This is a genomic window from Prescottella sp. GW823-FHT02E09 (genome assembly GCF_058797375.1).
The window spans coordinates 1-57671 of record NZ_JBXAJP010000002.1 but is presented as its reverse complement, the minus strand read 5'-3'; the positions used below and the strand labels follow the sequence as shown (position 1 = coordinate 57671).

At 69.1% G+C, this 57671-nt stretch carries 52 protein-coding genes and 1 pseudogene (1 of these 53 running past the window's edge); 33 read left to right on the top strand and 20 right to left on the bottom strand.

The features are described 5' to 3' along the window. Nucleotides 1-630, bottom strand: partial view of a universal stress protein gene (locus AC1RIF_RS04500; protein WP_492600190.1) — the start only. It extends 2850 nt beyond the left edge of the window; only the first 630 of its 3480 coding nucleotides appear in the window; the start codon lies at nt 628-630; the stop codon falls past the left edge of the window. 208 nt (nt 631-838) lie between these two features. On the opposite strand from AC1RIF_RS04500, the gene AC1RIF_RS04495 reads away from it, so the two are divergent. Both AC1RIF_RS04495 and AC1RIF_RS04490 read left to right on the top strand, forming a co-directional pair. Next, nucleotides 839-1216, top strand: a complete 378-nt coding sequence (locus AC1RIF_RS04495; protein WP_492600189.1) for a TA system antitoxin ParD family protein — start codon at nt 839-841, stop codon at nt 1214-1216. Then, nucleotides 1213-1791: an ATPase gene (locus AC1RIF_RS04490; RefSeq protein ID WP_492600188.1), complete on the top strand. Its 579-nt coding sequence runs from the start codon at nt 1213-1215 to the stop codon at nt 1789-1791. The genes AC1RIF_RS04495 and AC1RIF_RS04490 overlap by 4 nt, the downstream gene beginning before the upstream one ends. 1442 nt (nt 1792-3233) lie before the next feature. On the opposite strand, the gene AC1RIF_RS04485 is transcribed toward AC1RIF_RS04490, so the two are convergent. The 3 genes from AC1RIF_RS04485 to AC1RIF_RS04475 all read right to left on the bottom strand — a co-directional run bounded on the left by AC1RIF_RS04485 (nt 3234) and on the right by AC1RIF_RS04475 (nt 5303). After that, a complete protein-coding gene (locus tag AC1RIF_RS04485; protein WP_492600187.1) occupies nt 3234-3611 on the bottom strand; it encodes a hypothetical protein in 378 nt (125 codons plus the stop codon). Nucleotides 3612-3861: 250 nt separating this feature from the next. Further along, nucleotides 3862-4662 (bottom strand): alpha/beta fold hydrolase, encoded by an 801-nt coding sequence (locus tag AC1RIF_RS04480; protein WP_492600186.1) that lies wholly within the window; start codon nt 4660-4662, stop codon nt 3862-3864. A gap of 230 nt (nt 4663-4892) precedes the next feature. Further along, the gene (locus tag AC1RIF_RS04475; protein ID WP_492600185.1) at nt 4893-5303 is read right to left on the bottom strand and encodes a VOC family protein; all 411 of its coding nucleotides are present in this window, start codon (nt 5301-5303) and stop codon (nt 4893-4895) included. 266 nt (nt 5304-5569) lie between these two features. Between AC1RIF_RS04475 and AC1RIF_RS04470 the strand changes: the two genes are divergently transcribed. Then, a complete protein-coding gene (locus AC1RIF_RS04470) occupies nt 5570-6352 on the top strand; it encodes a SigB/SigF/SigG family RNA polymerase sigma factor (protein ID WP_492600184.1) in 783 nt (260 codons plus the stop codon). Between the two features lie 10 nt (nt 6353-6362). Here the strand turns inward: AC1RIF_RS04470 and AC1RIF_RS04465 are convergent, their stop codons facing one another. Beyond that, nucleotides 6363-6596, bottom strand: coding sequence for a metallothionein (locus AC1RIF_RS04465; protein ID WP_492600183.1), 234 nt, complete (start codon nt 6594-6596; stop codon nt 6363-6365). Between the two features lie 329 nt (nt 6597-6925). After that, nucleotides 6926-7525 carry a TetR family transcriptional regulator gene (locus tag AC1RIF_RS04460; RefSeq protein WP_492600182.1) on the bottom strand — a complete coding sequence of 200 codons (600 nt, stop codon included), beginning with the start codon at nt 7523-7525 and terminating at the stop codon, nt 6926-6928. Nucleotides 7526-7601: 76 nt separating this feature from the next. Between AC1RIF_RS04460 and AC1RIF_RS04455 the strand changes: the two genes are divergently transcribed. Continuing rightward, the gene (locus AC1RIF_RS04455) at nt 7602-8537 is read left to right on the top strand and encodes an aldo/keto reductase (protein ID WP_492600181.1); all 936 of its coding nucleotides are present in this window, start codon (nt 7602-7604) and stop codon (nt 8535-8537) included. Nucleotides 8538-8595: 58 nt separating this feature from the next. Here the strand turns inward: AC1RIF_RS04455 and AC1RIF_RS04450 are convergent, their stop codons facing one another. After that, nucleotides 8596-9213 carry a DUF1109 domain-containing protein gene (locus AC1RIF_RS04450; RefSeq protein WP_492600180.1) on the bottom strand — a complete coding sequence of 206 codons (618 nt, stop codon included), beginning with the start codon at nt 9211-9213 and terminating at the stop codon, nt 8596-8598. A gap of 183 nt (nt 9214-9396) precedes the next feature. Here AC1RIF_RS04450 and AC1RIF_RS04445 point away from each other — a divergent pair, with 183 nt between their 5' ends. From AC1RIF_RS04445 to AC1RIF_RS04425, 5 genes are all read left to right on the top strand, one after another. After that, a complete protein-coding gene (locus AC1RIF_RS04445; RefSeq protein ID WP_492600179.1) occupies nt 9397-9819 on the top strand; it encodes a hypothetical protein in 423 nt (140 codons plus the stop codon). Nucleotides 9820-9941: 122 nt separating this feature from the next. Further along, nucleotides 9942-10967, top strand: a complete 1026-nt coding sequence (locus tag AC1RIF_RS04440) for a tyrosine-type recombinase/integrase (RefSeq protein ID WP_492600178.1) — start codon at nt 9942-9944, stop codon at nt 10965-10967. A gap of 153 nt (nt 10968-11120) precedes the next feature. Continuing rightward, nucleotides 11121-11471 (top strand): hypothetical protein, encoded by a 351-nt coding sequence (locus AC1RIF_RS04435; protein WP_492600177.1) that lies wholly within the window; start codon nt 11121-11123, stop codon nt 11469-11471. A 513-nt stretch (nt 11472-11984) separates the two neighbouring features. Then, nucleotides 11985-13358 (top strand): MFS transporter, encoded by a 1374-nt coding sequence (locus tag AC1RIF_RS04430; protein WP_492600764.1) that lies wholly within the window; start codon nt 11985-11987, stop codon nt 13356-13358. Between the two features lie 160 nt (nt 13359-13518). Next, entirely contained in the window at nt 13519-14892 is a 1374-nt protein-coding gene (locus tag AC1RIF_RS04425; protein WP_492600176.1) for an NAD(P)/FAD-dependent oxidoreductase, read from the top strand. Between the two features lie 11 nt (nt 14893-14903). Here AC1RIF_RS04425 and AC1RIF_RS04420 read toward each other — a convergent pair whose 3' ends face one another. After that, nucleotides 14904-15365 (bottom strand): PaaI family thioesterase, encoded by a 462-nt coding sequence (locus AC1RIF_RS04420; RefSeq protein WP_492600175.1) that lies wholly within the window; start codon nt 15363-15365, stop codon nt 14904-14906. A 272-nt stretch (nt 15366-15637) separates the two neighbouring features. Next, entirely contained in the window at nt 15638-16378 is a 741-nt protein-coding gene (locus AC1RIF_RS04415) for a hypothetical protein (protein WP_492600174.1), read from the bottom strand. Nucleotides 16379-16563: 185 nt separating this feature from the next. On the opposite strand from AC1RIF_RS04415, the gene AC1RIF_RS04410 reads away from it, so the two are divergent. Genes AC1RIF_RS04410 through AC1RIF_RS04400 form a run of 3 tightly spaced genes read left to right on the top strand, consistent with a single transcriptional unit; the run spans nt 16564 to nt 20014 of the window. Continuing rightward, nucleotides 16564-18045 carry an iron chelate uptake ABC transporter family permease subunit gene (locus AC1RIF_RS04410; RefSeq protein WP_492600173.1) on the top strand — a complete coding sequence of 494 codons (1482 nt, stop codon included), beginning with the start codon at nt 16564-16566 and terminating at the stop codon, nt 18043-18045. Further along, on the top strand, nt 18042-19151 hold the full coding sequence (locus AC1RIF_RS04405) for a FecCD family ABC transporter permease (protein WP_492600172.1): 1110 nt from the start codon (nt 18042-18044) through the stop codon (nt 19149-19151). The genes AC1RIF_RS04410 and AC1RIF_RS04405 overlap by 4 nt, the downstream gene beginning before the upstream one ends. After that, on the top strand, nt 19148-20014 hold the full coding sequence (locus AC1RIF_RS04400; RefSeq protein WP_492600171.1) for an ABC transporter ATP-binding protein: 867 nt from the start codon (nt 19148-19150) through the stop codon (nt 20012-20014). Before AC1RIF_RS04405 ends, AC1RIF_RS04400 begins: the two co-directional genes overlap by 4 nt. A 33-nt stretch (nt 20015-20047) precedes the next feature. Here the strand turns inward: AC1RIF_RS04400 and AC1RIF_RS04395 are convergent, their stop codons facing one another. The 4 genes from AC1RIF_RS04395 to AC1RIF_RS04380 all read right to left on the bottom strand — a co-directional run bounded on the left by AC1RIF_RS04395 (nt 20048) and on the right by AC1RIF_RS04380 (nt 24141). After that, nucleotides 20048-21598, bottom strand: a complete 1551-nt coding sequence (locus tag AC1RIF_RS04395) for a TerD family protein (RefSeq protein WP_492600170.1) — start codon at nt 21596-21598, stop codon at nt 20048-20050. Nucleotides 21599-21637: 39 nt separating this feature from the next. Further along, nucleotides 21638-22864: a TerD family protein gene (locus AC1RIF_RS04390; protein WP_492600169.1), complete on the bottom strand. Its 1227-nt coding sequence runs from the start codon at nt 22862-22864 to the stop codon at nt 21638-21640. A gap of 132 nt (nt 22865-22996) precedes the next feature. Next, a complete protein-coding gene (locus AC1RIF_RS04385) occupies nt 22997-23620 on the bottom strand; it encodes an RES family NAD+ phosphorylase (RefSeq protein WP_492600168.1) in 624 nt (207 codons plus the stop codon). After that, the gene (locus tag AC1RIF_RS04380; protein ID WP_492600167.1) at nt 23617-24141 is read right to left on the bottom strand and encodes a hypothetical protein; all 525 of its coding nucleotides are present in this window, start codon (nt 24139-24141) and stop codon (nt 23617-23619) included. Before AC1RIF_RS04380 ends, AC1RIF_RS04385 begins: the two co-directional genes overlap by 4 nt. A gap of 136 nt (nt 24142-24277) precedes the next feature. On the opposite strand from AC1RIF_RS04380, the gene AC1RIF_RS04375 reads away from it, so the two are divergent. The 4 genes and pseudogenes from AC1RIF_RS04375 to yidC form a co-directional block, all read left to right on the top strand. Beyond that, nucleotides 24278-24580: a hypothetical protein gene (locus tag AC1RIF_RS04375; protein WP_492600166.1), complete on the top strand. Its 303-nt coding sequence runs from the start codon at nt 24278-24280 to the stop codon at nt 24578-24580. Continuing rightward, nucleotides 24552-24878: a hypothetical protein gene (locus tag AC1RIF_RS04370; RefSeq protein WP_492600165.1), complete on the top strand. Its 327-nt coding sequence runs from the start codon at nt 24552-24554 to the stop codon at nt 24876-24878. Before AC1RIF_RS04375 ends, AC1RIF_RS04370 begins: the two co-directional genes overlap by 29 nt. Nucleotides 24879-25024: 146 nt before the next feature. Beyond that, nucleotides 25025-25348, top strand: a complete 324-nt coding sequence (locus AC1RIF_RS04365; protein WP_492600164.1) for a DUF6412 domain-containing protein — start codon at nt 25025-25027, stop codon at nt 25346-25348. 138 nt (nt 25349-25486) lie between these two features. After that, nucleotides 25487-26528 (top strand): annotated as a pseudogene (gene yidC / locus AC1RIF_RS04360) (membrane protein insertase YidC); the annotation flags it as partial. Here yidC and AC1RIF_RS04355 read toward each other — a convergent pair. Both AC1RIF_RS04355 and AC1RIF_RS04350 read right to left on the bottom strand, forming a co-directional pair. Next, nucleotides 26452-29010, bottom strand: a complete 2559-nt coding sequence (locus tag AC1RIF_RS04355) for an MprF family protein (protein ID WP_492600163.1) — start codon at nt 29008-29010, stop codon at nt 26452-26454. The pseudogene yidC and the gene AC1RIF_RS04355 overlap by 77 nt on opposite strands. Then, a complete protein-coding gene (locus tag AC1RIF_RS04350) occupies nt 29007-30314 on the bottom strand; it encodes an alpha/beta hydrolase (protein ID WP_492600162.1) in 1308 nt (435 codons plus the stop codon). Before AC1RIF_RS04350 ends, AC1RIF_RS04355 begins: the two co-directional genes overlap by 4 nt. Nucleotides 30315-30448: 134 nt before the next feature. Here AC1RIF_RS04350 and AC1RIF_RS04345 point away from each other — a divergent pair, with 134 nt between their 5' ends. The 4 genes from AC1RIF_RS04345 to gnd all read left to right on the top strand — a co-directional run bounded on the left by AC1RIF_RS04345 (nt 30449) and on the right by gnd (nt 36096). Next, nucleotides 30449-30901, top strand: coding sequence for a BlaI/MecI/CopY family transcriptional regulator (locus AC1RIF_RS04345; RefSeq protein WP_492600161.1), 453 nt, complete (start codon nt 30449-30451; stop codon nt 30899-30901). Nucleotides 30902-30930: 29 nt separating this feature from the next. Next, nucleotides 30931-31896 carry a M56 family metallopeptidase gene (locus AC1RIF_RS04340; RefSeq protein WP_492600160.1) on the top strand — a complete coding sequence of 322 codons (966 nt, stop codon included), beginning with the start codon at nt 30931-30933 and terminating at the stop codon, nt 31894-31896. A gap of 372 nt (nt 31897-32268) precedes the next feature. Beyond that, a complete protein-coding gene (locus AC1RIF_RS04335) occupies nt 32269-34485 on the top strand; it encodes a DEAD/DEAH box helicase (RefSeq protein ID WP_492600763.1) in 2217 nt (738 codons plus the stop codon). Nucleotides 34486-34635: 150 nt separating this feature from the next. Next, nucleotides 34636-36096: an NADP-dependent phosphogluconate dehydrogenase gene (gene gnd / locus AC1RIF_RS04330; RefSeq protein WP_492600159.1), complete on the top strand. Its 1461-nt coding sequence runs from the start codon at nt 34636-34638 to the stop codon at nt 36094-36096. Between the two features lie 66 nt (nt 36097-36162). Here gnd and AC1RIF_RS04325 read toward each other — a convergent pair whose 3' ends face one another. Continuing rightward, nucleotides 36163-36666 (bottom strand): nucleoside deaminase, encoded by a 504-nt coding sequence (locus AC1RIF_RS04325; protein WP_492600158.1) that lies wholly within the window; start codon nt 36664-36666, stop codon nt 36163-36165. 155 nt (nt 36667-36821) lie between these two features. Between AC1RIF_RS04325 and AC1RIF_RS04320 the strand changes: the two genes are divergently transcribed. The 8 genes from AC1RIF_RS04320 to AC1RIF_RS04285 all read left to right on the top strand — a co-directional run bounded on the left by AC1RIF_RS04320 (nt 36822) and on the right by AC1RIF_RS04285 (nt 46056). Further along, entirely contained in the window at nt 36822-38204 is a 1383-nt protein-coding gene (locus tag AC1RIF_RS04320; RefSeq protein ID WP_492600157.1) for a DEAD/DEAH box helicase, read from the top strand. Between the two features lie 5 nt (nt 38205-38209). Continuing rightward, nucleotides 38210-39073 (top strand): DMT family transporter, encoded by an 864-nt coding sequence (locus AC1RIF_RS04315; protein WP_492600156.1) that lies wholly within the window; start codon nt 38210-38212, stop codon nt 39071-39073. A gap of 88 nt (nt 39074-39161) precedes the next feature. Continuing rightward, nucleotides 39162-40232 carry a pirin family protein gene (locus AC1RIF_RS04310; protein WP_492600155.1) on the top strand — a complete coding sequence of 357 codons (1071 nt, stop codon included), beginning with the start codon at nt 39162-39164 and terminating at the stop codon, nt 40230-40232. Nucleotides 40233-40273: 41 nt separating this feature from the next. Next, complete coding sequence (locus tag AC1RIF_RS04305) at nt 40274-41710, top strand: GuaB1 family IMP dehydrogenase-related protein (RefSeq protein ID WP_492600154.1); 1437 nt, start codon at nt 40274-40276, stop codon at nt 41708-41710. A 322-nt stretch (nt 41711-42032) separates the two neighbouring features. Continuing rightward, nucleotides 42033-43406: a hemolysin family protein gene (locus AC1RIF_RS04300; RefSeq protein WP_492600762.1), complete on the top strand. Its 1374-nt coding sequence runs from the start codon at nt 42033-42035 to the stop codon at nt 43404-43406. Then, on the top strand, nt 43399-44487 hold the full coding sequence (locus AC1RIF_RS04295; protein ID WP_492600153.1) for a hemolysin family protein: 1089 nt from the start codon (nt 43399-43401) through the stop codon (nt 44485-44487). The genes AC1RIF_RS04300 and AC1RIF_RS04295 overlap by 8 nt, the downstream gene beginning before the upstream one ends. A gap of 5 nt (nt 44488-44492) precedes the next feature. After that, complete coding sequence (locus AC1RIF_RS04290) at nt 44493-45371, top strand: 3-methyladenine DNA glycosylase (protein WP_492600152.1); 879 nt, start codon at nt 44493-44495, stop codon at nt 45369-45371. A gap of 154 nt (nt 45372-45525) precedes the next feature. Further along, nucleotides 45526-46056: a hypothetical protein gene (locus tag AC1RIF_RS04285; protein ID WP_492600151.1), complete on the top strand. Its 531-nt coding sequence runs from the start codon at nt 45526-45528 to the stop codon at nt 46054-46056. An 89-nt stretch (nt 46057-46145) separates the two neighbouring features. Here AC1RIF_RS04285 and lplAB read toward each other — a convergent pair whose 3' ends face one another. Continuing rightward, nucleotides 46146-47195 (bottom strand): lipoate-protein ligase LplAB, encoded by a 1050-nt coding sequence (gene lplAB, locus AC1RIF_RS04280; protein ID WP_492600150.1) that lies wholly within the window; start codon nt 47193-47195, stop codon nt 46146-46148. Nucleotides 47196-47304: 109 nt separating this feature from the next. Here lplAB and AC1RIF_RS04275 point away from each other — a divergent pair, with 109 nt between their 5' ends. After that, entirely contained in the window at nt 47305-47781 is a 477-nt protein-coding gene (locus AC1RIF_RS04275; protein ID WP_492600149.1) for a hypothetical protein, read from the top strand. A 51-nt stretch (nt 47782-47832) separates the two neighbouring features. Here AC1RIF_RS04275 and AC1RIF_RS04270 read toward each other — a convergent pair whose 3' ends face one another. Next, nucleotides 47833-48189 (bottom strand): VOC family protein, encoded by a 357-nt coding sequence (locus AC1RIF_RS04270; RefSeq protein WP_492600148.1) that lies wholly within the window; start codon nt 48187-48189, stop codon nt 47833-47835. Between the two features lie 282 nt (nt 48190-48471). Here AC1RIF_RS04270 and AC1RIF_RS04265 point away from each other — a divergent pair, with 282 nt between their 5' ends. From AC1RIF_RS04265 to AC1RIF_RS04250, 4 genes are all read left to right on the top strand, one after another. After that, nucleotides 48472-50289 (top strand): multicopper oxidase family protein, encoded by a 1818-nt coding sequence (locus AC1RIF_RS04265; protein WP_492600147.1) that lies wholly within the window; start codon nt 48472-48474, stop codon nt 50287-50289. A gap of 385 nt (nt 50290-50674) precedes the next feature. After that, nucleotides 50675-52858 (top strand): malate synthase G, encoded by a 2184-nt coding sequence (locus AC1RIF_RS04260; protein WP_492600146.1) that lies wholly within the window; start codon nt 50675-50677, stop codon nt 52856-52858. Between the two features lie 147 nt (nt 52859-53005). Continuing rightward, nucleotides 53006-54745, top strand: coding sequence for a VWA domain-containing protein (locus AC1RIF_RS04255; RefSeq protein WP_492600145.1), 1740 nt, complete (start codon nt 53006-53008; stop codon nt 54743-54745). Nucleotides 54746-54748: 3 nt separating this feature from the next. Next, the gene (locus AC1RIF_RS04250; protein WP_492600144.1) at nt 54749-55891 is read left to right on the top strand and encodes a metallophosphoesterase; all 1143 of its coding nucleotides are present in this window, start codon (nt 54749-54751) and stop codon (nt 55889-55891) included. Nucleotides 55892-56046: 155 nt separating this feature from the next. Here AC1RIF_RS04250 and AC1RIF_RS04245 read toward each other — a convergent pair whose 3' ends face one another. Together AC1RIF_RS04245 and AC1RIF_RS04240 are read right to left on the bottom strand one after the other, a co-directional pair. After that, nucleotides 56047-56472: a hypothetical protein gene (locus AC1RIF_RS04245; RefSeq protein ID WP_492600143.1), complete on the bottom strand. Its 426-nt coding sequence runs from the start codon at nt 56470-56472 to the stop codon at nt 56047-56049. A 50-nt stretch (nt 56473-56522) separates the two neighbouring features. Then, complete coding sequence (locus AC1RIF_RS04240; RefSeq protein ID WP_492600142.1) at nt 56523-57398, bottom strand: class I SAM-dependent methyltransferase; 876 nt, start codon at nt 57396-57398, stop codon at nt 56523-56525. Nucleotides 57399-57671 lie beyond the last annotated feature (273 nt).

Below are 57671 nucleotides of genomic sequence, written 5' to 3'. Positions count from 1 at the left end.
CACCTCTGCCAGGTGCCGGTCCGCGAACTGCGACAGGTCCGGCACGTTGGTGTTGCGCACCGTACCGTCGAGCGTCGAACGCACCGTCAGCCGACCGGACCAGTTCTCGGGTCGGAGCACCGTGTCGACGACCGCCAGGTGCGGGTCGGCCATCGACACGATGCGGCGCTGACGCAGCCACGTTCGGCGACCGTGCGGGTCCACCAGCAGCGACTCCCGCAGCAGCAGTCCACCGCGCGTGTCGAGTCCGACGTGGTGGTGCAGCGTCTCGAAATCGCCGCCGGGGGAGAGCCACTCGCCGTCCTCGATCCGAAACGTCAACGCCGTCCAGTTCGGCAGGTTCACCAGACTCTCGTCCTCGTGGCGCATCCCGTCGACCATCGAGTCCAGCCGGTTGTAGCAGCCGGCGACGTAGACCCCGGGATAGTGGATGCCGTCCGCGCGGCTCTCGGACAGCGCACCACGCGTGCCCAGATAGCCGTTGGCAAGGGTGAGGAGCGATTCCCGGAGGCCCTCGGTGGCAGGGTCGTACCCGCGATACGTCAGCAGCCAGGCCGCATCGCCGTCGCCCGATTCCGTGAGCGCGCACAGTGCGCACCCGGAATCGGGTGTCGCACCGACGGGAGGCACCGCGCCATTGTCCCACGCAGGACATTCGCGCACCCGGCGGTCGAGGTAGCGGCCCTCGTTCCGATCGGCAGCGCCTCATCGGGAGAACGGGGTACACCTGTCCGGCAGGTGCTCGTGGGGCTGTCACCTGCGACGAACTCCTGTAGCAGATTGCTACAATAGTCTCGGCGATGTCGCCCGAAGTGGACGTTGCCTCGAAGGAGGAGTCATGACGGAGGTCGTCGACAAGGTCACCAGGTTCTCGTCGGAGCTCTTCGACGCGGCCTCGATCGAGGGGGAGCGGGAGCACCGCTCGGCACGCCAGCAGCTCGAGCACTGGGCCCGCGTGGGACGCGAGGTGTCGAACCAGCGGCGGATCGCTCGCCGTCGCGTCGAGGCCGCTCTCGCCGGCCGGATGCCGCTGAACGCGCTCACCGACGAGGAAGGTGCGGTGTTCAACGCCGAGATCGCGGCCACACTCGAAGAGTCGCTCGCCACAGGCAATCACGTTGCCGACCGCGCTGCCCAGGGCCGCACATCGGTCGTGCTCGACGACCAGGGCCGCGTCGTCAAACACCTGCCTGACGGCACCCAGATCATTCTGTGAGACGTCTCGACCTGATCGTCGGGCCGAACGGCGCCGGCAAGTCGACATTCGTCGAGCAACGCCTCGCACCGCTGCTGCCGGGCAGCGTATTCGTCAACGCCGACGTCATCGCCAAAGACCGCTGGCCCGACACCGCCGAAAAGCGTTCCTACGAGGCCGCGCAGATCGCAGCGACCATCCGACTCGCCCTGATCGAGCAGGGCGAGTCGTTCATCGCCGAGACGGTGTTCTCGCACCCTTCGAAGCTCGAGCTGATCGACCGGGCCCGCGACGCCGGGTACATCGTCGTGCTCCACGTCGTCCTGGTGCCGGTCGAGCTGTCGGTCGCTCGTGTCGCCGAGCGTGTCGTCGAGGGCGGGCACTCGGTGCCCGAGGAGAAGATCCGCGAGCGATTCAAACGCCTGTGGTCACTGGTCGTGGACGCGATCGGCCGAGCCGACCACGCGACCGTGTACGACAACACCGCCGCGGACGTCACACGGATCGTCGCGCGGTTCGTCGACGGAGACCCGGTCGGCGAGATCGTCTGGCCCGTATGGACTCCGCCAGAGTTGACCGAAATGGCCCACGGCTGACTCGGAGGGAGCCGACCACATGCGCGGCCGCACACGTCGAGGCCGTCCAGCCACAGCAGGATCAGGCACCGACAAGGATCCACCCCACGAAGCCAGTCCGTTTCATCACTGTGACGAAACAACGTCAGGGGCACCTGGGGTGAGGGGACTTGCCGGCGAACGCACCGGATACCCGAACGCGCGCGAGGTCGTCGCGGAAGCCGAGATACGCCAACCACTCGGATACCGAATACGTGATACGTGACGGACGAAGAAGGCCGGGATCGGAACGCCAGTCTCCGCGGGCGCGCCTCGAGCCCAACGTGCGCCAACTCGAACAAAGGTCGGCGACCGCGGTTGCACCGACTACGCGGCGTTCGATCGTGGCCGGCATGACGGCACGGCATGCCGGTTCGGTTCGCAGGTCCCAGAACGTCCGACGGGCGGCGGCGTACTCGGCGGTGTTATCACAGGTCACCATTTCGCCGATAATCCACATTATGTCAAGTAATGGAGATCGGGCGGCTCCCCACGAGGGACGGGACGGCATGCGTCGCAGACCCCGCCGCGCATCCACCGTCCAGGCGCGTCCAACCGTGAGGCACCGACGCCAGTCCGAGACCCGTGCGATCGGCTTCGCGGGACGCCATCTCCGATGCGGCGGACCCTTCAGGCTGTCCAGTGGACCCTTCCGAGATGCCGGCCCGGCCGGCCACCCGGACAGGCTCGCGCCGCCGCGCGCATCCGACATCCACGGCGGCCGTCCATGCATCGAACACCCGACGGCGATGCATCCTGTATGCGTGCCGGACACGGCGATCGACGCCGTACGTGCAGCATCGATCTCCACGCGACGACGAGTTGCACCCGAAGGACCCCGAGCCGGATGTCGATCGGGCCCGCCCTCCCCGCCGGTCACCGACCCCGACGGCACCACTGTCATGGATAATGACGAATATCCATGTGCGCGTTAGGATTTCACCGCACTCCCCTCGGCTGTCCGTCCGTGTGAATCGCCACGCCAGTTGCCGGATGTGCACAGCGGTTGGCGCAACTGCGATCTCCGATCACTCACTCGACTGCGAGAGCCTCGGTGCCCTGCGGAGTTCTGATCTCGCCTCCCTTACGGTCTCGCTGACATTGCGGAGTCGGTTTCGGTGACGACCTCGCGCATTTTGGTGTCTGCGATGCTTCCAATGGCAAGTCCCCCACCCTGGAGTTCTGCAGCTTCATTCAGTCACTGTGGCGAAACTGTCGGACTTGGTGGGGCTGTGCCTGATTGGGCGAACCTCATTGCCCGCTCGTCCGGACCGTCCACGGAGATCGGGAATGCAGCAGCCTCCTGGGCGACCTCCCGGCCGGTCGCATCAGAACGATTCCGATCGACAGTCCCGCCCAAAGCGGGAGAAGCGCCGCGAGCTACGAGCCAAACGGATTCGCGGTCGCGTCTCTGACGCCTGCAATCAGCGATAGATCTCCACATGGGCGTTGGTGATGACCCCAGCGTTCAACGAAGGGGCGCCCCAGTTCGTGCCACATGCCCCCGTGGTCTGACCTGCCGGAGCGAAGGAGCGACTGGACTGGCTGTAAGGACCGATCGCATAGAGAGGAAAGGCATTGGGGATGCCGTGAAGGCCCCAACAGTCGACGATCAGCACGTACTCCCTATCCGGGGGCACATCGGCGTCATGGCATGTCGCCGTCGCATTGAACACATCCCACTGAACGACGCAGTCCGCGGGATCAGCCTGGGCAGAGCCAGAGCCGAGGACCGTCGCGAATGCCAACCCCGATACGGCCACGGCCGTGACGCGTGCAGCTGCGAGAGAAGTGATTCTCATTGAGATCCTTCCAGTAGCAAGTACCACCCTGTCGGCCGTGCGTGATGAAACGTTACTGCTGCATTGTTGAAAAATGTCGTCTTCCTTACGTTTTCACGCTGAAGAGCAGCGAACCGTCGGATGGATCGAGAGCATTGTCGGTGCTCTCTGGACAAGCGGCGCGCTGTGGGGTTCGAGACCCGGGCTGAGCATCGCGATCGTCGTTATCGTGCTCGTCGCAGTCAACGGGTCATTGCAGGACAGCCGATGTTCACGCTCCGTCGCAGGTCGGCGTGGAACTGCCGCCGAGCAGGAGCGCGCTGGTCAGATTCGGACCGTCGACCATCGGCACGTGCCCGACCCCAGGCAGCTCCAGCACCCGAGCCTGGGGGAAGACGGTGCGCACTCGCCTGGCCTCGTACACCGGGTGAATCATGTCCATCCGGCCCCACACCACGGTGATCGGGACCGCCGCATCAACGAGCGGCGGGAAGTCGAACGAGGCTGTCCGAGCTTTGTCGATCAGGGTGTTCGTTGCGAGTGAATGCGCACTGATCACGGCTTCGTCGTACGACACCCGGCTTGGGTGCCGGTAGAAGGCGGCGAGCGAGGGGTACCGAACGGCTCTGTACCGCATGACTTTCGGCATCCTCTGGCCCAGCGCCCTGGTCAGGGCGCGCGGGATTCGGAACAGCAGCGCGGCCCGGGCCCGATCGGCAGGACTGACGTAGAAACCCGCTGGGGAGAGCGCGGTCGCCGTCGCGACCTCGCCACGAGCAGCGAGAGCGAGAGCGAGCCAACCTCCGAGGGAGTTCCCGGCGACATGTGGGCGCTCACCCGGAGGTGTCACCGAACGGACGAACTCGCCCAACTCCGCGAGGAGCCGACCCAACACGTCCGGACCGTCGGCGAGTGGCGGCGATTCTCCGTGGCTGGGTAGGTCGGCGGTGACCACCCTGCGGTAGGGCGTCAACTGGTCCAGCAATGCGTTCCAGACCTGCCGACGATCGACGATCCCATGCACGAGCACCAGGGTCGGCCCAGAACCTGCGACGTCATGGCGCAGTTCCATGTGCAGATGCTACTGCCGACACCTTGCTCGACCGGGTCAGCTCGGTGCGTTGTCATGGTGTCGAAAGCCTACCGAGACCTTCAGGCCCCGCTCCTGACGAGAACTCTCGGCTCTCACAGCGGGCCTTCCACGTCGATGAACCTCGTCGGTCAGGTTGGTCGAACCCCGTTACCCGGCGTCGCCCGCGGCGAGGATCCGGACAGCGATCCCCGTCCGGTTCGGCATTCCGGTCAGGGTTCGACGCTGATCTGCCAGACGTGTCCGTCCGGGTCGGCACACAGCGCGGTGTACCCCCAGGGCTTGTACCCGGGTTCGGCTAGCACCTTTCCCCCGGCGCTGCGGATGCGATCGACCAGACCTGCGACCTCCTGCTCCGTGGCCATCCCCACGCCCACAAGGCACTCGCTGGTCCCGACGGGAGCAAGCACACGACTGTCTCCGAGGACCCAGCCGAGACCGTCCGCCGGAATGAGCGCCAACATGGTGCGCTGATCGATGCGGAACATCAACGGTTCGGGCACGCCGTCGTCCGCGAGATCGCCGACAAGCTCGAAACCGAAAGCGTCTCGATAGAACACCATCGATTTCACGCGATCTGCAATCGGCAGGCTGATGTGGAAACCACGGGCCGTCACGGACACGACCACTCCCTTCGGTTGACGACACGGTCATCGGTACTGACCACTGGCGACAGTGGAACTCATCGGCCGGAGTGTCCGGATCCGGGCCTTCACGATCTTTCCTCCGGACTCGAATACATGCCGAATCGGCATACGATGGACGCATCCGATGTCCGGCCGAACGGAGGACGGGTGAGGCACGACGACGCACCTCGACGTGATGCGCGGCGGCCCGACCGTGCAGCACCGCCGTTCCGCTCTCCCCGACCGTCGCGCGGGTCGATTGCGTGAACCGCCCGGTCGAGCACACCGACGAATACCGTGACGTGGGTCCGGTGTTCGAATCGATGGCGGCGCTCGACCGGCGGGATCCGCGCTACCGCGTGCTCCGCGACTCCGTGATCACGCGATGCCTCCCCCTCGCCGATCACATCGCTCGACGGTTCGACGGTCGCGGCGAGTTCCACGACGATCTGGTGCAAGTGGCGCGCGTGGGGCTCGTCAATGCGGTCAACCGTTACGACGCCCGCGTGGGATCCGATTTCGTCGCCTTCGCGGTCCCGACCATGATGGGCGAGGTTCGGCGCCATTTCCGGGACACCGGGTGGTCCGTGCGGGTACCCCGCCGTACGAAAGAACTGCATCTCGAGATCGGCCGCACGGTGGGAGTCCTGTCGCAGCGTCTGGGACGGCCGCCGACGCGTCGCGAACTCGCGGCCGAACTTCGGATCGGCGAGGACGCCGTCGCCGACGGGCTGCTGGCCGGCAACGCGTACCGGACCGTCTCGGTGGACGCCGGGACCGTGGTGCGCGGCCACACACATCCGCTGGCCGAGACCCTCGGCGTGGACGATCGGCGCCTCGAGGCGGTCGAGAATCACGAGACGCTCCGGCCGATGCTGGCAGCGCTCCCCGATCGCGAGCGCCGGATCGTGGTGCTGCGGTTCTTCGCGAACCTCACGCAGAGCCGGATCGCCGAAGAAGTCGGGGTGTCCCAGATGCACGTCTCGCGGCTGTTGGCGCGGTCCCTGGCGACGCTCCGTCATCAACTCGACGGACACGAGCGCTGACGCCGCGGCGTCAGACCCGGTCGACGAGCCGTTCGTGGCCGGCGAGCCGCGCACAGTTCGCGCAACAGAAGATTCGGCTCTCGTCCTCCACTCCGTGTCCGAGGATCCGACATCCGCAGTGACCGCACACCGGCGCCATCGCATGTGCGGCGCATTCGAAACTGTCGAACACCCCCCGCCGATCCCCCATGATCACGGTGAACGCCTTGTCGTAGTCGTTGCCGCACGTCTCGCACCTCGGCATCTCGCCCTCCTCCTGATGCGCCGGCCGCAGATGCCGGCCGACATGGATCGACTACCCCTCGGGAGATGGCGCTACACCTGATTCGGCGATCGGAATCGGCCGTGAAAGCACGATGTCCCGCTGCGTTCGCGTACGCAGCGGGACATCGGCAAGTTCGAGGCCAGGCACACGTCGGGGGGTGCGCCTGGCCACCAATAAGGTATCGAGACAGCTTCGTCAGGGAAAGCTGCACCGGGGTGAAATCGGGGGTGAAGCGGTCGAAACGCTCGTCTCACACGCGGGCGGCGTCGAGTTTCGAACGACGGGGGCGTAGAACGCTGCGGTCGGCTCTAGGCCGGATTCCCGGGCGCGAGCGTGTCGAAAGATCGACGGAGGAGTTCCACTGCGTCCGTGGTCTCGTCGGGCTCGGCCCAGGTGGTCAGCGCAACGTCGAAGCACGCCAGCGACGCCTGCACCAGGGTCTGTGCTCGCAGTACCGCGAGGTCACCGGCGAGTCGCTCCTGCACGAGCGGGGTGAGCAGACTTGACCACATCAGATGCTTCTCGAGGTTGCGAGCACGTAGGGACGGCGCGCTCGTCAGGACACGCATGGTCCTCTTGCTTCGTTGTTCGTCCCTGTTCGGTAGCGCCAGCAGGGCTTCGAAGGACGCCCTCAGAGAATCCCAGACCGGTTCGTCGGCCGGCCGCGCGGCGAAGGCGTCGCGGACGAACTCACCCCAGGGAACGAGGTCGCCGATGACGGCGTCCTCCTTGGCCGGGAAGTAGCGGTGGAAGCTGCGGGCCGAAAGGCCTACCTCGGCGGCGATCTGCTCGACGGTGACCGCATCGAAACCCTGCTGGGCGAACAGGTCGATCGCGACCTCGGCGATCCGTGTGCGGACGGCCTCGCGCGTGATGTCGCGCAGGCCCGGATTCGATGAACTTTCCACGATGCGAAGCGTACAGTGCCGAATGTGTCATAGTCTGACGCAATTGACTGAGACTGACATAACGAAGGGGTTCAACATGGACACGCGCATTCTCGGACGGCAGGGCCTGGCCACTGCCTCTCTCGGCTACGGGGCGATGGGCATCGCCACGGGTTATGGCCCCACCGACGACGCCGAGTCGATCACCGCAATCCGAAAGGCCCATGAGCTCGGCGTGACGCTGTTCGACACCGCCGAAATGTACGGCTGGGGCGAGGGCGAGAAACTGCTCGGGCAGGCGCTGGCGCCGATCCGCGACGACGTGGTCATCGCGACGAAATTCGGCCTCACCCGCTCCTTCGGATCCGACTCACGCCCCGAGCACATCCGCGAGGTGGTCGAGGCCAGCCTGCGCAACCTCAACGTCGACACGATCGACGTGCTCTACCAGCATCGCCCCGACCCGAACGTCCCGGTCGAAGACGTGATCGGGACGATGAAGGAGTTCGTCGAGGCAGGCAAGGTCAAGTACCTGGGGTTGTCCGAAGCGGACGAGACGACCATCCGCGCCGCGCAGGCGGTGCATCCGATTTCGGTGCTCCAGACCGAGTACTCGATCTTCGCGCGCGACGTCGAACCCCTGTTCCCCGTTCTCGAGGAACTCGGTATCGGATTCGTCGCCTACTCGCCGCTGGCTCGGGGCTTCCTCAGCGGCGCGGTGGCCTCCCGTGAGAGCTACGACGCCGGCGACTTCCGCCGGCACATCCCCTGGTGGGCGCCGGGGAACTTTCACGCCAACATCGCCGTCGTCGACGAATTGACCGCACTGGCCGCCGGCAAAGGCGCCACGCTCGCACAGCTGTCCCTGGCGTGGCTGCTGACCCGCAAGGACTACATCGTCCCCATCCCGGGATCCCGCAACGCCCAGCGCGTCGACCAGAACGTCACTGCGTCCGAGCTGGACCTGACTCCCGACGATCTCGCCACCATCGAGCGGATCGCCCCCACAGGTGGCGTCGGCGGCCGCATGTAAGCGGGCGCACGCCTCGACCGAGCGGCCCGACGGTCGGAGGGAACAGCAGCCCGCGAAGTCAGTCCCGCCAGACGGAGGTGTACCCGTACCAGGGCCCACCCAGGTGGTTGGACGAGAAGTCGTCGAACCCTGCGGGTGTTCCGTTCGGCGAATAGACCCATCCGGTGCTGGCGCCGAGGGAGAACCAGGACGCTTCACGGAAGTAGACCGCACCGTCGCGGCCCTCGAACACCTGGGAGATGTCGAACCGGCCGATCTCCAGGTTCTCTCTCGTACCTTCAGGGCTGGCGAGCAGTTCCCGAGCGGCCTGCTCGAACTCCGGTCGCATCTCGTCGAACGGCGTCGGCTGCAAGAAGGCGCCGAACGCGACAGCGCTCAGCACGATCACCGGGGCCTGGAGAATCCGCCACGACCACCGACGTTCTTCGACGACGTAGATCAGTGTGCGGATCGCCCAGACCATGCCCACCGCGGCGAGCGTCAGCAGGGCGCCGACGTAGAAGAGCAGAGGCTCCGCCCACTCGAGACTGCCGAAACGAGATGGCCACCGACCGTAGTGGAGACAGAGCAGCAGGCCGACCGCGAGAACCGTCACGATCGAGACGACCAGACCGGGAGGCGTGTATCGCTTGCGCGCACCGGCCCGCTTCGCATCGGTGGGCCTCGTCTCGCTCACCCGCACAATGTAACTGGATCCTCCGAGCGGCCGGCGCCGATTCGCGAGTGCCGAGAACGTTCCGACCGCGGCGTCGAAACGACGGGTCGGCGAGGAGGGAGCGGAGCTAGACTGGCCGCACCCTCGACCGGCGCTGATGTTCAGGTGGGGAGCGGTGCCGGTCGCAGACCTGGAGGTCCGCCGATGAGTCCACACCCCCGACCGCGTCGCGCATCGCTCGTCGGAGCTTCTCTCGGCGCCGCGGGCGTCATTCTGCTCGGAGCGCAATCGGTCGCCGCAGCGCCGACCGACACCGTCTTCCCCATTCCCGTCGCCGGGGTCGGTGTCACCGCGACCGGACTCCCGAACGCGGGCTACTTCTACCTGACCGCCACCACCGACCCCGACACTCCGGGAGTGACCCGACTGGGGCCGTACACCGATGTTCTCGTCCACTGGCGAAACATCTCCACCGGCGCGGCCGGTGTCGCATTTCTCGACAACCGCTACGGCACGCCGGTCGAGACCGGTTCCGGGACGGTCGTCGCCTCGGCGACGGTTCCCGACGGCCCCGGATACCGGATTCTCGCGATCACACCCGGCGCCGGCGTCTGGACGGTTCCCTGACCGCACCGCAGACCCCGACCGAGCCGGGACGGGCAGCCGATACACTTGTCGGGCGCGTTTCGAACACACATTCGCCGCGCATCCGACAGCGAAGTCCCGGAAGGACATTGGAGCAGGCCCAGGTGAGTGACGATCGACAGCATCTCGAGTCCTGGTTCGGCGAGTTCCTGTTGCATCGCAGCACCGCGAAGCCGTCGCCGCACACGCTCAAGGCGTACCGGCAGGACTTTGCGGCCATCGCCGGACACCTCGCCGAGCAGTGCGGGGCCGATGCTGCGGCGCTGCCGGTGGAGGTGATCACCAAGCAGTCGATGCAGCAGGCGTTCGCGGCGTTCGCGGCGTCGCACGAGGTGGCGTCGATCCGTCGGTGCTGGTCCACCTGGAACACCCTGTGCGACTTCCTGTTCTCGCTCGACGCGATCGTCGCGAACCCGATGTCGGCGGTGTTGCGTCCCAAGGCGCCGAAGCGGCTACCCAAGGCGCTGCCGGCCGACGCCGTCACTCGGCTGATCGCGACGTTGCAGGAGGACGACACCGACGGCGTCCGGCCGTGGGGCGAGCGCGATTTCGCGATCATTCTGATGGCGCTGCTGACCGGAATGCGGTCGTCGGAGCTGATCGCGGTCGACATCGGCGACGTGCGCGGCGCCGCCGATCCGGGAAACGGGGGTGCGCGGGTGATCCTCGTGCGGGGCAAGGGCAGCAAGGAGCGGGTGGCGACCGCGGAGCCGGCGCTGGTGGCAGCGTTGACGGGCTATCTGGCGTCGCGCGTCGAACGATTCCCGGGTACCGCGAAGCAGCGGGTTCCGGCCGACGCCAGCCCGTGGCAGCACTTCCGCAGCAGCGATCCGCTGTTCGTGGGAGCCGACGGCACACGGATCACCCGCGGCACGCTGCAGTACCGGGTGTTGCGGGCATACCGTCGAGCCGGGATCAACGGCGAGCGCGCCAAGGGAGCGCTCACCCACCAGTTCCGGCACACGTTCGCCACGAACATGGCCGACGAGAACGTCAGCATCTTCACGCTCATGCGCATGCTCGGCCACGAGTCCATGAACACCACACAGGTGTACACCGAGGGCGCCGGGACCGGTGTGCGTGAGGCGGCCGCCCGTAATCCGCTGTATCGGATGCTCGACGGCAGCTGACGAACCCGTCGACCGGTTCCGGACATTTCATCCGGAATTCGCACACCGGAATGTCGTGCGGGACGTACGGTGGTCGGCGGCGGTGGCGACGCGTACCGCTCTCCTGCTCGACTCTCTCCGGCGCGTCCCCCTGAGTAGAAGGTGAATTCGTCGATGTACGCCGACGTCGCCCCGGCCGCACCGCCCCGTCACCTGCGACTCGTCGCCCCACTGCCCGCGCCGGGTCCGGACTCCCCCGGCGCCGTGGCCGAGCGCGAACACGACCGGCACGCCTCGACGTGGCCCGACTTCGTCAACGTCCCGATCATCTCGCCGACAGAGCTCGGTGCGACGTGGAGCGTGGACGACGACACCTACGTGGAGGCGCACGGTCGTCGGGTACTGCTCCGCTGTGTGGACGTCGACGGCGTGGAAACCACTGTCCACCTGCACGACGACATGATCGACGAGTTGGTGGCGGCGATCGTGTCGGCGCAGAGGCACCGCTGCCCGGCGCACGACTGAGCGTGCCGGAGAAGGCCGGATTTCCGATTCCCCTGCCGATGCACTCGGGACCTGCGAGACTGGTCAACGGTTTGTTCGGCGAGATCGACGCCGCCGCCGTGTGTCGTGCAGCACACACCGTAGGAGGGGCCCGAGGCGGTCTCATCCAGCGGGATGCTCCGCGCGGCAGCGTGTTCTGCGGTCGACGCGCTGATCAGTGGTTTCACGCATATCCCCTGTTCGCCGATGTTACGGCGGTCACCACCCGGTCCCACTGAGTGCGCAGAATTTCTGTGCCGGGAAAGTGAGTTGGCACACTCTGTGACCAACGGAACAGAAGCGTCGCCCACCCATAGCGGCTCGCCCCGTGGACGCGACGACCTCGCAGTTCTTCGAATTCCCGCAGCACCGCCCGTCGTTTCGGGCCAGTCAAGAGTCTGGACATCAACTTCAGTGACAGCTACTGCAGACACTCGTGCCACGTCAGCGGCGCCCGCGCCGCGCGGACGGTATGCCCGACAGCGCCCCGCGTGGGTGATCATCGGCGTTCTCGTGCTGGTCGAGATCATCAGCGCATTCGAGACGTCGATGGTGTATGCCGCCATCCCCACGTTCATCCAGGAGTTCAACAGCGACGCCGCCACGGTCGGCTGGGCCGTCACGGCCTTCCTGCTGGTGGCCGCCGCATCGGCGGCGGTGTGCGGCCGCCTCGGCGACATGTACGGACGCGAGCGTGTGCTGGTCGTCCTGCTGGGCGCCGCCGCACTCGGTTCGTTCATCAGTGCGATCGGTGACAGCATCGGCAGCATCATCGTCGGCCGCGCCATCCAGGGTGTTGCGGGTGCGATCCTCCCGCTGTGCATCGGCCTGGCCCGCGAACACCTCCCGGCCGCGAAGGTCCCGGTTGCCATCGCCATCATCTCCGGCTCGGCCGTCGCGGCCGGATCGGCATCGCTGCTGGTCGCCGGCTTGATGCTCGACCACGCGAGCTGGCACATGATCTTCGTCGTCGCGGCCGTCTACGCGGTGTTGGCGCTGCTGCTGGTGCTGTTCGTGCTGCCGTGGCGTCCGCCCACCGGGACCACCCAGAAGGTCGACTACATCGGCACCCTCGCGTTCGCCCCCGCGATCGCGGCCGTCCTGCTCGGCATCAACAAGTCGGGAGCGTGGGGCTGGACCGACGTGAAGACCCTCGGTCTCGTCGTCGGCGGCCTTGCGGTGCTCGCCCTGTGGGTGCTGTGGGAACTGCGGGTCAAGGATCCGATCGTGAACGTCCGCCTGTTCACCGACCGCAAGGTGGCTCTGACGATGTTCGCGACCCTGGCGATCGCGGTCGGCCCGATGGGCATCAGCACCATGATCATCCCGATGATCCTGCAGTCCCCGACGACAGCGCCGTTCGGTCTCGGTATCTCCGCCACAAACGCCGGGTGGCTGTCGTTCATCGGCTCGATGTTCGGTTTCGTGTGCACGCCGCTCAGCGGCCGCATCACGCGGGCCGTCGGCTCTCGGGTGTCGATGCTGCTCGGGACGACGCTGTTCACGATCAGCAGCGCGATGCTCATCGTCTTCCACGATTCGGTCGCCGGCATGGTCGCGATGATCATCACCGTGTCGATCGGTACCGCGTTCGCGTACACGGCGCTGCCGAACCTGATCGTCGAGGCGGTCCCGGAGGGCAACACCAGCGAGGCCACCGGCACGAACTCGGTGCTGCGCACCGGCGGTCAGGGCATCGGCACCTCGATCGCGACGATGCTGCTCGCGTCGTCGGCAGCGGCTGCCGGTGGCGTCGCGCCGACGGTCACCGGCCTCAACACGGTCGCGACGATGATGGTTGTCCTCGGCCTCATCACGATCGGCTTCACACTGCTGATCCGCCGCGGAAGCGTGTACGGAGACAAGTGACTATCGCACTGTGACGTCCGACTGTGGGCGGTGGGGTTCATCCCCGCCGCCCACAGTCGTCTGCGCGGCCGCTCCGACCCCGAGTTGACGGGACGGGTGACCACCGGACGGTTACGGTGACTAGGTCAGCACGTTTCGACGAGCTCTCGAGGAGCGCGGAATGAGCACCCCCTCGGCACAACCCCGTCGCCATCGCATCGTGGTCATCGGATCAGGATTCGGCGGATTGTTCGGCACGCAGGCCCTCAAGCGCGCCGACGTGGACATCACCCTCATCGCGAGGACCACCCATCACCTGTTCCAGCCGCTGCTGTACCAGGTGGCGACCGGAATCCTCTCGGTCGGCGACATCGCACCGGCGACCCGGATGGTGCTACGCAAGCAGAAGAACGCCGAGGTTCTGCTCGGCGATGTCGAAACGATCGACCTGAAGGCCGGCACGGTCACCTCGCGACTGCTGGACCGGACCACGGTCACCGAGTTCGATTCCCTCATCGTGGCCGCCGGTGCCGGGCAGTCGTACTTCGGCAACGACCACTTCGCCGAGTTCGCACCCGGCATGAAGACGATCGACGACGCACTCGAACTGCGTGGCCGCATCCTGGGCGCGTTCGAGCAGGCCGAGCTGTCCGACGATCCCGAGGAGCGTGCCCGCCTGCTGACGTTCGTGGTGGTCGGCGCGGGCCCGACCGGCGTGGAACTGGCCGGGCAGATCGCCGAACTGGCCCACCGCACCCTCGCCGGCGCGTTCCGGCGGATCAACCCGAGGGATTCACGCGTCATCCTGCTCGACGGCGCGCCCGCCGTGCTGCCGGTGTACGGCGGGAAGTTGAGCCGCAAGGCCGCCGAACGGCTCGAGAAGCTGGGCGTCGAGATCCAGTTGAACGCGATGGTCACCGACGTCGACGTCGACGGTCTGGTGGTGCGGCACGAGGACGGCACCGAGACGCGGGTCGAGTCGCAGTGCAAGGTGTGGTCCGCGGGCGTGCAGGCGAGCCCGCTGGGCAGGCAGTTGGGTGAACAGTCGGGCGCGGAGGTCGACCGGGCGGGCCGCGTGCACGTGCTGCCGGATCTGACGTTGCCGGGCTATCCGAACGTGTTCGTCATCGGCGACATGATGGCCCTGGACAAGTTGCCGGGGCTGGCGCAGGTCGCGATGCAGGGCGGCAAGTACGCCGCCAAGGAGATCCGGGCGGGACTCGACGGGGCCCGGTCCGAGGATCGGGAGCCGTTCAAGTACTTCGACAAGGGCTCGATGGCGACGATTTCCCGGTTCAGCGCGGTCGCGAAGGTGGGCAAGCTCGAGATCAGCGGTTTCATCGGCTGGATCGCCTGGCTCGTGATCCACCTGATGTACCTGATCGGGTTCCGTAGTCGCCTGTCGACGGTGATCTCGTGGACGGTCTCGTTCCTCGGCCGTGGGCGTGCGCAGATGGCGTCGACCGAGCAGCAGGTGTTCGCGCGCAACGCGATCGACCTGCTCCAGGAGCAGAGCCGAGCGCGTCGCGCAGCCGAATCACGTGAGGCCGGCTGACGCCACCCCGGTCACTTGTTGCCGAGCGCAGACGTCTCGGTGATGTTCTGCAGCCGGACCTGACCGCGAGCGACGAGCCGCTCCTGCTCGTCGGTCACGGTCACCAGCCACAGCTGCTGGGTGCGGCCACGGTGCACGGGGGTGGCTTCGGCGAACAGCACTCCGTCGCGGGCGGCGCGCAGGAAGTCGGTGTTGTTGTTGACGCCGACGACGTGACCGCGGTCGCCTAGCCAGATGCTGGCCGCGATGCTCGCCACCGATTCGATCACGGCGCAGTGCACGCCGCCGTGCATGATCCCCCACGGCTGGTACAGCGCGGGCGTCACCTTCCACTGGGCGCGGACACGGTCCGCGGTCAGTTCGGTGAACTCGAGGCCGAGTGCCTCCCCGAAGCCCTTGTTGAGGAACGCGTTGACCTCGGCGGGATCCGCCCCGTCACCCAGTACGAATGCGCGCTCTGCCTCGCTCACCATGATTTGCTCCATCGATTCTGGCGAAGGCGGCCGGGCATCGAGGTGCCCGACCGGCCCGCCGGCCGAATATGTACCTCGTCATAGTGATCCACCGTTGCCACCCGCGCGCACCCGACCCGCCGGAAAGACGAACCGGCGGGTTCCGCGCCAGATGCGCGGAACCCGCCGTGGAAGGGACCGGGAGTCACTGCAGCCCTCAGGACTCCGGCACGGTCCAGCAGTATTGATGAAGCAAGTATAGGGAAGGCTGCCCTAATTCAGCAACCCCTTCGTCAGCAGGCGTGCGCCAGCGACGCCCGGACCCGCACCGGAACACCGGCGGCCTCGAACGCGTCCAGCAGTCCCTGGCCACGCCGCGCCGCGACCGATCGGGCCGTACCCGCCAGCATCGGCACGCGCGTTGCCGCGCCCAGGATCGCATCGGCGACCAGACCGCCGAATCGCACCGAGTCGACCGACGCGAACCCGTCGAGTGCACACCGGATCGCCGACAACGACGTGACGCAGCGGTGCGCGGTCCACACGAGCAGGGCCCGCTCGCAGGGCAGGGTGACGACGTCGCGCGAGCCGGCCAGTCCGTCGTCGGGCAGCACGCGGAGCGTCTCGTCCACGACACCCGCCCAGTCGACACCGCTGTCGCTGTCCATGTGGATCCAGAGGTTGTCCACCCCGGGGTCCCACGCGCGCCCCTCCAGCATCACGAGGGCTGCGACCCGGCCGACCACCGCATGTACGAGCGCCGCCGCCACCTGGATCGCGGCAGCGTCCGGGGAGCGCAGATCGTCGAGCATCCGCTCGTACATCTGCCCCACGCGATGTCCCGGCAGTTCGGTCGAGTCCGCGCCCTCGGCGCACGACGCGATCGGCCACCACCGCCGCTTGCCCTGATGCGCCATCGTCGCGACCGCGTAGACCCGCGGGTAGTCCGGTGAGATGTCGCGCAATCGCGAACACGACTCCGTCAGCGCCGTTCCCTCGGGCAGGGTGAACTGGAAATGCGCGGTCACGGACATCGAGCCTCCATCAAGCGTTCGGTAAGTTCCGTCGAGTACTGCTCCAGCAAGCGTAGGCTAGCCTAACCATTCTGGAAACCAGGGGGTCTACTCGGACCGCGGAGCGGATACCGCCCTCGCGCATTCGGTTAGGCTTCCGTAACCTCGACGCTCGACAGCGTTACCTCCCCAAGGAGCCCCCAGCCGTGACGACGACCCGCCTCCCGGACATGAACCCGGAATCGTCGAGGCACACCCCATCGCAATCGAACTACGGGAAAGAGGTCGTCCCCCAGGGCCCGGCACCGGCAGCCCTGCGCCTGCTGGCGAACCTCGTCGATCTCGGCGTCGTGGCGGCACCCCTCGTCCTGGGGTGGTATCTCGTCGATTCGCTGCGCGACGCCAACGGCGGCGGCGAGGCCGACCGCTTCGTGTTCGGCGGGGCCGCGGTGATGATCGCGATCGGACTGTTGGTCTGGAATCGCGGGTTCCGGGAAGGGAATACGGGCACCACCGTCGGCAAGGGCTGGTGCGGGCTGGTGACCCGGGACGCCGAGACCGGCGCCCCGCTCGGTGTCCGGCGGGCCCTGCGTCGGATCCCCGGAACCACACCCGGAGTCGAGGTGGTCCGGGAGGCCACCGCACGCGCCGACGGTTTCACCCCGATCACCCCCGACACATCCCTCGCGGCAGTGCGCCGACGCCGGCTCCTGGGTCTACTCGCCCTCGGTGTCCTGCTGGTGCTGGTGCTGTTCGCCAGCATCGCGGTCGGCGCCCGCCCCCTGTCGTTCGCCGAGATCTTCCACGCGTTGTTCTCCTCGACCGGCGGCGAGACCGACATCATCGTGCGCACCCTCCGGATCCCGCGCACCCTCCTCGGTCTGGTCGTGGGCATCGCGCTCGGTGTCGCCGGCGCACTGATCCAGGGGCACACCCGCAATCCGCTCGCCGACGCCGGCCTGCTCGGCCTCAACGCCGGCGCCGCGTTCTTCGTGGTGATCGCGATCTACGCCCTCGGGCTCACGTCACCGGGCCAGTACCTGTGGTTCGCGTTCGCGGGCTCGGCCGTCGCCAGCATCGTCGTCTTCGGTCTGTCCTCGATCGGCAACGGGAAAGCGAGTCCGTTGAGCCTGGCACTCGCGGGCGCGGCCGTCGCGTTCTTCCTTCAGGCCATGACGAACGCGGTGGTGATCCTCGACCAGACCAGCCTCGACGGCTACCGGTTCTGGGTGGTCGGCTCGGTCGCGGGCCGCGGTTACGACATCCTGTGGCAGGTGCTGCCGTTCCTGATCCTCGGTCTGCTCATCGCGATCGCGAGCACCCCGAGCCTCAACGTGATCAGCCTCGGCGAGGACGTCGCCCGCTCGCTCGGCACCAACATCGCGACCTCCCGCACGATCGGCATCGTCGCGATCACCCTGCTCACCGGCGCCGCGACCGCCGCGTGCGGACCGATCGCGTTCATCGGCCTGGTCGTACCGCACGTCGCTCGCGCGATCACCGGTCCCGACTACCGCTGGCTCGTCCCGTACGCCGGACTGCTCGGCGGCCTCATGCTCGTCATGTCGGACGTCATCGGCCGGGTCGTGGTCCGTCCCGGCGAACTGCAGGTCGGCATCGTGCTGGCCGTCGTCGGTGCCCCGTTCTTCATCGCGCTCGTTCGGCGCAGGAAGCTGGCCAGCCTGTGAGCGTCCTGAACTCCTCTGCCCCCGACTCCACCGAGGGCGCCGCCCCCGCGACGGTGCCGTCCCGGCCCGCGTTCCGCCTCGGCCCGGTCTCGCTGGTGCTGCGGCCGTACATGATCGTCGTCAACGTCGTGCTCGCGGTCGCCCTGTTCCTGCTGGTGTGCGTCGGCATCGGCCGCGGCGACTTCCCGCTGTCCATCCCGGAGGTCACCAACGTCCTGTTCGGCGGTGGCACCAAGGTGCAGCGGTTCATCGTCATGGATCTGCGACTGCCCCGCGCACTGACCGCGGTGCTCATCGGTATCGCGCTCGGCATCTCCGGTGCGATCACCCAGTCCATCGCCCGCAACTCACTGGCCAGCCCCGACATCCTCGGCATCACGTCCGGCGCGAGCGCGGCGGCCGTCGCGTTGATCGTGCTCGGCGGCGGCGGCTCCTTCGTCGGCCTGCTCGCCACCCTGGGCATCCCGCTGGCCGCCCTCGTCGGTGGCCTGCTGACCGCCACGGTCATCTACCTCCTCGCCTGGCGCAAGGGCGTCGAGGGGTACCGGCTGATCCTCATCGGCATCGGCATCAACGCGATGCTGATCGCGATCACCGGGTGGCTGTTGATCTCCGCCGACATCAACGACGTCTCCCGCGCCAAGGTGTGGCTCAACGGGTCACTGAACGGCGCCGGCTGGGGTCAGGTGTGGCCGGTGGCGATCGCGCTCGCGCTGATCGGCGGCTGGGCGATCATCGCGGCCTTCACTCTCGGAGCGCTGCGTCTCGGCGACGACAACGCCCGCTCGCTCGGTGTCCGGCAGCAGCCCGAACAGGCGAAGCTGCTGTTCGCGTCGGTGATCCTCGCCGCGATCGCGACCGCCGCGGCCGGCCCGGTCGGATTCGTCGCACTCGCCGCCCCGCAGGTCGCGATGCGCCTGGTCCGCTCCGCCGGCCCTCCGATCATCGCGTCCGCACTCACCGGCGCCGTGCTGGTCGTCGGCAGCGACATCATCGCCCGCACCATCCTGCCCGTGGAACTGCCCGTCGGCATCGTCACCTCGGCACTCGGCGGCCCGTTCCTCCTGTACCTCCTCGTCCGCAACAACCGGAAGGTCTCGGCATGACCCAGCACTCTCTCGTCACCGAGCCGGCACCGTCCTCCCCCGCACCGCGACTGGTCGCCGACAACCTCACCCTCGGCTACGGCGACCGCGTGATCGTCGAGGGCCTCGACGTGGAGATCCCCACCGGCGTGATCACCACGGTGATCGGCCCCAACGGGTGCGGCAAGTCGACGATGCTGCGGGCACTGGGCCGGCTGCTCAAGCCCCGCGCGGGCACCGTGCTGCTCGACGGCAAGGCCATCACGACGATGCGCACCAAGGACGTCGCGCGGACGCTCGGCATGCTGCCGCAGGCGCCCGTCGCACCCGAGGGGCTGACAGTGGCCGACCTCGTCGCACGCGGACGGCATCCGCACCAGTCGTGGATCCGCCAGTGGTCGTCCGACGACGAGACCGAGGTGGCGCACGCGCTCGCCCTCACCGGGGTCGGCGACCTCGCCGACCGCCCCGTCGACCAACTCTCGGGCGGGCAGCGTCAGCGGGCGTGGATCTCGATGGCGCTCGCGCAGGGCACCGACATCCTGCTGCTCGACGAGCCGACCACCTACCTGGACCTGTCGCATTCGGTGGAGGTCCTCGACCTGGTGGACCGCATGCACGAGGAGATGGGTCGCACCGTGATCATGGTGCTGCACGATCTCAACCTCGCGGTCCGCTACAGCGACCACCTGATCGTCATGTCGGAGGGTCGGATCGTCGCCTCCGGCGCACCGCAGGACGTCATCTCGGCGGAACTGCTCCTCGAGGTGTTCGGCCTCGAGGCGGCGGTCATCGACGATCCCGTCTCCGACCGCCCGCTGATCGTCCCCATCGGGACCCGGCACGTCTACGGCGCGGTGGGCGGGCCGGCGCCGGAGCGGTGACCCGCACCCCGGAATGCGCCCGATCGGGCCCCGTCACCGCCCCGCGAAGTGCGCGAGCACTCGGGCCAGACCGTCCGTGTCGGCCGGTACCCGGTCCGGGGTGAAGGTCCAGTCGTTGCCGGTCCACGGGTCGCACCACTCGGAGCTGTCCGCCGCGGGCAGGGCGTAGCTGCCGTGGACCAAGTGGTCGCCGGCCGTCCCGAACGAGGAGAAGTCCTCGCCCACGATCACCAGCGTCACCCCCATCGCGGCGCCGTACTCCGCCAGGAACGCGATCGCCGGCCAGTGCCGCTCCTCGTAGCCGAACGGGAAGTGGTTCAGAACGACGAGCCGCCGCGGCGGCTCGGCTTCCCGGACCCCGTCGGCCCGATCGAGGATCCCCAGTTCCACCGACGCGGCGAGCGCCTCGAGGAACGTGGACACGTCGTCGACCGTGCTGATCGTGGATCCGTGGGGGCGATGGGACAGCGCCGACGTCAGCGACCGCAGCCCACCGCTGAGATCGACGACATCGAGCTGGATGTCGGTGCCGGAGGCCAGCATCCGCAGCGCGACCGCGGACGTGACCGCGGACGTTCCGGGGGTGTCCGGGCCGATGATGCGCAGCGGCTGGCGCAGTGGTAACGGCAGAGCCACCGGGACGTGGAGCGGACCGCACTGCGGCGCCGACAACTCACCGATCCGGATTCCGTCCGCGGTGCCCCCGACCCCCCCGACCGCCCAGGCCGGGGAGGTCCAGTCCGCACACGATCGCGGTAGCAGCGGCGCGATCGCGTCGAGTTCCTTCGCCAGATGTGTGCTGTCCCGGCTGTACCGGGCGTAGGCCTCCTCCACCACGGTGTCGTGTCGCTGCTGTGCCAGGGAGCGCGCCTGCTCCCCCGCCGGGCCGTTGCGGGTGGCCGGATCGGAGACGGCCGCGGTCAGCTCGCTGTCGAGGCGCGACTCGGCGAACTGGCGGGCCGCGATGTAGGCGCCGGCAGAGCGGGCGGCGTCCTCCTGGATCATCCCGAACCGTTCGACGATCCGGTCCGGGTCGAGCGGCTCGATCGGCGCGTAACCGGTGGCGGCGTCCGCCTCCTGCGGGGCGGGCGGCTCCTGCGCCGCGACCGCAGGGGCGGCGGTGTCGGCAGCGTCGTCGACGGCGACACCGTGCCGGGTGATCAGGCCCGCGAGACCGTCGCTGTAGCCCTGCCCGACAGCCCGCACCTTCCACTGTCCGGCCCGCCGGTACAGCTCCCAGCAGATCACCGCCGATTCGGCGGAGCGGCAGCTGACCTCGACGGTGGCGACCGGAGCCCCGTCCCCGGCATGCAGCATCGCGGTGAGCTCGGCGAAGGCCGCGCCGGGCGCCGCGTTCGGGTCGATGCTCGCGATGCACAGCACGGCGTCGGCATCGGGGCGGACGGCGTCGAGGTCGATCTCGACGCCGTCCGCTCCCAGCCGGACTCCACGGGTCTGCGGCTGGTTGTAGAACACGAAGTCGTCGGACGACAGTGCCCGGTGCGAGGAGTCGGCGACCAGCGCCGACACGTCGAGCGCGGTCGCGCTGTCCGCGGTGAAGCGCACCGTAGTGGTCGACAACACGGAGTTCTGTCCAGGCATCATGTGCACTGCCGGCCCCCGCTACGCGCCGAGGAAGCGATGCAGCTGGGGCGCGGCCTCGCCGGGATGCTTGGCCTGGATGCCCTCACCGATCGCCTGGAGCTTCCAGCCGTCGGGTCCGCGGAACACCTTGGCCATGACCATGCCGGTGAACGGCATACCGCCCTGCAGGGTGAAGCGCGCGAGTTCGCTGCTCGTGGTGGCGTCGACGAGCCGGCAGAACGCGTTCTTGATCTGCTCGAAGGTGTGCCCCTTGTAGGACGTCACCAGGAACAGGACGGTGGTGACGTACGGCGGGACGCGGGTCAGATCGACGTGGATGACCTCGTCGTCGCCCTGCCCGACGCCGGTGAGGTTGTCGCCCTCGTGCAGCACCGACCCGTCCTTGGATCGCAGCTGCCCGTAGTAGGCGACGTCGACGATCTGGTTGTCGGCGATCAGCACCGCGGAGGCGTCGAGATCGACATCCACGGTGCGGCTGCCGAACATGCCTCGCTTCTCGATGGGATCCCAACCCAGACCCATGGTGACCATGGTGAGCGCCACCCCGCCGTCCTTGCGGAGGCTGACCCGCTGCCCCTTCGTGAGGCTGACCGGGCGGCCCTTGACCAGGCTGACCTCGGTGGTCGGGGCCGGTGCGGCCGGGCGAGCCGGCGGCGCGGCGGGGGCAGGAGCGGGCGGAGCCGCAGCCGGTGCGGGAGGTGCTGCGGGAGGTGCTGCGGGAGTTGCGGGAGCGGCAGGTTCGTCGTCGACGGAGACACCGTGGTCGGTGACCAGCGCGGCGAAACCACCGGCGTAACCCTGTCCGACCGCGCGGACCTTCCACGTGTCCTGCCGCCGATACAGTTCGAGGGCGATGACGATGGATTCGGTGTCGAGTCCGTCGATCCGGTACTCGTACAACGTGTTTCCGTTGACGTCGGCGAGGCGTGCAGTCGGCGCGCCCGAGCGACCGAACGTGGACGTGGCGTCGTCGAGGGTGATGACCGTGCGAACCTGATCGATGTCGGCGGGCACCGACGACAGCGAAACGTGCAGCGTCGCAGCCTGACTGCCCTGCCCCGCCCGTAGCTGCACGCCGGGTCCGGTCGGCTGGTTGAAGAAGACGAAGTCGGCGTCGGATCGGACGCGTCCGTTCGCGGTGACGAGGAGAGCCGACAGATCAGCGGCTGCGGTCAGCTCGAGCGAGACGATGACGTCGTTAGCGGCGATCGGGGCGTTCTGCCCCTTGGTGAGTGGTGCAGTCACGGCGTTACGGATCCTTCGATGTGTCGGTGGTCGATACGGGAGCGTACGCGACCGGCGGCACGTCACGGCCGAACCGGAGCGACACTCCGGTCCGACCGCGGAGACGAAATCGTTGTCCGAGCGCACCGCTCCTCAACTGCCGGGCGGCTCGACGATCCGCACGGTCCGGGGCAGCGATCCGACGGTGAACCCGCACCGGCGGGCCGCCGCCGCGAACGGTTCGGGGGTGTCGTCGGCGGGCCAGTCGGTGCGCACGCCCGCCGGTCCGAACAGCGCGGCCGCGTTCGCCGACGATCCGGTGGCGAATCGGCTCTGGTAGCGGATGCCGTCGGACTGCGCCGCGAGCGCGGCCGCCCACTGCCGGGGAATGTCGTAGGGCGTGACCGTGCACAACTCGCGGGTGAGACCGAAATCGGCGGCGGTCTCGGCGCAGGTGTCCGCCAGCTGCCGCCGGGTCGGTACCCGCAGCTCCGACAGCGAACGCTCGGTGGCGAAGTCGTGGGTGATCACGCCGATCGACGCGAGCACCTCCCCGACCGTCTCCCGGATCGCGGTGCGCTCGTCGAACGCGACGTAGCAGGTGCCGTCCGGGTCGTCGAGGTCGAACCGGCCCCGACCGGACGACGCGAACCACCACGCGCCGTTGGCGGTGCGATGCCCGCGCAGCAGCCGTCGGCGGGTGGTCAGCGACCACGTGGGAAAGCCCGCGAGGGAGCGGGATCCGGGGGCGCCGAGCGCAACGACCTCACGGGTCATGCAGCCCACCGCTGCGCGTCGGCGCGGGCCGCGGTGCGGACGGGTTCGGCCGGGCCGTCCGTGGTCAGCCACTCGGCGGCGGACCGCCCGTCCAGCGTGTCCTGCGACGTGCACAGCCACAGCGCGCAGGTCCACGGGTCGGCCGCCGCGCGCAGGATGCGCCACACCTCGACGAGCGCCGGATGCACGGCCCCGCTCGCGGTGAACTGCCACACCGGGTAGACCCACTGGCCGTCGTCGAGCCGACATGCGATCAGCGCGTTGGTGGCGACCTTCTTGCTGACGGCCTGGCGGCTGACCCGCCACCAGCGGGTGAGACCCGCGGTGTCGTAGAACGGTCCGACGATCTGGTCGTACACATGGCTGGTCGGCAACGCCGCCGACATCGCATCGGCGATCGCCTCGACGTCCGCGAACGTCTCGGCCGGGACACCGGCCTCTGCCGCGGCCGCGAAGGTGCTGTGCACCCGCCGTGTGAGCAACTCGATCAGTTCGCGCTCCTGCTCCACCAACGACGTCACGACTCAGTCCTCTCACTCGTCAACCTTGTCAACCACACCTTGCCACCGGTCGGTCAACCACGTCAACCACTCGGGGCGGCACCGACGGGCACGCCGCGCACATCGCATCCGGTTTCGTTGCCCCATACTCGGGGGTGTGAGCACGCTCTCCGACGGCGAGGCCCCCGGTTCACGCGCCGAGTACCGGCGGCGCTTCGCCGAGAAACTACTTCCCCGCATCGCCGAGGCCGCGGGCGCGGAAGGGTTCGCCCCCGACGATGCGCCCGGCCGAGGATGGAGCTGGGAGCGGGCGCAGGCGGGCGGCACGAAGGCCGCGATCCACCTCACCGAGATGACGGGGCGGCACACCCGCGGCGGTATCGACCTCACCGCGGTCGGGGAGATCCACATCGACGCTGTGGAAGGACGCTGTGGAAGAACGACTCAGGCTTTCGAGTGAGCGGCACCCGGACGCGGCAACGCTGCTGGCGCCCCTCCGATCCTGGGGCACGGAATTCACCCGTGACAACCGCTACACGCTGCGCTGGGGTCGCAACACCGAACCCCAGGTGACCGGGCTCCTCCGCGACCTCCGATCGTTCGCCCGGTTCGCGGCGACTGTCACCGGGCCCATGGACCTGAGCGCGGAGCGGCTCGCGCGGTCCCGGATCCGCAAGCAGGTCGTCGCGGGCCTCCCGCCCGACTACTGCACACCCGACACGGCGCGAGTCATCGAAGAACTGAACCGCGGGAGCTGACCGTTCGGAGACAAACCGCGCCGGCGCGTCACGTCGTCCGTCCATCCGGTCTTCCGCCACAAGATCCGCTCGGCGGGGAGGCACCATCCGGGTCGGTACGGATCGACGTTCTGTGCACGTGGGCATTCGCTCGGTACGCTTCTCGCATGGCACGGATCTGGTCCGAACTCACGCGGGAGCTGAACCTTGTTCGGCTCACGTGGGTGGCCGTGCTGGCGTTGGTGATTGCCACGACCACCACGATCGACGGGCCGGCTGCGGTAGTGGGTGCCACCGTTGCGATCGTGCTCGTGCTCGCGGTGGCCGGGCAGGGCTCACTGCCCCGGCTGCACTCACAGACCGAAGCTGCCACCGGCCCGCCACGGGACGAGCAGCGGCTGCGCGGTGCATTCCGCAGGCAGAGCGCCCCCGACACCCCCGGCCGCCCTCGTCGGCCCCGAGCACCCGGACAGGTCCCGGCCGCCGCGTAGCCCTCTCGGTGCTACACCGGCCGCTTCACCCGACCGTCCCTTTCCGCGCCGTCACGAGTCCGCAGAGGATTCCGGCGTGACCTTCCACTCGCACGACGGCCGCGTGCCCCTGCGTCGTGCAGCAAAGAGGTGCTCACCATGCTCGACTTCGTCTACTACCCCGTGTCCGCGATCCTGTGGTTCTGGCACAAGGTGTTCGGCTCGATCCTGGGTCCCGACAACGGCTTCGCCTGGGCGTTGGCGGTGATGTTCCTGGTCTTCACCCTGCGCCTTCTGCTGCTCAAACCCGCCGTCGACCAGATCCGCACGACCCGCCGGATGCAGGAACTGCAGCCGCAGATCAAAGCCCTGCAACGCAAGTACGCCGGCGACCGGCAACGCCAGGCCACCGAGATGCAGAAGCTGCAGAGGGAGCACGGGTTCAACCCACTGATGGGCTGCCTGCCGGTGTTGGTGCAGATCCCGGTGTTCCTCGGCCTGTACCACGTGCTGCGCTCGTTCAACCGCACCGGAACCGGGCTGGGTCAGCTCGGGATGACGCCCGAGGCCAACGCGAACACCGCGAACTACCTCTTCAGCGCCACCGATGTGCAGTCGTTCCTGAGTGCGCGCCTGTTCGGTGCACCGATCTCTGCGGCGATCACCAGCCCGCAGAGCACCCTGGCGTCGTTCGCCGAGCACGGCGGAATCCCGACCGTGGCCACCATCGCCGCCGTGGCCGTCCCGCTGATGGTGCTCGCGGGCCTGGCCACGCACCTCAACGCCCGGGCGTCGGTGGGAAGGCAGAGTCCGGAGGCGGCAGCCAATCCGCAGTCGGCGATCATGAACAAGCTGATGCTGTGGGTCTTTCCGCTCGGCGTCCTCGTCGGCGGTCCGTTCCTGATGATCGCGATCCTGCTGTACTGGGTGAGCAACAACGTCTGGACGTACGGCCAGCAGCATCTCGTGTTCGCCCGCATCGACCGAGAGGAAGCCGCGAGACAGTCTGAGATCTCCGAACGACGAGCGGCCTCCGCGCCCCGACCCGGTGCCCGACCGGCGACCCGGCCGACGCCGGACCGACAGAAGCGGGGCCGGCGAAAGTAGCAGCCGCGACGGCGGATTCACCGCCGGATCAACGTCCGGACCAGGCGCACCCCCTGCCCGAACGACACCTCGGGCAGGTAGGCGCGGCCGATGGCGTTGCCGATGCTCGGCAACGCGACGGGGTCCGGGAAACACATGTGCATCGGTTCGTACCGCGGCTGGAACTTCGACTTGAATGCGAGCAACGACCGGAACCCGTACACCGGCTCGAGGGTCTGGCCCAGCACCTCGAGCACCGAGTCCAGAGCCTCGGACAGCCCAGGCCGGACGTCGTCCGCAGGCGTGACCGCGGTGGTGTCGTCGCCCTGCTGCACGGTGGCGAGCGGGGCCCCGGACAGGCTGACGAACTCCGCGCCCTCCTGCTCGAGCGTGATCGCGGCCGAGGCGATGAGGAACTCCATCGCCGGCCGGAATCCCTGATGAGCGCCGTCGGCGCGCCGGCGCATGAAGTCCAGCGTCCAGCCCACCACCGCGCCGTCGCGGTACACCGGCAGCCACGATGTCACCCCGTGCACGGTGCGCTGCTCGTCGACCGCGATCAGGCAGCGCACCGCGGGGTCGTCCATCTCCTGCAGCCCGCCGAGCGTGAACCCCATCTCGGGCATCCCCTTGTCGGCCACCCACTCCTCGGAGATGGCCGTGATCTGGTCCGTGATCGACAGCGGCGCGCTGGGGAAGCTGATCCACTCGGCGGTGATCCCCGACTTCGCGGCGCGGTTGAGTGCCGTGCGCACATCCTGGAACTTCTTGCCGGTGAACGCGATCGAACCCAGGTCCAGCACAGTCTCCTCGGCCACCTGCACGCCGACCCAGCCCAGGTCCTCGGCCACGGCCCGGACATCCCCGGTCACCGAGTAGAAGCATGGGGCCCAGCCGTTGGAGGCGGCGAACTCGGCGAACCCGACCACGTCGTCGTGCACCCGGTCGGGCCGTCCGACCGGGCCGCCGGTGGTGAGCGCGACGCCGCCGATGACGCGGTACGCCACGTAGCTGTCTCCGGCGGTGCCGAACCAGTACGAGTTGCCACGCCAGGTCGTCATCCACGACAGCGCGCTGCCCGAACCGGACGTGAGGATCTCCCGGGCCCGCTCCGCCGCGCCGCTGTCGGCCCCGTACGCGGGCCGCAGGAACGTGCCCGCCACCAGCCCACACGCCACCACCCAGAACACGACGCCGGTCCACTCGTAGAGCAGCGTCGAGGCCCAGTCCACGGGCAGCAACCGCGGATCGAGCATCTGCAGGTACACCGGCGGGACCAGACGTTCGGGGAAGTCGGCGATCAGCGTCGCCAGCGTGGGTCGGCGGTCGAAGCCGCCGCGCGCCCACATCCCGCCCAGGACGTACAGGAGCCCGAGCCCGATCAGCAGTACCGCGAGCTTGACGGACAACCGGCGGTACGTCTTCGGGGGCGCCGAGACGTCGAACAGTTTCCGCGTCGCGAGCAAGAGGATCACCAGCGCCAGCGGGGTCAGGAACGGGATGAGGGTGCGATAGACATCGGGGGCGTCCAGCCCGTAGAAGAGCGTGTCCTCGTCGGCGACGTCGATGTACCGGACCACGAAGTTCAGCAACGACAGCGCCAGCAGCACCACCTGCGCGACGGTAGCCGCGATCCACGCGAATCGGCGGCCGCGGCGCAGCCCGTCGCACAGCACCAGCAGGAACACCGACGGCATCAGGCTGAGCAGCGTCGGGCCGACACCGGACAGCCGCAGGTCCAGTTCGCCGCGCCGGCAGTCCGGGTCGGTCTGCGACGCCTCGCAGATCTCGCGCACCTCGGCGGCCGTCCACGGCACGCCCCGGAACAGGTCGCGCAGCACCGCGAGCGGGCCGACGGCGTGCGGGGACAGTGCCGCGAGCATGGTGCCGACGGAGGTGGCTGCGACCACGATCGCGACCAGCACCCGCCCCTCGCGCCGGGTCCCGGAGATGCGGGGCCCGCGCGCGGAGCGGCCCACGATCCACGGCCCCAGACACAGTCCGACGACGACAGCGCCCAACCGGATCACGTCCTGCAACTGCCCGGCGAACAGCACCAGCGTGATCGTCAACGCCAGCAGTCCGACTCGGATCCGTCTGCGCCACAGTGTGTCCATCGACGCGCTGGCGGCCGCCACGACGCCGACGATCCAGGTGGTCGGGCCGACCGCGGTCCCGATGTGCAGGCGGAACCCCCAGTCGGCGTCGAGCAGCTTGACGGTGGTCGCCACCGCCAGACCGAGGACCGAACCCGCCACCTGCGTGACGACCGCCGCCACCGCGAACCGCCCCGACCCCATCCGTCGTTCGAGCGGGGCCGCGACGAGGAACACCAGCACGGTCGCACCGAGATAGCCGGCGAGGCCGGGCGCCCACAGGCCCGCGGTCAGCGGGGTCCACAGCCGCCAGTGCTCGATCGGACCGATGCCGACCGCCAGGTGCCGATCGACGAGCTGGGCGGGGCCGTGCACGAGCGAATCGGTCGCGAACCCGAGCACCCAGATCACCGCGAGAACCGTGATGCTGACCGGGGCGCCGGTGACACCGTGCCGGAGCAGGTCGACGACCCGCCGTCCGTACCGCCGCACCGTGTTCACGCGATCAGCCCCATCCTCTTCGCCAGCCAGTCGAGTTCCTCGCGCAGGCCCGCGGACCAGACCGAGAAGCTGTGGGCGCCCGGCACTTCCACGTACTGCACGTCCATGCCCGCGTTCTTCGCCGCCTCGAACACCTTCTTCGCACCGCCGCGGTACGCGTCATCGCGGTCACCCATGACGATGATCCCCGCCGTGTCCGGATAGCGGCGCGTCTTCATCAGATCCATCGGATTGACCGCCACGAACGCGGCCTCGTCGCCGCCGAACGCCTCCTCGACGGTGCGCTTCCGATCCCCGAGCGAGGGCTCCTCCTGCCCCGACAGGTCCAGGAATGTCGGGTACACCTGCGGATAGTTGGTGGCCAGTTGCAGCGCGCACGTCCCGCCGTACGACAGCCCGCCCACCGCCCAGGACCGGGGATCCGGGTCGACCTGCAGATGCGACTTCGTCCACGCTGGGACGTCGACCGCCAGATAGGTCGCGACGTTCCCGAGCTTCGAGTCCAGGCACAGCGGATTCGCGAGCTGCGATCCGGTGCCGTCCGGGACGACCACCACCGGCGCGAGCCCGTGATGGGCCCGCGCGAAGGCGTCCATCGTGGCGGCGAGCTTGCCGCCGTTGAGCCAGTCCTCGGGTGACCCCGGCTGCCCGGCGAGCAGGACCAGCACCGGCAGCAGCGGCCGGGGACTGACGAAGTACGACGGCGGCAGATAGACCACCGCGTCGCGCGCGGCGAAACCCGAGGTCTCCCCCGGGATCGACGCCGACGAGTACCGTCCGTTGTCGGGCAGGCCGCCGGGGACCTGAGACGCCCACGCCTCCTCGAGCGGGCGGCCGGTGACGACGGGGCCCGTCGGCGCGGGTACCTGCGCGAAGTCGATCCGGTCGGGATCGGGCAGGCCGAGGGCCGTCCCCACCGTCGGATAGGCGTAGAACACCTGGTTGATCTGCAACGCCGCGACGAGGACCACCGCGCCGGACGCGAGGACCGAGACGGGAATCATCCACCGGCGCCCGGAGACGATCCGCGGACCCAGCAGGAGCAACGCCCACAACCCGATCCCGATCCACACGTAGACCGGTTTCTCGACCGGATCGGGGAACGGCCGCCACACCCGCTCGACGATCACGTACAGCGCCGCGGTCACTGCGCCCGCCCCGACGATCGACAGCGGCAGCGCCCACCGCAGGAACCACCGGCGGCGACCCGCACAGAGCCAACCCGCGCCGAGGATGCCGAGCGCCACCACGATCACCGGCAGCGGCCCGGACACCAGGGACACACGATCGAGCCAGCCGAACATCGGACCTCCGCCCCGGACGCTTCCTCCACCGGTATACCGCGCCGAGGGGCGATGCGTCCCATACCACACCGACTCGCCGAATTTACTACCGGCAGTAGTAAGCATTCGGGGCGGGCGGTCCGTAGAATCGCAGCATGGCTGGACTCGGCGAGCTCGAACGTGCGGTGATGGACCACCTGTGGTCCATGTCGGAACCTCAGACGGTGCGGCAGGTGCACGAGGCACTCGCCGCACGGCGAGAGCTGGCGTACACCACGGTGATGACCGTGCTGCAGCGTCTGGCGAAGAAGCACCTGGTCATCCAGCAGCGCGACGACCGCGCGCACCGGTACCAGCCGGTGCACGGTCGCGACGAGCTGGTCGCCAGCCTCATGGTCGATGCCCTGCAGCAGGCCGACGCCTCGGGTGAGCGCGCCGCCGCGCTGGTGCATTTCGTGGGACAGGTGGGCGCAGACGAGGCCGCCGCACTGCGCGAGGCTCTTGCCGCACTCGAGACTGCGGAGGCCGCAAAGGCGTCCCAGCCCCCGCAGGCCGGCGATCCGGTCCATCCGCCCGGACTCCGGCCGGGTACCGGCCGGGCCAGTTGAGGCCACTCACCTGCCATGACATGTAAACGATGAACGCGCCCACGGCGCTGGCATTCGGCGTGCTCGCGCTCGCTCTCAGCGGTCCGGTGCCGGCCCTGCTCAGCCGCGCACGGTGGACGTTCCGCTCCCCGCGGGCCGCCCTGGTGTTGTGGCAGGCCATCGCGCTCGCCGCGGTGCTGTCGGCGTTCAGTTCGGGACTTGCCATCGCGAGCCGACTGCTCGTTCCGGGTCCGGACGGTCGACCCACCACGGAACCGACCGCCGAGATCGATGCGCTCGGGCTTCCGCTGTGGATCCTGTACGTCGTCGTGTTCGGGCTGACGCTGCTGATCGGTGCGCGGCTGATCTTCTCGATCGTGCGGGTCGCGATCCATACCCGGCGGCGTCGTGCCCGGCACCGGATGCTCGTCGATCTCCTCGATCGGGGCGACGTCGACATCTCGGTCGCGTTCGGCCGCATCTCGGATGTTCGTGTGCTCGATGCCGCGGAGCCGATCGCGTACTGCCTGCCCGGGCTGCGGCAGCGGGTGGTCCTCAGCGAGGGCACGCTGAACTCGCTGAACGAGGCCGAGATCACCGCGATCCTCACCCACGAACGTTCGCATCTGCGGGCCCGTCACGACCTCGTGCTCGAAGCCTTCACCGCCGTCCACCAAGCCTTCCCGCGGGTCGCGCGCTCCAAGTCGGCGCTCGGATCCGTACAGCTGCTCGTCGAGCTGCTCGCCGACGATTCCGCGGTCAAGGTGACGGGACCGGCGCCACTGGCCCGCGCGCTCGTCGCCTGCGCCGGCTCCACGGCGCCGCGCGGGGCGATGGCCGTCGGCGGCCCGAGCACCCTGGTACGCGTGCAGCGCCTCACCGGTGCCGGCGGCGACGTCCGCATCGCGGCCGCCGCGTACGTCGGTGCGGCCGCCATCCTGGTGATCCCCACGATCGCCGTGGCGGTGCCGTGGCTGGTCGAGTTGAGCCGCCTGTTCTCGGCGTCCCACCCCTGATTCGCGCACAGTAACGCTGGTCACAGCGTCGAGCCCGATCCTCGGTGCCGATCGAGATCGCGTACACTCGACTGCGACCGCCATCGCGGTCCGATCAATCAATGTAGGCACACAGCCCCATCTCACCCGCGCAAGGCGCACGGATGGCCAGGTGAATTGTGCCCTGGCTCGTCTCTTCGTGCGGCTGCGTGACAGCCCGCTCCGCGACGTGCCCGACGTCCGGAGAGGTAATTCCGCGTGACTAATGCTGCCCAAGATTCCGCTGCTCGAAACGAGAGCGAGTCGACCGTCGAGATTTCCGTCGAGATCCCCGAAGCCCCCGAAAGCACGGAGAACACGGCCGACGCCGTGACCACCGAAGCGTCCGAGCCAGTGGAGGCCGTGGAGGCTTCCGAGCCCACGCCCACCGAGGACGCTCCCGAAACTGTGGAGGCCTCCGGCCCGACGTTCGCCGAGATCGGGCTGCCCGAGCCCGTCGTCGCCGCGCTGGCACGGAACTCGATCACCATCCCGTCCCCGATCCAGGCCATGGCGATCCCGGATGCGATCGCCGGCAAGAACATCCTCGGCCGCGCCCAGACCGGTTCGGGCAAGACGCTCGCGTTCGGTCTGCCGATGCTGACCCGTCTCGCCCGCCACGACGACCGCCCAGCGCCCAAGCGTCCGCGCGCCCTCGTCCTGGTGCCCACCCGCGAACTGGCGTTCCAGGTCGTCGAATCGCTGACCCCGTACGCGGGTTCGATCGGACTGAACGTCAAGGCCGCCGTCGGCGGCACCCCGTTCACCAAGCAGGTCGATCAGCTGCGCCGTGGCGTCGACATCCTGGTCGCCACCCCCGGTCGTCTCGGCGATCACCTGCGGCAGAACACCTGCATCCTCGACTCGGTCGAGATGACCGCGCTCGACGAGGCGGATCAGATGGCGGACATGGGCTTCCTGCCCGAGGTTCGCACGCTGCTCGGCGACACCCCCGACGAGAGCCAGCGGCTGCTGTTCTCCGCGACGCTCGACAACGACGTCAAGACCCTCGTCCGCGAGTTCCTGCCCGAGCACGAACTGCACTCCACCCAGGACGGTCGCGCCTCGGTGACCACGATGGACCACTACGTGCTGCTGGTCGATCGCGGTCAGAAGGATGCGGTGCTCGCCGAGATCGCGTCCCGTGAGGGCGGCCGCACCATCATGTTCGCGCGCACCAAGCTCGGCGCCGAAGGCATCACCGAACGCCTGCGCGAGCAGGGTGTGGCCGCGGAGTCCCTGCACGGCGGCAAGGCGCAGAACCAGCGCACCCGGGTACTCGAACGCTTCAAGAACGGCCGCACCCCGGTGCTCGTCGCGACCGACGTCGCGGCCCGCGGCATCCACGTCGACGGCATCGACCTCGTCGTGCACGTCGATCCCCCGCAGGACCACAAGGACTACCTGCACCGCGCCGGACGCACCGCGCGCGCCGGCGAGGCCGGTGTGGTCGCCGCGATCGTGCTGCCGAACCAGCGACGGATGTTCCGCCGCCTCACCGGCATGGCCGGCGTCAACGCCACCGCGGTGCCCGTGGCCCCGGGTTCCGAGGAACTCGCCACCATCACCGGCGCCCGCACCCCCAGCGGTGAGCCGGTGCGCGAGAGCCACTTCCGTGACGGCCGCGGCGATCGCAGGGAGCGGTCGTTCGGCGATCGTGGCCCGCGCCGCGAGGGCGGCTACCGCGGCAACCGGGACGATCGTGGACCGCGCCGGGACTTCGGTGATCGGGGTGACCGCGGCCCACGCCGGGACTTCGGCGACCGCAACCAGGGTGAGCGCAGCTTCGGCGACCGCGGCCCGCGCCGCGACTTCGACGGTCCGCGTCGCGATTTCGGTGATAGGGACAACCGCGCACCGCGTCGTGACGGCGACGGTGGCGGCTTCCGGGGCAATCGCGACAACCGCGACGGTGGCGGATTCCGCAACGACCGGGGTGAGCGCAGCTTCGGCGACCGGGACAACCGCGGCCCGCGTCGGGACTTCGGGGATCGCGACAACCGCTCGTTCGGCAACCGCGACGACCGTGGTCCCCGTCGGGACTTCGGCGACCGGGACAACCGCGGCCCGCGCCGGGACTTCGGTGATAGGGACAACCGCGCACCGCGTCGTGACGGCGACGGTGGCGGCTTCCGCGGCAATCGCGACAACCGGGAAGGTGGCGGCTTCCGCGGCAACGACTCGCGCGGTGGCGGCTTCCGCAACGATCGGGGTGACCGCAACGACCGCAGCTACGGCGACCGGGACAACCGCGGCCCGCGTCGCGACTTCGGTGACCGCGACAACCGCTCGTTCGGCAACCGCGACGACCGGGGCCCGCGCCGGGACTTCGGGGATCGGGACAACCGCGCACCGCGTCGTGACGGCGACGGTGGCGGCTTCCGGGGACATTCGGGCAACCGGGACGATCGTGGCCCGCGTCGCGACTTCGGTGACCGCGACAACCGCTCGTTCGGTGACCGCCGCAACGGTGGTGCGCCGTCCGAGCAGCGTTCGAGCGGCTTCCGTAGCCGCACCGATCGTCGCAGCTACGACGGTTTCGACGGCCCGAGCCGCGGCCGCACCCAGTAACGCGCACACCGGTCGGTGATCGACCGGCCTGAACGTCGGCCCCGGCCAGCCCGTCATCGGGCTGCCGGGGCCGATGTGCGTGACGGGTGCCATATCCCGAACAGCGGGGCCGGTTCGCGCTTTGCGGGGCCGACGGGGGAAGCTGTAACCATGACCATCGAGACCTCTGCCAGCACCGAGGCTGCCCGCGCCCAGATCGGCGTTACCGGGCTCGCCGTTATGGGATCCAACATCGCCCGCAACTTTGCCCGCCACGGTCACACCGTGGCGCTGCACAACCGCAGTGTCGCCAAGACCGATGCGCTGATCGCCGAGCACGGTGACGACGGTGATTTCGTCCGTACCGAGACCATCGAGGAGTTCGTCGGCGCGCTGCAGAAGCCGCGACGCGTGCTGATCATGGTCAAGGCCGGTGACGCCACGGATGCGGTCATCGAGGAGCTCGCGAATGCAATGGAGCCCGGGGACATCATCATCGACGGCGGCAACGCGCTGTACACGGACACGATCCGTCGTGAGGCCGCGCTGCGTGAGCGTGGCCTGCACTTCGTCGGCGCCGGGATCTCCGGTGGCGAGGAGGGCGCGCTCAACGGCCCGTCGATCATGCCCGGCGGCCCCAAGGAGTCGTACGCGGCGCTCGGCCCGCTGCTCGAGTCGATCTCGGCGCAGGTCGACGGCACGCCGTGCTGCACGCACATCGGCCCGGACGGCTCGGGTCACTTCGTGAAGATGGTGCACAACGGCATCGAGTACGCCGACATGCAGCTCATCGGCGAGGCCTACAACCTGTTCCGTGACGCCCTCGGCTTCGACGCCGAGCAGATCGCCGACGTGTTCACCGAGTGGAACGCCGGTGACCTCGAGAGCTACCTGGTGGAGATCACCGCCGAGGTGCTGCGCCAGAAGGACGCCAAGACCGGAAAGGCCCTGGTCGATGTGATCGTCGACGCCGCCGAGCAGAAGGGCACCGGCCGCTGGACGGTCAAGGCGGCGCTCGACCTGGGTGTGCCGGTCACCGGCATCGCCGAGGCCGTGTTCGCACGCGCGCTGTCCGGCTCGCGCGAGCAGCGCAAGGCCGCGCAGGGCCTCGCGTCCGGTGAGCTGGGTGCGAAGCCGACCGATGTCGAGCAGTTCACCGAGGACATCCGCCGCGCGCTGTACGCGTCGAAGATCGTCGCGTACGCGCAGGGCTTCGACCAGATCCGCGCCGGCAGCGACGAGTACGGCTGGGATCTCACCCCGGGCGATCTGGCGACGATCTGGCGCGGCGGCTGCATCATCCGCGCCCGCTTCCTCAACCGCATCAAGGAGGCGTACGACACCAACCCGGATCTGACGTCGCTGATCGTCGAGCCGTACTTCCGTGAGGCGATCGAGAACGCGATCGACAGCTGGCGTCGGGTCGTCGTGACCGCGACCTCGCTGGGCATCCCGGTACCCGCGTTCGCGTCGTCGCTGTCGTACTACGACGGTCTGCGCGCCGATCGCCTGCCGGCCGCGCTGACCCAGGGTCAGCGCGACTTCTTCGGCGCCCACACCTACGAGCGCGTCGACATGCCGGGCAAGTTCCACACCCTCTGGAGCGGTGACCGCTCCGAGATCGAGGCCTGAGCCTCGTCGGTGGACATGTGACGGGGGCGGACGCGACCAGCGTCCGCCCCCGTCACACGTCTACGGTCAGGCTCCGTGGAGCTGCCGGTGCAGCACGTGCACGTCCTCGACCAGTTCCGGGATGGGCCCGACCACCGTGACACCGGGGGCGACAGCCTGGATCGGTAGCGGGGTCACCGGCGCCGGCGCCACGCCCATCTCAGTGAGCCAGCCCACCAACTGTTCGGTGGAGGCGACGTAGACGATCCGGCCCAACCCCACCCAGGCGTGCGCGGCCGCGCACATCGGGCAGTGCTCACCCGAGGTGTAGACCGTCGCGCCGGCACGTTCCTCGGCGCTCAGGTTCTCGGCTGCCCAGCGGGCCAGCTCGAACTCGGGGTGCCGTGTGCTGTCGCCGTCGGCGATCCGGTTGCGGTCCTCGGCGACCGCGGTCCCGTCTGCGGTCGCGAGCACCGACCCGAACGGCTCGTCGCCGGCCAGCAGGGCATCGGCGGCGAGTTCGATGCACCGCTGCAGATGCCGGAACTCGACTTCGGACACCGGCGATCCGGAACGATCGGATTCGGACACGACTACCTCCTCGGGCGCTGCGGGCGTCGGACTCGTCCGCACGAAGTCCTCGATTGTGTCACCCGGCGGTAGCCTGTGACTTCACGCGCGACCTGCGTTCGTGCCGGGTCTGCGGCCCAGCACCCCACCGGCCCTCACGGAGGCACCCCATCCCGATGTCCGACCGCCCCGACGTCACCACCTTCGCTCAACTGGGGCTTCCGCCCACGCTCGTACACGCGCTGGGGCGCGACGGGGTGAAGATGCCGTTCCCGATCCAGGAGGCGACGATCCCGGACATCCTCGCCGGACGTGACGTGCTCGGCCGCGCGCCGACCGGTTCCGGAAAGACCCTGGCGTTCGGTCTGCCGATGCTGGTGCGGCTCATCGGGAAGGCGAGTCGGCCGGGCCGGCCCCGCGGCGTGGTGCTGGTCCCCACCCGCGAGCTGGCCGCCCAGATCGACAAGGCGCTCGACGAATCGGCGCTGGCGCTGGGACTGCGGATTGCGCTGTTGGTCGGTGGCGTGCCGTTCAAGGCACAGGCGGTGCGACTGTCCCGGGTCGCGGACGTCGTGGTCGGTACACCCGGGCGGATCGCGGACCACCTCGCCCAGGGCACCATCGTCCTCGACGACGTCGTCGTCACCGCGGTCGACGAGGCCGATCACATGGCCGAACTGGGCTTCCTCCCGCAGGTGACGGAGGTGCTCGACCGCACGCCCGCGCAGGCGCAGCGGCTGTTGTTCTCCGCGACGCTCGACGGCGAGGTCGACGCCCTGGTCCGCCGCTATCTCACCGATCCGGTGCTGCACGCGACCGCGCCGCCGGAGGCGTCGGTCGAGACGATGACGCATCACGTGCTGTATGTCGACCGGGCCGACAAGCCGGAGGTCGTCTCGCGGATCGCGTCCCGTGCGGGACGCACGCTGCTGTTCGTGCGGACCAAGCACGGCGTCGACCGGTTGCACGAGCAGCTGCGGGCCGTCGGCATCGATGCGGGTGCGCTGCACGGCGACAAGCCGCAGGGGCACCGGACACGGACGTTGGCGGAGTTCGCCGACGGCACCCGCCCGGTGCTGGTCGCCACCGACGTCGCCGCGCGCGGCATCCACGTCGACGACGTCTCCCTCGTCGTGCACGTCGATCCGCCGACCGAGGCCAAGGCGTACCTGCACCGTGCCGGCCGCACCGCCCGGGCCGGTGAGTCCGGCGCGGTGGTCACGCTGGTGACCGAGGACGAGCGGTCGGCCGCGGCGAAGGTGATGCGCGCGGCCGGCGTCGAGGCCGAACCGATCACGGTCGGGCCGAACGATCCCCGGCTGGCCACCGTCACCGGGGCGCGCCGCCCCAGCGGCGTGCCGGTGCCGGAACCGGTGGCCCGCGAGGTCGCGAAGGACGAGCGGCCGACCCGGGTGTCCCTGCGGGGCACGGCGCTGCCGCCCCGTGGCTCCACACCGCAGAAGGGCCGCGGCGGGGCGCAGCAACCGGATCGCGGTGACGGACGTCGGGCCCGGCCCGGTGCGGCACCGCGCGGCCGCCGACGCCGCGGGGGTGCCTGAGTCCGATGCTCGCCTCCGTCCTGTGCGCCTTGATCGCCGCTTTCCTGTTCGCGTGCGCCTCGGTCGCACAGCAGAGCGCGGCGTCGCAGGTCCCGGAGGAACAGTCGCTGATCGCCGGTCTGGCGCGCAGTCCCCGCTGGTGGGCGGGACTGCTCGGTGACGGCGGCGGCTACCTGATGCAGGTGGTGGCGCTGGCACTGGGTTCGGTGCTGGTGGTGCAGCCGCTGCTGGTCACTGCACTGCTGTTCGCGTTGCCGCTGTCGGCGCGGTTCTCCGGGACCCGGTTCCCGCGCAGTTCGTGGGGGCTGGCGCTCGCGCTCAGCGCCGCGCTGGCGGTGTTCCTCGTCGTCGGCAACCCGACCGAGGGCGGCACCGACGCGCCGTGGTCGCAGTGGGCCGTCCCGCTGACCGCGACCGTGGCCGTCGTCGCGGTCGCGACGTCGATCGGCCTGTCCCCGCGGGTGGCCCCGGGACGACGGGCGCTGCTGCTCGGCGGCGCGAGTGGCGCGCTGTACGGGGTGGCGGTGGCGTTCACCAAGTACGTGACCGATCTGTTCGAGCACGGGTTCGTCGAGGTCATCGGCGCCTGGCAGACGTATGCACTGCTCACGGCCGGGATCGTCGGTGTGTATCTGCAGCAGCGTGCGTTCCAGGTCGGCCCGCTGTCGGCGTCGCTGCCGGCCATGACGATCGGCGAACCCGCGATCGCGATCTTCCTCGGGATGGTGGTGCTCGACGAACGCCTGCGTGTCTCCGGTGTCGGCGTCGCGGTCATCGTCGTCGCCGGGGCCGTCATGGTGTGGACGACGATCGCGCTCTCCCGCGATCAGGCCACACGGCGACCGGCGCCCGCTCCGGTCGCGGACTGACGGGAATGTCCGACGTTCGGTCGGCGTTGACAGCCGTGAGATTGAAATCAAATGTTCAACTATCGGCTCCGACACCCCTGGAGGAACCATGGGCGCACGCACCCGTACCGGACAGACCTTCCGCCTCGGCGGACCGTGGCCGGGACTGGATCCGTTCCTGTTCGCGGTCCACCACGTCGACCACTATCCGGAGGGCACCGCGGACATGACGCCCGCCGTCGACGTCTCCGACCGCCCGCTGGGTCAGGACTTCGGGCATCCGTCCGGCTGGAACATGTACCACGGCACCACGGTGCCCGGGTTCCCCGCGCACCCGCACCGCGGCTTCGAGACCATCACCGTCGTCCGGCGCGGCTTCGTCGATCACGCCGACTCCACCGGTGCGTCAGCCCGCTACGGCGGCGGCGACGTGCAGTGGGTCACCGCGGGCGGCGGGGTCAGCCATTCGGAGATGTTTCCCCTGCTGAACCGGGACCGCGACAACGACTTCGAGCTCTACCAGATCTGGCTGAACCTGCCGGCCCGCAACAAGTCCGCGCCGCCGGAATTCAAGATGCTCTGGAACGAGGACATCCCCGACGTCGAGGTCACCGGCGGCGGAGACTCGGGCACCGGGACCGCGCACGTGCGAGTCGTCGCCGGACGGTTCGGGGACCGGGACCCGCTGGCGCCGCCCGCCCGCTCGTGGGCGGCCGAGGACGACGCCGACGTGGCCATCTGGCTGGTGGACCTCGAACCGGGCGCGGTGGTCGACCTCCCCGCCGCGGCCTCACCCGACGCCCGGCGCGTGCTGTACGTGCACGGCGACGGCGCCCGCGTCGACATCGACGGCACGTCCCTCGAATCCGGGTGGGGTTATGCGCCCGACGACAGCGACGCCCTGTCCCTGCGCGCGGACACCAAATCGACGGTGCTGATGCTCCAGGGGGTGCCGATCGCAGAACCGGTCGCATCCCAGGGCCCGTTCGTGATGAACACCGAGCGCGAGATCGCCGCGGCCTACAACGATTACCGGACCACCCGGTTCGGCGGCTGGCCGTGGCCGTCGGAGGCACCCGTCCACGACCGCGAGGTGGGCCGCTTCGCCCGCTACGGCGACGGACGGCTCGAGCGTCCGGATTCGGCACCGGCGAACGAGACGGACTCGGCGCCCGCCTGATTCCCGGCGCGGCGCCGGTCCGGGCAGTACGCTCGGCCACTGTGGAGTTCCTCGAAGGGCATCGCCCGCCGTACGACCTCACCTACGACGACGTGTTCCTCGTCCCGAACCGGACCGACGTCGCGTCACGTTTCGACGTGAGCCTCGCGACGTCGGACGGGTCCGGGACCACGATCCCGATCGTCGTCGCCAACATGACCGCGGTCTCGGGACGCCGGATGGCCGAGACCGTCGCCCGTCGCGGCGGGCTGGTGGTCATCCCACAGGACGTGCCGTCGTCCGCGGTCGCCGAGACCGTCGAGTTCGTCAAGAGCCGGCACCTCGTGGCGGACACGCCGATCACCCTCGATCCCGAGGACGCCGTCTCCGATGCGCTGACGCTGCTGCACAAGCGCGCGCACCGGGCCGCCGTCGTCGTCGAGGACGGCAAGCCGGTCGGGGTACTCACCGAGTCGTCCTGTGCGGGCGTCGACCGGTTCACGCGCGTCGGCGCCGTCGCCGTCCGCGACTTCGCGACCGCACCGGTGACCGCGACCCCCCGCGAGGTGTTCGCCCTGCTGGAGTCGCGGCACGACCCGCTCGCGGTGATCGTCGACGCCGACGGCCTGCTCACCGGTGTCCTCACCCGCACCGGCGCCATCCGGGCCGGGATCTACACCCCCGCGGTCGACCAGCACGGCAAACTGCGCATCGCCGCCGCGGTCGGTGTCAACGGCGACGTCGCGGCCAAGGCGAAGGCCCTCGCCGACGCGGGCGCCGACCTGCTGGTGCTCGACACCGCGCACGGACACCAGCAGCGGATGCTCGACGCGCTGCGCGCTGTCGCCGCGCTCGGCCTGGGCGTGCCGCTCGTCGCCGGCAACGTGGTGTCCGCCCGCGGTACCCGGGACCTGATCGAGGCGGGCGCGAACATCGTCAAGGTCGGCGTCGGCCCGGGTGCGATGTGCACCACCCGGATGATGACCGGCGTCGGCCGTCCCCAGTTCTCGGCGGTGGCCGAGTGCGCGGCCGCCGCGCGCGAGTTGGGCGCGCACGTGTGGGCGGACGGTGGCGTCCGGCATCCGCGTGACGTCGCGCTCGCGCTGGCGGCGGGCGCCGCGAACGTGATGGTCGGGTCGTGGTTCGCGGGAACCTACGAGTCGCCCGGCGAGCTGCGGATCGACCGGGACGGCAACCGGTACAAGGAGAGCTTCGGGATGGCGTCCAAGCGGGCCGTCGCGGCCCGCACCATCGACGACACCGCGTTCGACCGCGCCCGCAAGGGCCTGTTCGAGGAGGGCATCTCCACGTCGCGGATGCTCCTCGACCCGGCGCGACCGGGCGTCGAGGACCTGCTGGACCACATCTGCTCCGGCGTCCGCAGCACCTGCACGTACGCCGGCGCCCGGACCCTCGACGAACTGCACGACAAGGCGATCGTCGGTGTCCAGTCGGCGGCCGGGTTCGCCGAGGGACGTCCACTCCCGACCGGTTGGTGACACCCACGCGAACAGCGCGATCGTATGTCTGTTTCATCCCATTCATGCCTCGGCCGGTACAGTGGAAGCTCTATTTCCGGAAATATGCTCGGCGCAGCATCCGTTGTTCGTGACGTACCGCGCCGCCCGACAGAGAGGACCCAGGTGCCCGAGGCACCCATACACACGCCCCCCGACGCACCCTCCGTAGCAACCTCCCCGGGCTCGAATGCCGAGTCCGCCGGTGTCGAAGGTTCCTCCGAGACCTCGGAGGGGTCCTCTACCGAGCCGGGAGACAAACCCGGCGGCCCCGAACTACTCGGTGGGCGGTGCTGACGTGAACATCGCAGGCATCGCCCTCACCACCCTCAGCCTGGTCGGCTTCGTAGCCTTGACCGCAGGCACCGCCATCTTCGTGGCGGCAGAATTCTCACTCACCGCACTCGAGCGCAGCACCGTCGACGCCCACGCGCGTGACGGTGATCGACGCGCCCGACAGGTCCAGCACGCGCACCGCACGCTGTCGTTCCAGCTGTCCGGCGCCCAGCTCGGCATCACGATCACGACGCTGATCACCGGTTACCTCGCCGAACCGGTGCTGGCCCGGTTCATCACCCCACTGCTCGACGCCATCGGGCTGTCCGCCTCCACCGCGAGCGGAATCTCGCTGGCGCTGGCCCTGATCATCGCGACGTCGTTCTCGATGATCTTCGGCGAACTCGTCCCGAAGAACCTCGCCATCTCCCGGCCGCTGCCCACCGCCCGCGCGACCGCGGGCCTGCAGGCCGGCTTCTCACTGATCTTCAAGTGGGCGATCAACGGCCTCAACGGCACCGCCAACTGGGTGGTCCGACGCCTCGGCATCGAACCTGCGGAGGAACTGCGCTCCGCCCGGTCCCCGCAGGAGCTCGGGTCCCTGGTCCGGACGTCCGCCGAACGCGGTTCGCTGGACGCCGGGACCGCGCTGCTGGTGAACCGCTCGCTGCGGTTCGGCGAGCTCAGCGCCGAGGAATTGATGACGCCGCGCGTGAAGATCGAGTCCCTCGACACCGACGCCACCGTCGTCGACCTCATCGACGCCGCCTCACGCACCGGGTTCTCCCGGTTCCCGATCGTGGACGGCGACCTCGACAACACGGTCGGCGTCGTGCACATCAAGCACGCGTTCACGGTCCCGGCGCCGCGTCGCGCCGTGACACGGCTCGACAGCCTCGCACAGGCCGTGCCCGTCGTCCCGTCCACGCTCGACGGCGACTCGGTGATGGAGCAGATCCGCTCCGACGGCATGCAGGTCGCGCTCGTCGTCGACGAGTACGGCGGCACCGCAGGCATGGTCACCATGGAGGACCTGATCGAGGAGATCCTCGGCGACGTCCGCGACGAGCACGACGAACCGGAGATCGACGTCCAGCGCGTGGGTCACAGCTGGTCCTGCTCGGGTCTGCTGCGCACCGACGAGATCACCCGGGCCACCGGGTACACCGCCCCCGAGGGCGAATACGACACCCTCGGCGGCCTGGTCCTCACCTGCCTGGGCCGGATCCCGGTCGAGGGCGACGAGGTACCGCTGCCCGACTCGCACGGCAACCCGATCGGCCCCGACGGCCGCGGCTGGATCGCCCGGGTCCTGACCATGGACGGCCGCCGGATCGACCGGGTGCTGCTGACCCCGGTCCCCGCGATCGGCGTGACACGGGAGGAGAACCACCGTGGGTGACCTGTTCGGTGTTCTACTCACCGTCGTCCTGCTGGCCGGCAACGCGTTCTTCGTCGGCGCGGAGTTCGCACTCATCACCGCCCGCCGCGACCGCCTCGAGGCCCTGCACGCGCAGGGCAAGAAGCGGGCCCGCACGGTCATCACGGCAGGCGAGAACCTGTCGCTGATGCTCGCCGGCGCGCAGCTGGGCATCACGATCTGCTCGATCCTGCTCGGTAAGGTCGGCGAGCCGGCCATCGCGCACCTGATCGAGGCCCCGATGGGCGCGCTGGGCGTGCCCGACGGCCTGCTCCACCCGATCGCATTCACGATCGCGTTGTCGCTGGTCGTGGTCCTGCACATCCTGCTCGGCGAGATGGTCCCGAAGAACATCGCGATCGCCGGACCGGAGAAGACCGCGATGCTGCTGGTGCCGATCCACCTCGGGTTCATCAAGTTGGTGCGCCCGCTGATCGGCTTCTACAACATCAGCGCCAACGGCATCCTGAGGATGCTGCGGGTCGAACCGAAGGACGAGCTCGACGCCACCGTGTCGGCGATCGAACTGTCGGAGATGATCGGCGAATCCCACACCGAGGGCCTGATCGACGAGGAGGAGCACCGGCGGCTGACGCAGGCGCTCGAGACGGAGGGCCGCACGGTCGCCGACGTCATGATCCCGTCCGACAAGGTCCGCACGGTGCCGCTGTCCGGCAACGGCACCACCCTCGGTTCCGTCGAGGAGGCGGTCATCGAGACCGGCTACTCGCGGTACCCGGTGCGCGACGCCGACGGTGCACTGGTCGGCTACCTGCACCTCAAGGACGTGCTCGACCGGGTCGCCGACGAGTCGGCCGGACCGGAGACGGTGATCCCGCGCTCCGACATCCGACGGCTGCCCCGCATCTCGGTGACCCTGCCGCTCGACGACGCCCTCGCCGGGCTACGTCGCGCCAGCTCACACCTGGGGGCCGTGGTCGATGCGTCCGGCAGCGTGATCGGTATCGTCGCGCTCGAGGATCTGGTCGAGGAGTTCGTCGGCACCGTGCGCGACGGCACACACCGGATCGTCGATGTGATTCCCGGTCAGAAGGCGGTCTGAGAGTTGTGAGTTCGGCAGTTCTGCCGGAAGAGGTGTGGACTGCCCGACGAGACCGCCACCGCGAGGTGGTGGCGGATCTCGTCGGGCCGCACCTGCGACGTCGCGCGGCCGGCGAGCGGCACCCGGTGCACGACTTCCTGTTCATGTACTACAGCGTGCGCCCGAATCTGCTGCGCCGCTGGCATCCGGGATTCGGCACCGCGCTCACCGGTCCCGCGGCGACCGACTACCTGAAGTACGCCGGCTACGCGGCCACCGAGTGGGGGGTCAGCGTCTCCCCCGACGTCCTCGAGCACCGGCGGGAGACCGTCGAGTTCATTGCCGCACTGCTGTCCGCGACCGCGCAGCGGCGCCCGCACCTGAGCTGCTTCGGCCTGCACGAGTGGGCGATGGTCTACCGCGGCGGCGACGAGGCGGTACGGCACTCGCAGGTCCCGCTGCGGCTCGGACACACCGGCACCGACGAGGTGGTCGAGTCGATGAGTCTGCGCTGCACCCACTTCGACGCCTTCCGCTTCTTCACCCCCGACGCGGTCCCCCGCAACGAGACACCGCTCTCGCGCGACGAACAGGTCGCGCGCGAACAGCCGGGCTGCCTGCACGCCGGGATGGACCTGTACAAGTGGGCCACCAAGCTCGGGCCGCTCGTCGAATCCGAGTTGGTCATCGAGTGTTTCCGTCTGGCAACGGACGCGCGGGAACTCGACATGAAGGCCAGCCCCTACGACCTTTCCGACTACGGCTACGAGCCCGTCCGCATCGAGACCCCGCAGGGCCGCGCCGACTACGTCCGCGAACAGATCGCGCTGGCCGAGCGGGCCGCTCAGTTGCGAGCCCGCCTGGTCGACCGGTGCCGGGGACTGCTGGCCACCATCCCCGATTAGATATTTCCCACCGTCACATATAAGTTGGTCGACGGTCTGGGGGGACATTTCGAGCACATCTCGCGCGTCAACCGCAGCCCTGCGGCGCCCGCCCGGGACGCCGATGCACACCATCGCCGCGTCCCACGCGGCACCGAACTCAGGGGGAATTCTCATGGCTCGCCATGCTGCGAAGCAGAACCGTTGGGCGCAACGCGCCGTCGTCGCCGGCGCGTTGCCGGTCGCGATCGTCGCCGCCTCGGCCGGAACCGCGCACGCACAGGACACCGGATCCGCGAATATCCCTGCGCTGCCGGACGTTCCGCAGATCCAGGCTCCGCCGCTGTACAACCCGTACGACCTGAACGCGCGACCGTTCAGTGTTCTGCAGCTCGGGTACGCACCCACGCCCCAGCAGCGCGTCGCGGACTACACCGACACCGGCCAGTTCCTGGGAGCTACGGCCGGCCAGGTGATCGGGGGTTCGTTGGTCGGCGTGCCCGTCGCGGCCATTGCCACCGCCGTTGTCGCAGCGGGTGGTCCCGTTTCCTGGCCGGTGACGTTGGGGCCCGCTGTTGCCGCGACGGCTGCAGCAACGCTGATCGGAGGGTTCGCCGGCGGTTCCGTGGGGGCCGACCTCGGCGCCAACGCCGCTACGGATCTTGCCAACCAGCACAACGCCGAAGGCCGCACCGGATCGCTGTAGCAGTCGAGCCGTCGCGCCCCGCGCGCGAATCGACGTCCCGCGCGCACCATTGCGCACGCACGGCGTCGATTCGCGCGCGGCGCCGGCGGTCACGGCACGCGGTAGGTCCACTCCGGGGCTGTGAACTTGGCGTCGACAAGCTCGCGCGCGGCGGCCAGTTCGGCGTCGGTGTAGGTGCTGGTGTGGGTGTCGTAGCGGGCGCGGAAATGCGCGAGGAAGGCGGCGATGATGGCGTCGCGCGCCATGCCGGTCTGCGAACGCATCGGGTCGACCCGCTTACCGGAACTGGTGATGCCCTTGTCGGAGATCTTCTCCCGCCCGATACGCAGCACGTCGGTCATCTTGTCGGCATCGATGTCGTAGGCCATTGTCACGTGGTGCAGCACCGCACCGGCCGCGAAACGCTTCTGGGCGGCGCCGGCGATCTTGCCCTGTTCGGAGGCGATGTCGTTGAGCGGCACGTAGCGGGCCTTGATGCCGACGTCGGCGAGCGCGCCCATCACCCATTGGTCGAGGAACTCGTAGGAGCGTTCGAAGCTCAACCCGTCGACCAGCGAGGTCGGCACCGACAGCGAGTAGGTGATGCAGTTGCCGGGCTCCATGAACATCGCGCCGCCGCCGGAGATGCGCCGGACGATCCCGATGCCGTGCCGGGCCGCGGCCTCCTCATCCACCTCGTTGCGCACCGACTGGAACGACCCGAGCACCACCAGCGGGGAATCCCAGTCCCAGAACCGCAGCGTCGGACGGCGCTCGCCGATCGCCACCTCACGGGTGATCACCTCGTCCAGCGCGACGTGCATCGCCGGGTCCAGCACCACCGGCTCGATGACATCGAAGGTGTGGTCGAGCCAGCTCGTCGCATGGCCGAGGGCACGCCGGATCGCGATGCCCACCGATTCGGGGGTGAAGCCGATCATCGAGACGTCGTCGCCGAGCCGGTCGGAGATCGCCTTGCCCAGCTGCGCGGCGTCGGCCGCCACGGACATGCCGGTGACCGATGCGGTGATCTCGCTCAGCGCCTCGTCGGGTTCGAGGAAGAAGTCACCCGACACCGCCACCCGGGACAGCTGTCCGTCCTCCACCTCGATGTCGACCGCCACGAGCTTGCCACCGGGAACCTTGTATTCACCACGCACGACAGAAAGCGTATCGGTGAGTGCGACAGCGCAGTGATGCGGCAACCGGGGACCCCTACTGTGTGATCGTCGGCGGGCAGTGCCGAGCTCACGGGACGAGAGGATTTCGATGACCGAGATGACGAATCAGGAAGCGGCAGTAGAGCTGCAGGCGACGATGTTCGACCTGCTCGGCCGGATCGCGGGGCTCGAACGGGACGTGTTCCGCACCGTCGGCGCGGACGATGCCGAGTTCGCAGCCGCGCACCGCGCCGTCGTCGACTTCGCCGAGTTCACGCTGCGCCCGTGGCATCGGGCCGCCGAGGAGCATCTGTATCCGGCAGCTGCACCGGTGGTGCGTGCGCAGCTGCTGGTGGAGGGTCTGCGTGGCGAGTGGCAGACGGTGGAACAGGCGTACTCGCGGCTGTCGTGTGTGAGCACCGACCGGGTCCGCATCGTCGCCGACATCAGCGCGCTGCGTGTGTTGCTCGTGGTCCTGCTGGGCAAGACCATGGACCTGCTCGTTCCGGTGCTCGCGGAAGACGGCGTTCCGCTCGCCGACGCCGCGGCGAAGATGGCCACCGCGGCCGTCGGGCAATCGGCATAGCGCGGTGACGGCCCGCAACGTCACACGCTGCGGGCCGTCACCTTCACCCGACTACTTGCGGGCGAGCGGGCTGTAGAACACCAGGCCGTTGCCGTTGTTGTCGTAGACCACTGCACGGCGCTCGTGGGCGTCGTCGTACGGGCCCTTGATGATGGCCCCGCCGCCTTCCTCGATCGCCTTCGCCGCCGCATCGACGTCGGCGGTCTTGATGCCGACGACGACCTTGCCGGGGATCGGGTGGTCGACGGCGGTCGCAAGCGCGATCGTCACCGATCCGCCGTCCAGGGCGGCGAAGTGTGCGCCGTCGCGGAACTTCAGCGTCATCCCGAGGGTCCCGGTGTAGAACTCGAGGGCCTCGTCCAGGTTCTCGACCGACAGCATGATCATCTTGGCGTCGTAGTCGCTCACTCGTGCCTCCTGTACTTGGTCAACTTCGGCACGGGTGGCGGTGAGTGAGCCGAGCGGACACGTTCGGACTTCACCAACGGCGCATTGTGCTCGATCATCCTTACGCACAGCCGGTGCCCACACACCTCGACCCGCCGTCGGTGAAGCGCACAGGGACCTCAGGCCCTACGGCAGCGGGTCGTTCGGGTGTGACCGATAGCGGCGTGTCACTTCCGACCCGCCGGTAACATCCCGACGAGTTGCATCTCCATTGAGGCCTTACACAGCCAAAGGAGTTCGACGATGAAAATTTCACGACGGGGATTCTTCGGAGTGACGAGTTCGATCGCGGCGCTCGGCTGGCTGGGGACGCCGGGGGCCTCGGCAGCACCGGGTGTGCCCGTTCCACCGCTGCCGGTCCCGATCCCGGATCTACCGCCACCGACCGACCCGAGTCCGCTGAACTTCTCGTCACCGCCGCTACGCCGGTTCGTCACCGAACTTCCGCGGCTGCCGAGTACGACGGCGTCCGGAACGCTCACCGCACAGTCCAGCACCCACACGTACCACCCCGATCTGCCGGCTACGACGGTGTTGGGCTACCACGCCGGTATTCTCGGCCCCACTCTCGAGGCTCGTCGCGGCACGCCGACGACGGTGTCGTTCACCAACTCGGTCGGCGTCAATCCACTCGGCGACGCCGTCGACCTGACAATGCACGGCGCCACCGAGGAAGACCGGACGAATCCGCGGACGACGGTGCACCTGCACGGCGCGCCGAGCCGTCCGGACTCGGACGGGCACCCCTTGATCGCGTGGCGGCGTGGCGGCACGCAGACCAACCACTACGCCAACACCCAGGAGGCCGCGACTCTCTGGTACCACGACCACGCGATGGCGAACACCCGACTGAACGTGCAGGCCGGGCTCGCCGGGTTCTATCTGCTTCGCGACGAGTTCGACACCGGCCGCGCCGACAACCCGCTCGGGCTGCCTGCCGGGGAGTTCGAGGTGCCGATCATCGTGCAGGACCGCATGTTCAATGCCGACGGCACGCTGCAACCGCGGATGGCCCGCTACCAGCCGGCCGGCTACAACCAGGGTAACCAGTTCGGGGACGTTGCCGTGGTCAACGGAGTCGCATGGCCACGCATGACGGCGCGGCGCACGCTGTATCGGCTACGACTGCTGCAGGGCTCGAACTCCCGCACCTACCGGTTCGGGTTCTCGAATGGGATGCGGTTCAAGGTGATCGGCGGCGACCAGGGCCTGCTCGACGCGGCCGTCGACACCGACCACATCGTCATGACCTCCGGGGAGCGCGCCGACCTGCTGGTGGACTTCTCGGCGCTCGCGCCGGGCGAGTCGGTGACACTCGTCAACAACGCCCTCAACAGTTCCGGCAATGCTGTGCTCGCGGTCCCGGCGCTGCGCGAGATCATGCGGTTCGACGCGGATCGGGCAGCGGTCGCACCGGCTCGGATGCCGGAGCGGCTGCGCGGCGGACCGGGGCTCCCCCCGGTAGTCGCGCCCGCCACCACCGATGGCGTAACCCGCACCCGGGTCATGACGTTCCTGGCACGCTTCGACCTGAACCGGACGGCCGCGGTGCTGCCACTGTTGGGGACGATCAACAATCTGCCGTTCCTCACCGACGACGTCGACGTCGCCCGGGCCGGGACAACCGAGATCTGGCACATCGTCAACACCTTTCCGTTCGAGCATCCGGTCCACCTGCACCTGGCCCGGTTCCGGGTACTCGGCCGGCAGAAGCTGTGGACGGCCGGCTACATGGCGGCCTCGCTCCCGCCGCTCGAGGACGATATCCGCTGGGCGCCGGATCCGGCCCCGTTCCTCATCGGGGAGCAGGCGCCGCCGGCCGCGTGGGAGGCGGGCTGGAAGGACACCACGCTCGTCGAATCCGACGCGGTCCTGACCATCCTCGTGCACTGGCCCTCGGTCGACGACCTCGGCTTCGACCCGGACTCACCGATCCCGGTCCCGAGCGACGCGGAGGGGCACCACGGCACCGACCAGGAGATCCGCGGGTACACGTGGCACTGTCACAATCTCGAACACCAGGATCACGACATGATGCAGCAGATCCGGGTGCACGGGTAGGCGCCCACCTCCCGCTTGCGCGATCGCGTACGCGGCGGCCCGGCGTGCGCGCGGCACCGCTCGCCGCCGACACTCGACCGCTCAGCGTCCCGCATCCCGGGCGTCACAGCCCGTCGCGCGGTGATGGCGACCGGCCAGTATCATCTGTGCACGATCGGCCAACTCGCCTTTCATGATCGAGTCTGCATCCGGACGCGAACCGTTCGTCCCACCGCAGTCGGCGCCCACCTCACGCGCCTCAGCTCTTCAGCTGTATTCGTCGATGCCCCGGCAGCCGCACCGGACTGATCTCCTCCGGAAGCTACCGCCGGGTAACATTGTTGTCGTCCCGTTCGGCGTCCCGCCGTGGATGCCGCTGGTGGTACCGGAAAAGTGAGGCAGTTCAATGACTGAACGCGTGCAGGTCGGTGGTCTTCAGGTCGCCAAGGTTCTCTACGACTTCGTGAACGATGAGGCTCTTCCGGGCACCGGCGTGAGCCCGGAGGCGTTTTGGGAGGGTGCGGGCAAGGTCTTCGCCGACCTGGCGCCGAAGAACAAGGCGCTGCTCGCCAAGCGTGACGACCTGCAGGCGCAGATCGACGCGTGGCATCGCGAGCGCGCCGGCAAGCCGCTCGACGCCGCCGAGTACAAGGCGTTCCTGCAGGAGATCGGTTACCTGCTGCCCGAGCCGGCGCCGTTCCAGGTCGCGACCGAGAACGTCGACGCCGAGATCGCCACGACCGCCGGCCCGCAGCTGGTGGTGCCGGTGCTCAACGCGCGTTTCGCGCTCAACGCGTCCAACGCCCGCTGGGGTTCGCTGTACGACGCCCTGTACGGCACCGACGCGATCTCCGAGGACGGTGGCGCGGACAAGGGTAAGGGCTACAACAAGGTTCGCGGCGACAAGGTCATCGCGTGGGCCCGGGACTTCCTCGACACTGCCGCCCCGCTCGCGAAGGGGTCGCACACCGAGGCGACCCGTTACTTCGTCGTCGACGGCAAGCTGGCCGTCGAACTGGGCGGCGAGGTCGTCACGACGCTGGCCGAGCCGGAGAAGTTCGTCGGCTATCTCGGCGACGGCGACAACCCCACCTCGGTGCTGCTGCGAAACAACGGACTGCACGTCGAGATCGAGATCGACCCGACGTCGCCGATCGGCAAGACGGACGGCGCCGGCGTCAAGGATGTCGTGCTCGAGTCGGCGATCACCACGATCATGGACTTCGAGGACTCCGTCGCCGCCGTCGACGCCGACGACAAGGTGATCGGCTACCGGAACTGGCTGGGACTCAACCGCGGCGACCTGTCCGAGTCGTTCGACAAGGGCGGCAAGACCGTCACCCGCACGCTCAACGGTGACCGCACCTACACCACACCCGACGGCGGCGAGCTCGCGCTCCACGGCCGCTCGCTGCTGTTCGTGCGCAACGTCGGACACCTGATGACCAACCCGGCCATCCTCGACGCAGACGGCAACGAGTTGCCCGAGGGCATCCTCGACGCCCTGATCACCAGCGCCTGCGCGGTCCACGGCCTGAGCATCGACGACGACCACGGCCCGCTGAACAACAGCCGCACCGGCTCGATCTACATCGTCAAGCCCAAGCAGCACGGCCCCGAGGAGGTCGCGTTCACCACCGAGCTGTTCGGCCGCGTCGAGGACGTCCTGGGTCTGCCGGCGAACACGCTCAAGGTCGGCATCATGGACGAGGAGCGCCGCACCACCGTCAACCTCGCGGCCTGCATCAAGGAAGCCGACCAGCGAGTGGTGTTCATCAACACCGGCTTCCTCGACCGCACCGGCGACGAGATCCACACCTCCATGGAAGCCGGCGCGATGGTCCGCAAGGCCGACATGAAGAAGCAGACGTGGATCGCCGCGTACGAGGACTGGAACGTCGACACCGGGCTCGCGACGGGTCTGCAGGGCAAGGCACAGATCGGCAAGGGCATGTGGGCCATGACCGACCTGATGGCGGACATGCTCGCCCAGAAGATCGGCCACCCCAAGTCCGGCGCCAACACCGCGTGGGTGCCGTCCCCCACGGGCGCGACCCTGCACGCCACGCACTACCACCAGGTTGACGTCTTCGCGGTCCAGGACGAGCTGAAGGGCAAGCCGCGCGCCACGATCGACGAGATCCTCACGATCCCGCTCGCGCCGTCCACCGACTGGTCGGATGCGGAGAAGCAGCAGGAACTCGACAACAACTGCCAGTCGATCCTCGGCTACGTGGTCCGCTGGATCGACGCGGGCGTCGGCTGCTCCAAGGTGCCCGACATCCACGACATCGCCCTCATGGAAGACCGCGCAACCCTGCGTATCTCGAGCCAGCTCCTCGCGAACTGGCTGCGCCACGGCATCGTCACCGAGGCCGACGTCGTCGCCAGCCTCGAACGCATGGCGCCCGTCGTCGACCGCCAGAACGACGGCGACCCCACCTACCGCAACATGGCGCCGGACTTCGACTCCAACATCGCCTTCCAGGCGGCCAAGGAGCTGATCCTCGAGGGCGGCAAGCAGCCCAGCGGCTACACCGAGCCGATCCTGCACCGCCGTCGCCGCGAGTACAAGGCCGCCAACGCCTGATCTCGTCGAACCGGCCTGCACGCGGCCCCGGCACCGTCACAGGTGCCGGGGCCGCGTGCGTCGGGATGTCCGTATTCGCAACTAGACTGCGTTCGTCAGGGCCGGTCAGGAGCCGGTCCTTCGGTGTGAAGCAAGGCGGTTGAACACGTGGGGCAACATCGCAGTGACCGACGGGCACGCGGCGTCAGCAAGGGCCCGGTCATCGCCGTGGTGTCGGTGATTCTGCTGGTTCTCGCCGTTGTCGGCTGGTTCCAGCTGCGGGACCGCACCAGCGATCAGGGATCGGCAGCGGCCGGCGCGTGCGTCGAAGGCGACGCCACGCTCGAGGTGGCCGCATCCCCGGACATCGCCGACCAGATCCGCGAGCTGGCGGCCCGCTACACCGCCACCGATCCGGTGGTGCGGGATCACTGTGTGTCCGTGTCGGTGACCGCACACGACTCGGAGGCCGTCGCCGAGGCGCTGAGCGGCGCGCCCGACGGTCCGTGGAACGCGGATCTCGGCCCGGCCCCGGCGCTGTGGATCCCGTCGAGCAGCCAGTCGGTCAACCGCGCAGCCGCTGTCATCGACGGACAGCCCAAATCACTCGCCACCAGTCCCGTGGTGCTCACGGCCCCGAAGGAACTGGCGCTCGCCCTCACCGCGGCGGGCAGCGGGTGGCAGAACCTGCCCGCGCTGCAGTCCGGCAAGGACTCGCTCGCGGGACTCGGTCTCGGCGGTTGGGACTCCCTGAAGCTGGCTCTGCCCGCGGGCTCCCCCACCGATCAGGCGCTCGACGCCGTCGCCGCGGCCACCGCAGACGTCGGTTCGGGCCCCCTCGACGAGACGCAGGCCGCGTCGCCGAAGGTGAACGCCGCGATCGCCGCACTGGCGAACGGCAGCAAGGCCATCGAGGGAGTCCCGACCTCGACCACAGATGCCATCTCGGCGCTCGCCGACCAGCGCGATCCCGCGACGGCCACCTTCCATGCCGTCCCGTCCACCGAGCAGCAGCTCCGCGCCGTCGGCGACAAGGCGTCCGGACTGGTCGCCTTCACACCCGCCGGTGCGACTCCGGTCGCCGACCATCCCGCCGCGATCCTGTCGGCACCGTGGGTCGACGAGACCCTCAGCCGAGCCGCCGCCCAGCTCACCGACTTCATGCGTCAGCCCGAGCAGGCCCAGTACTTGGTCGACGCCGGCTTCCGGGTCGGCGACACTTCCCCCGCCGCAACCGAGCAAACGCCGATGCCCCCACTTGGGCAGGTGCTCGCGCCGGCCAGCGGACCGGCCCAACAGCACCTACAGCAGACGTTCGCGAATCCCGCCGTCCCGCAGGCCACCACGATCCTGCTCGACGTCTCGGGCTCGATGGGCTACGACGACGGCACCGGCACCCGTCTGAGCAACACCGTCGATGCGCTGTCCCAACAGATCGCGAACCTGCCCGACTCGTCCGACATCGGCCTGTGGGTGTACAGCCGCGGGCTCGACGGCAACAAGCCGTACCTGGTGAAGGTGGCCACCGGGTCTCTGTCCGAGGGCACCCGACGGTCACAGCTGGAGAGCGCGCTGCAGTCGCTGCGCCCGGCGACCGCGACGTCGACGTACGCGTCGGTGATCGCCGCGCACAAGGGCGCGGTCGACGGCTTCGTGGCCGACCGCCCCAACTCCGTCCTGCTGATCACCGACGGGCCCAACGACGACACGTCCACCTCGAAGCAGCAGCTCACCCGTGCGCTGACCGGTTCGTCGAAACCGGTCCGGGTCGACGTCGTCTCGATCGCCGAGAACAGCGACCAGGCCACCCTGCAGGCGATGGCGGAACAGACGGGTGGAACCTTCACCGCGGTGGCGTCCACGCAGGGCCCCGACCTCGGTGCCGCACTCGCACAGATGCTGTCGTAGGTCATGGTTCGCATCGCGATCTTCGGCGTCTTCCTGGCGCTGGTCAGTTGGTGGGTGCACCGCCGCCTCGTCCGTGCCACCGGCCTGACCGGGCGCGCGGCCCGCGCCGTCGACATCGCACTGATCGTCCTGTGGGCACTGGCCCTCATCGGTGTCGGCAGCGGCGAGGTGTTCGACCCGGCATGGGCCCGCATCCCCGGTTTCGTCGGCTGGGTGTGGCTCGCGGCGCTGCTGTACCTGGTGCTCGGGTTGGCGTTGGTGGCAGCCGGATCCGGAATCGCCCGCCTGACGGGGCGACCGCAACCCACCGACCCGTCCCGGCGCCGCGTGCTGCGCGGGGCGACCGCCGCGGTCGCGGTCGCCGCCGTCGGCGCGGCCGGCTACGGCGTCACCGAGGCGCACACACCGCGCATCGAGCGTGTGCGGGTGCCGCTGCGGCGGTTGCCGAGCCAGTTCGCCGGCATGCGGATCGCGCTCGTGACGGATCTGCACGTCGGGCCCTCACGCGGCGTCGGGTTCACCCGCAAGGTCGTCGAACTGGTCAACGCGCAGAAGCCCGAACTGATCCTGCTGGGCGGCGACCTGGTCGACGGCACCGTCGCGAAGGTTGGGCCGGACCTCGAGCCGTTGCGTGATCTGCACGCACCGCTCGGCGTGTACGGCGTCAGCGGCAACCACGAGTTCTACGCCGGCGACGGCGGCCCCTGGCTGGATCTGTGGGACGAACTCGGCATCCACACGCTCCGCAACGAACGCGTCGAGGTCGCGCGCGGCGGTGCGGTGATCGACCTCGCCGGCATCCACGATCTCACCTCGCCTGCCCCGTTCGAGCCGGACCTGCCCGCGGCGCTGGCCGGACGGGATCCCGACCGTTTCGTGCTGCTGCTGGCGCACCAGCCGAAGCAGGCCGTCGAAGCGTCGGAGCTGGGTGTGGACCTGCAGCTGTCGGGTCACACGCACGGTGGACAGATGTGGCCGCTCGGATACCTCGTCCCCCTGCAGCAGCCGTCGGTGACCGGACTCGACCGCATCGGCGACACCGTCATCTACACATCCCGCGGCGCGGGCGCGTGGGGACCACCGGTTCGAGTGGGTGCCCCGCCGGAGATCACGATCCTGGAGTTGGCCAGCCGCCCGGCGGCGTGACGGGCATCCGCCGCCCTTGTAGAGGCGGCTCGGAACCAGGTACGTCCGTAAGGCGAGATGCCTGCAGTACCGATCGAAACTTCCGAATTCCTAGACATTCCGTCCCGGACCGACTTTGTGCCACGGTGGCGCCAGTTCCTGCGTAGGCGGTGGGATTACGGCGACGGACAGAGAATCCGGCCCGCCTGATCCCAGAACGGGAACATCTCCGGACTGGTCGCTTCCGGCCGGTCGGTTCGCACCCGATCGAGATATTCCAGGAACGTCCGCCCCGGGACACTGGCGGTGATGCACGCTTCGAGGCCGAGTTGCGCCGCCTGTTGGGGCCCCAGTCCCCTACCCCACGGACCGAGATCGCTCATCACATACGCACCGAGGCCCTCTCCCCAGCGGTCGTAGGCCTGCTGAAGCTCGAAGCCGCACCCGGCCGGAATCACCTCGGCACAGGTGACGGTCCGCCCGCGGACAGTGAACGCACTGTTCTCGAGCGGTCGCGCGCCGTTATCCCCCGCAACGTCGGACAACGCCCGCAGCGACACGACTCCCATCCCGAACAGGGCCGCAACCACGAGCACCGCCACCAGTATCCGCGACATGCCTCCCTTTCCCGTCGCCGAGCGCCCCGACCGATCTACGGCCGCTGCGCGTACGTCAACCTGATCCGGTGCCGTGACGTGATCCGACCCTGCTCGTCGCGCCAGCCGTCGACCCGCGCGAGCGCGGCATCCCGGATCCGCTCGAGCTCGCCGGCGGGAATCGCATCCCACAGCTGCCGCTGCCCGTGCGAGCGTGTCCACGTGTACCACTGCTCCGGGTCGTCGAAGTACAGATGGAGATCGAAACTGACGGTGCGTGGATGAACCAGGCCGGCAGTGCGCATCAGCCCCTCGACGGCGGCGTCACTCCCGAAGGGCCCGTTCGGATCCCGCGGATCGACACTGAAGATGCCGCGGTCCCGGTAGGGCCCGAACAGGTCCTCCATCTGCTCCCAGCGTGGATCCCATGCCCCGAACGTCGACACACCCACGGTGCCGTGCGGCACCAGAAGCGATCGCCATGCCGTCAGGGCCGCCGCCGGATCCGGCAGAAAGAAAATCATGAAGGACGCCGTGATCGTGTCGAACACGCCCCGCGGAAGCGTCGGTTCCATCGCATCCATCACCTGGACGGTCACGTTCGTCAGCCCCCGGGCGCGCGCGTCGTGCGCGGTGGCCGCGACCATCTTCGGCGACACGTCGATGCCGATCACGTCCCCGCGGGGGCCGACGGCCTGCGCCAGCCGGAACAGCACCGCGCCACGTCCGCACCCGATGTCGAGCGCGCGTGCACCCGGTCGCAGCCCTGCCTCCTGCACCAGCCGATCCGCGATCGGACCGAAGAAGGGCACCCCGACATTGTCGTAGCTGTCGGCCACGAGATCGAACAACTCCGCGAGTCGCGCAGTCCGCAGCTCGTCCGGCACCTCGACCATCCATCGATCATCTGCCAGCCCAGTCGGGCCGGTCAACGACGATTCGGTATCGGAACGAACCCGTCCCGTCGACGGCTGCCCGACGGGACCGAGTTGTGTGGTGCGGGGACGTCGGGCCGGACCACTTCTCCGTCGGACGCCGACATCAGCGGCCGAATTCGGGATTCCTCAGGGTTCCGTACTGCACGGATCTCCGACTGTCGGCACCACCGCCGATTGCACGAAAGGGCGAGGGAGGGGGGGGGGGGGGGGGGGGGGGGGGGGGGGGGGGGGGGGGGGGGGGGGGGGGGGGGGGGGGGGGGGGGGGGG

Bases quoted from the DNA above. Each gene is read 5' to 3' on its own strand.
- AC1RIF_RS04495 (WP_492600189.1), top strand. From the start codon at position 839: ATGACGGAGGTCGTCGACAAGGTCACCAGGTTCTCGTCGGAGCTCTTC.
- AC1RIF_RS04485 (WP_492600187.1), bottom strand. From the start codon at position 3,611: ATGAGAATCACTTCTCTCGCAGCTGCACGCGTCACGGCCGTGGCCGTA.
- AC1RIF_RS04480 (WP_492600186.1), bottom strand. From the start codon at position 4,662: ATGGAACTGCGCCATGACGTCGCAGGTTCTGGGCCGACCCTGGTGCTC.
- AC1RIF_RS04465 (WP_492600183.1), bottom strand. From the start codon at position 6,596: ATGCCGAGGTGCGAGACGTGCGGCAACGACTACGACAAGGCGTTCACC.
- AC1RIF_RS04455 (WP_492600181.1), top strand. From the start codon at position 7,602: ATGGACACGCGCATTCTCGGACGGCAGGGCCTGGCCACTGCCTCTCTC.
- AC1RIF_RS04445 (WP_492600179.1), top strand. From the start codon at position 9,397: ATGAGTCCACACCCCCGACCGCGTCGCGCATCGCTCGTCGGAGCTTCT.
- AC1RIF_RS04435 (WP_492600177.1), top strand. From the start codon at position 11,121: ATGTACGCCGACGTCGCCCCGGCCGCACCGCCCCGTCACCTGCGACTC.
- AC1RIF_RS04425 (WP_492600176.1), top strand. From the start codon at position 13,519: ATGAGCACCCCCTCGGCACAACCCCGTCGCCATCGCATCGTGGTCATC.
- AC1RIF_RS04420 (WP_492600175.1), bottom strand. From the start codon at position 15,365: ATGGTGAGCGAGGCAGAGCGCGCATTCGTACTGGGTGACGGGGCGGAT.
- AC1RIF_RS04415 (WP_492600174.1), bottom strand. From the start codon at position 16,378: ATGTCCGTGACCGCGCATTTCCAGTTCACCCTGCCCGAGGGAACGGCG.
- AC1RIF_RS04400 (WP_492600171.1), top strand. From the start codon at position 19,148: ATGACCCAGCACTCTCTCGTCACCGAGCCGGCACCGTCCTCCCCCGCA.
- AC1RIF_RS04385 (WP_492600168.1), bottom strand. From the start codon at position 23,620: ATGACCCGTGAGGTCGTTGCGCTCGGCGCCCCCGGATCCCGCTCCCTC.
- AC1RIF_RS04365 (WP_492600164.1), top strand. From the start codon at position 25,025: ATGGCACGGATCTGGTCCGAACTCACGCGGGAGCTGAACCTTGTTCGG.
- AC1RIF_RS04350 (WP_492600162.1), bottom strand. From the start codon at position 30,314: ATGTTCGGCTGGCTCGATCGTGTGTCCCTGGTGTCCGGGCCGCTGCCG.
- AC1RIF_RS04345 (WP_492600161.1), top strand. From the start codon at position 30,449: ATGGCTGGACTCGGCGAGCTCGAACGTGCGGTGATGGACCACCTGTGG.
- AC1RIF_RS04340 (WP_492600160.1), top strand. From the start codon at position 30,931: ATGAACGCGCCCACGGCGCTGGCATTCGGCGTGCTCGCGCTCGCTCTC.
- gnd (WP_492600159.1), top strand. From the start codon at position 34,636: ATGACCATCGAGACCTCTGCCAGCACCGAGGCTGCCCGCGCCCAGATC.
- AC1RIF_RS04320 (WP_492600157.1), top strand. From the start codon at position 36,822: ATGTCCGACCGCCCCGACGTCACCACCTTCGCTCAACTGGGGCTTCCG.
- AC1RIF_RS04315 (WP_492600156.1), top strand. From the start codon at position 38,210: ATGCTCGCCTCCGTCCTGTGCGCCTTGATCGCCGCTTTCCTGTTCGCG.
- AC1RIF_RS04310 (WP_492600155.1), top strand. From the start codon at position 39,162: ATGGGCGCACGCACCCGTACCGGACAGACCTTCCGCCTCGGCGGACCG.
- AC1RIF_RS04285 (WP_492600151.1), top strand. From the start codon at position 45,526: ATGGCTCGCCATGCTGCGAAGCAGAACCGTTGGGCGCAACGCGCCGTC.
- AC1RIF_RS04275 (WP_492600149.1), top strand. From the start codon at position 47,305: ATGACCGAGATGACGAATCAGGAAGCGGCAGTAGAGCTGCAGGCGACG.
- AC1RIF_RS04265 (WP_492600147.1), top strand. From the start codon at position 48,472: ATGAAAATTTCACGACGGGGATTCTTCGGAGTGACGAGTTCGATCGCG.
- AC1RIF_RS04260 (WP_492600146.1), top strand. From the start codon at position 50,675: ATGACTGAACGCGTGCAGGTCGGTGGTCTTCAGGTCGCCAAGGTTCTC.
- AC1RIF_RS04250 (WP_492600144.1), top strand. From the start codon at position 54,749: ATGGTTCGCATCGCGATCTTCGGCGTCTTCCTGGCGCTGGTCAGTTGG.